50 protein-coding genes and 3 pseudogenes (1 of these 53 cut by a window edge) are annotated in these 56,758 nt (G+C 70.1%); 14 read left to right on the forward strand and 39 right to left on the reverse strand.

The genetic code is table 11. The annotated features are described in order from the left end of the window. Positions 1-205, forward strand: a 205-nt coding sequence (locus AB0L75_RS35550) for a DUF1330 domain-containing protein (protein WP_365189637.1), incomplete at its 5' end; no start/stop codon positions are given. A 1,512-nt stretch (positions 206-1,717) separates the two neighbouring features. Here AB0L75_RS35550 and AB0L75_RS35555 read toward each other — a convergent pair. Then, positions 1,718-4,435 carry a molybdopterin cofactor-binding domain-containing protein gene (locus AB0L75_RS35555; protein WP_365189639.1) on the reverse strand — a complete coding sequence of 906 codons (2,718 nt, stop codon included), beginning with the start codon at positions 4,433-4,435 and terminating at the stop codon, positions 1,718-1,720. After that, positions 4,432-5,259 (reverse strand): FAD binding domain-containing protein, encoded by an 828-nt coding sequence (locus AB0L75_RS35560; RefSeq protein WP_365189641.1) that lies wholly within the window; start codon positions 5,257-5,259, stop codon positions 4,432-4,434. The genes AB0L75_RS35555 and AB0L75_RS35560 overlap by 4 nt, the downstream gene beginning before the upstream one ends. Before the next feature lie 434 nt (positions 5,260-5,693). On the opposite strand from AB0L75_RS35560, the gene AB0L75_RS35565 reads away from it, so the two are divergent. After that, on the forward strand, positions 5,694-6,368 hold the full coding sequence (locus AB0L75_RS35565; RefSeq protein WP_365189644.1) for a hypothetical protein: 675 nt from the start codon (positions 5,694-5,696) through the stop codon (positions 6,366-6,368). Positions 6,369-6,593: 225 nt separating this feature from the next. On the opposite strand, the pseudogene AB0L75_RS35570 reads toward AB0L75_RS35565, so the two are convergent. Beyond that, a pseudogene (locus tag AB0L75_RS35570) lies at positions 6,594-7,259 on the reverse strand (LmeA family phospholipid-binding protein); the annotation flags it as partial. Positions 7,260-7,306: 47 nt separating this feature from the next. Next, positions 7,307-9,511: an MMPL family transporter gene (locus AB0L75_RS35575; protein WP_365189647.1), complete on the reverse strand. Its 2,205-nt coding sequence runs from the start codon at positions 9,509-9,511 to the stop codon at positions 7,307-7,309. 161 nt (positions 9,512-9,672) lie between these two features. On the opposite strand from AB0L75_RS35575, the gene AB0L75_RS35580 reads away from it, so the two are divergent. After that, positions 9,673-10,296 (forward strand): TetR family transcriptional regulator, encoded by a 624-nt coding sequence (locus AB0L75_RS35580; protein ID WP_365189650.1) that lies wholly within the window; start codon positions 9,673-9,675, stop codon positions 10,294-10,296. Positions 10,297-10,576: 280 nt separating this feature from the next. On the opposite strand, the gene AB0L75_RS35585 is transcribed toward AB0L75_RS35580, so the two are convergent. Then, positions 10,577-11,584 (reverse strand): NADP-dependent oxidoreductase, encoded by a 1,008-nt coding sequence (locus AB0L75_RS35585; protein WP_365189653.1) that lies wholly within the window; start codon positions 11,582-11,584, stop codon positions 10,577-10,579. Positions 11,585-11,705: 121 nt separating this feature from the next. Beyond that, a complete protein-coding gene (locus AB0L75_RS35590) occupies positions 11,706-12,410 on the reverse strand; it encodes a TetR family transcriptional regulator (RefSeq protein WP_365189656.1) in 705 nt (234 codons plus the stop codon). A gap of 90 nt (positions 12,411-12,500) precedes the next feature. Here AB0L75_RS35590 and AB0L75_RS35595 point away from each other — a divergent pair, with 90 nt between their 5' ends. Continuing rightward, positions 12,501-13,553, forward strand: a complete 1,053-nt coding sequence (locus AB0L75_RS35595; RefSeq protein ID WP_365189658.1) for an alcohol dehydrogenase catalytic domain-containing protein — start codon at positions 12,501-12,503, stop codon at positions 13,551-13,553. Positions 13,554-13,765: 212 nt separating this feature from the next. Here the strand turns inward: AB0L75_RS35595 and AB0L75_RS35600 are convergent, their stop codons facing one another. Further along, positions 13,766-16,186 (reverse strand): SpoIIE family protein phosphatase, encoded by a 2,421-nt coding sequence (locus AB0L75_RS35600; protein ID WP_365189660.1) that lies wholly within the window; start codon positions 16,184-16,186, stop codon positions 13,766-13,768. Positions 16,187-16,921: 735 nt separating this feature from the next. On the opposite strand from AB0L75_RS35600, the gene AB0L75_RS35605 reads away from it, so the two are divergent. The 3 genes from AB0L75_RS35605 to AB0L75_RS35615 all read left to right on the forward strand — a co-directional run bounded on the left by AB0L75_RS35605 (position 16,922) and on the right by AB0L75_RS35615 (position 19,044). Continuing rightward, the gene (locus AB0L75_RS35605) at positions 16,922-17,086 is read left to right on the forward strand and encodes an SDR family oxidoreductase (RefSeq protein WP_365189663.1); all 165 of its coding nucleotides are present in this window, start codon (positions 16,922-16,924) and stop codon (positions 17,084-17,086) included. Positions 17,087-17,337: 251 nt separating this feature from the next. Continuing rightward, positions 17,338-18,219 (forward strand): alpha/beta hydrolase, encoded by an 882-nt coding sequence (locus tag AB0L75_RS35610; protein WP_365189666.1) that lies wholly within the window; start codon positions 17,338-17,340, stop codon positions 18,217-18,219. Between the two features lie 3 nt (positions 18,220-18,222). Further along, the gene (locus AB0L75_RS35615; RefSeq protein WP_365189669.1) at positions 18,223-19,044 is read left to right on the forward strand and encodes a hypothetical protein; all 822 of its coding nucleotides are present in this window, start codon (positions 18,223-18,225) and stop codon (positions 19,042-19,044) included. 384 nt (positions 19,045-19,428) lie between these two features. On the opposite strand, the gene AB0L75_RS35620 is transcribed toward AB0L75_RS35615, so the two are convergent. The 10 genes from AB0L75_RS35620 to AB0L75_RS35665 form a co-directional block, all read right to left on the reverse strand. Then, positions 19,429-19,737: an EthD family reductase gene (locus AB0L75_RS35620; RefSeq protein WP_365189671.1), complete on the reverse strand. Its 309-nt coding sequence runs from the start codon at positions 19,735-19,737 to the stop codon at positions 19,429-19,431. A 24-nt stretch (positions 19,738-19,761) separates the two neighbouring features. Beyond that, positions 19,762-21,417: a thiamine pyrophosphate-dependent enzyme gene (locus AB0L75_RS35625; protein WP_365189673.1), complete on the reverse strand. Its 1,656-nt coding sequence runs from the start codon at positions 21,415-21,417 to the stop codon at positions 19,762-19,764. Between the two features lie 19 nt (positions 21,418-21,436). Continuing rightward, positions 21,437-22,228 (reverse strand): MBL fold metallo-hydrolase, encoded by a 792-nt coding sequence (locus tag AB0L75_RS35630; protein ID WP_365189676.1) that lies wholly within the window; start codon positions 22,226-22,228, stop codon positions 21,437-21,439. 29 nt (positions 22,229-22,257) lie between these two features. Next, positions 22,258-23,292 (reverse strand): sugar phosphate isomerase/epimerase family protein, encoded by a 1,035-nt coding sequence (locus AB0L75_RS35635; protein ID WP_365189679.1) that lies wholly within the window; start codon positions 23,290-23,292, stop codon positions 22,258-22,260. A 19-nt stretch (positions 23,293-23,311) separates the two neighbouring features. Continuing rightward, entirely contained in the window at positions 23,312-24,226 is a 915-nt protein-coding gene (iolE, locus tag AB0L75_RS35640) for a myo-inosose-2 dehydratase (protein ID WP_365189681.1), read from the reverse strand. Beyond that, positions 24,223-24,762 (reverse strand): hypothetical protein, encoded by a 540-nt coding sequence (locus tag AB0L75_RS35645; RefSeq protein WP_365189683.1) that lies wholly within the window; start codon positions 24,760-24,762, stop codon positions 24,223-24,225. The genes iolE and AB0L75_RS35645 overlap by 4 nt, the downstream gene beginning before the upstream one ends. Continuing rightward, positions 24,759-25,871, reverse strand: coding sequence for a ferritin-like protein (locus AB0L75_RS35650; protein ID WP_365189685.1), 1,113 nt, complete (start codon positions 25,869-25,871; stop codon positions 24,759-24,761). Before AB0L75_RS35650 ends, AB0L75_RS35645 begins: the two co-directional genes overlap by 4 nt. Continuing rightward, the gene (locus tag AB0L75_RS35655; RefSeq protein WP_365189688.1) at positions 25,868-27,793 is read right to left on the reverse strand and encodes a GMC family oxidoreductase; all 1,926 of its coding nucleotides are present in this window, start codon (positions 27,791-27,793) and stop codon (positions 25,868-25,870) included. The genes AB0L75_RS35650 and AB0L75_RS35655 overlap by 4 nt, the downstream gene beginning before the upstream one ends. Before the next feature lie 77 nt (positions 27,794-27,870). After that, positions 27,871-29,157 (reverse strand): glycoside hydrolase family 15 protein, encoded by a 1,287-nt coding sequence (locus tag AB0L75_RS35660; RefSeq protein WP_365189690.1) that lies wholly within the window; start codon positions 29,155-29,157, stop codon positions 27,871-27,873. A 931-nt stretch (positions 29,158-30,088) separates the two neighbouring features. Next, positions 30,089-30,289 (reverse strand): hypothetical protein, encoded by a 201-nt coding sequence (locus AB0L75_RS35665; protein WP_365189693.1) that lies wholly within the window; start codon positions 30,287-30,289, stop codon positions 30,089-30,091. 49 nt (positions 30,290-30,338) lie between these two features. Between AB0L75_RS35665 and AB0L75_RS35670 the strand changes: the two genes are divergently transcribed. Both AB0L75_RS35670 and AB0L75_RS35675 read left to right on the forward strand, forming a co-directional pair. Continuing rightward, positions 30,339-30,494: a hypothetical protein gene (locus tag AB0L75_RS35670; protein WP_365189696.1), complete on the forward strand. Its 156-nt coding sequence runs from the start codon at positions 30,339-30,341 to the stop codon at positions 30,492-30,494. Between the two features lie 32 nt (positions 30,495-30,526). After that, positions 30,527-30,859 carry an arginase family protein gene (locus tag AB0L75_RS35675; protein ID WP_365189698.1) on the forward strand — a complete coding sequence of 111 codons (333 nt, stop codon included), beginning with the start codon at positions 30,527-30,529 and terminating at the stop codon, positions 30,857-30,859. A 135-nt stretch (positions 30,860-30,994) separates the two neighbouring features. Here AB0L75_RS35675 and AB0L75_RS35680 read toward each other — a convergent pair. Continuing rightward, positions 30,995-31,761: pseudogene (locus tag AB0L75_RS35680) on the reverse strand (glucose 1-dehydrogenase). A gap of 178 nt (positions 31,762-31,939) precedes the next feature. Between AB0L75_RS35680 and AB0L75_RS35685 the strand changes: the two are divergent. Genes AB0L75_RS35685 through AB0L75_RS35700 form a run of 4 tightly spaced genes read left to right on the forward strand, consistent with a single transcriptional unit; the run spans position 31,940 to position 35,806 of the window. Then, entirely contained in the window at positions 31,940-33,070 is a 1,131-nt protein-coding gene (locus AB0L75_RS35685; protein WP_365189700.1) for an LLM class flavin-dependent oxidoreductase, read from the forward strand. After that, a complete protein-coding gene (locus tag AB0L75_RS35690; RefSeq protein ID WP_365189702.1) occupies positions 33,067-33,813 on the forward strand; it encodes a glucose 1-dehydrogenase in 747 nt (248 codons plus the stop codon). The genes AB0L75_RS35685 and AB0L75_RS35690 overlap by 4 nt, the downstream gene beginning before the upstream one ends. Further along, the gene (locus AB0L75_RS35695) at positions 33,810-34,787 is read left to right on the forward strand and encodes an alpha/beta hydrolase (RefSeq protein ID WP_365189705.1); all 978 of its coding nucleotides are present in this window, start codon (positions 33,810-33,812) and stop codon (positions 34,785-34,787) included. Before AB0L75_RS35690 ends, AB0L75_RS35695 begins: the two co-directional genes overlap by 4 nt. Then, the gene (locus AB0L75_RS35700) at positions 34,784-35,806 is read left to right on the forward strand and encodes an MBL fold metallo-hydrolase (protein WP_365189708.1); all 1,023 of its coding nucleotides are present in this window, start codon (positions 34,784-34,786) and stop codon (positions 35,804-35,806) included. Before AB0L75_RS35695 ends, AB0L75_RS35700 begins: the two co-directional genes overlap by 4 nt. 65 nt (positions 35,807-35,871) lie before the next feature. On the opposite strand, the gene AB0L75_RS35705 is transcribed toward AB0L75_RS35700, so the two are convergent. The 13 genes and pseudogenes from AB0L75_RS35705 to hsaA (AB0L75_RS35765) all read right to left on the reverse strand — a co-directional run bounded on the left by AB0L75_RS35705 (position 35,872) and on the right by hsaA (AB0L75_RS35765) (position 49,772). Beyond that, on the reverse strand, positions 35,872-36,681 hold the full coding sequence (locus AB0L75_RS35705) for an SDR family NAD(P)-dependent oxidoreductase (protein ID WP_365189710.1): 810 nt from the start codon (positions 36,679-36,681) through the stop codon (positions 35,872-35,874). A 55-nt stretch (positions 36,682-36,736) separates the two neighbouring features. Next, complete coding sequence (locus AB0L75_RS35710) at positions 36,737-38,398, reverse strand: FAD-dependent oxidoreductase (protein WP_365189713.1); 1,662 nt, start codon at positions 38,396-38,398, stop codon at positions 36,737-36,739. A gap of 114 nt (positions 38,399-38,512) precedes the next feature. Continuing rightward, positions 38,513-39,400, reverse strand: a complete 888-nt coding sequence (locus tag AB0L75_RS35715) for a MaoC/PaaZ C-terminal domain-containing protein (protein ID WP_365189716.1) — start codon at positions 39,398-39,400, stop codon at positions 38,513-38,515. 43 nt (positions 39,401-39,443) lie between these two features. Continuing rightward, positions 39,444-39,935 carry a flavin reductase family protein gene (locus AB0L75_RS35720; RefSeq protein WP_365189719.1) on the reverse strand — a complete coding sequence of 164 codons (492 nt, stop codon included), beginning with the start codon at positions 39,933-39,935 and terminating at the stop codon, positions 39,444-39,446. Beyond that, a complete protein-coding gene (locus tag AB0L75_RS35725) occupies positions 39,932-40,825 on the reverse strand; it encodes a VOC family protein (protein WP_365189722.1) in 894 nt (297 codons plus the stop codon). Before AB0L75_RS35725 ends, AB0L75_RS35720 begins: the two co-directional genes overlap by 4 nt. A 31-nt stretch (positions 40,826-40,856) precedes the next feature. Further along, positions 40,857-41,717, reverse strand: coding sequence for a 4,5:9,10-diseco-3-hydroxy-5,9,17-trioxoandrosta-1(10),2-diene-4-oate hydrolase (gene hsaD, locus AB0L75_RS35730; protein WP_365189725.1), 861 nt, complete (start codon positions 41,715-41,717; stop codon positions 40,857-40,859). Positions 41,718-41,729: 12 nt separating this feature from the next. Next, entirely contained in the window at positions 41,730-42,896 is a 1,167-nt protein-coding gene (gene hsaA, locus AB0L75_RS35735) for a 3-hydroxy-9,10-secoandrosta-1,3,5(10)-triene-9,17-dione monooxygenase oxygenase subunit (protein ID WP_365189728.1), read from the reverse strand. A gap of 335 nt (positions 42,897-43,231) precedes the next feature. Beyond that, positions 43,232-43,420 (reverse strand): hypothetical protein, encoded by a 189-nt coding sequence (locus AB0L75_RS35740; protein ID WP_365189731.1) that lies wholly within the window; start codon positions 43,418-43,420, stop codon positions 43,232-43,234. Then, positions 43,339-44,118 (reverse strand): SDR family oxidoreductase, encoded by a 780-nt coding sequence (locus AB0L75_RS35745; protein ID WP_365189734.1) that lies wholly within the window; start codon positions 44,116-44,118, stop codon positions 43,339-43,341. Before AB0L75_RS35745 ends, AB0L75_RS35740 begins: the two co-directional genes overlap by 82 nt. Further along, positions 44,115-45,109: pseudogene (locus AB0L75_RS35750) on the reverse strand (LLM class F420-dependent oxidoreductase). The gene AB0L75_RS35745 and the pseudogene AB0L75_RS35750 overlap by 4 nt, the downstream one beginning before the upstream one ends. After that, positions 45,033-46,607, reverse strand: coding sequence for an FAD-binding protein (locus tag AB0L75_RS35755; RefSeq protein WP_365189736.1), 1,575 nt, complete (start codon positions 46,605-46,607; stop codon positions 45,033-45,035). Before AB0L75_RS35755 ends, AB0L75_RS35750 begins: the two are co-directional and overlap by 77 nt. 244 nt (positions 46,608-46,851) lie before the next feature. Beyond that, on the reverse strand, positions 46,852-48,471 hold the full coding sequence (locus AB0L75_RS35760) for a FadD3 family acyl-CoA ligase (RefSeq protein WP_365189739.1): 1,620 nt from the start codon (positions 48,469-48,471) through the stop codon (positions 46,852-46,854). 131 nt (positions 48,472-48,602) lie between these two features. After that, complete coding sequence (gene hsaA / locus AB0L75_RS35765) at positions 48,603-49,772, reverse strand: 3-hydroxy-9,10-secoandrosta-1,3,5(10)-triene-9,17-dione monooxygenase oxygenase subunit (RefSeq protein WP_365189741.1); 1,170 nt, start codon at positions 49,770-49,772, stop codon at positions 48,603-48,605. A 181-nt stretch (positions 49,773-49,953) separates the two neighbouring features. Here hsaA (AB0L75_RS35765) and AB0L75_RS35770 point away from each other — a divergent pair, with 181 nt between their 5' ends. After that, positions 49,954-50,829, forward strand: a complete 876-nt coding sequence (locus tag AB0L75_RS35770; RefSeq protein WP_365189744.1) for an IclR family transcriptional regulator — start codon at positions 49,954-49,956, stop codon at positions 50,827-50,829. Positions 50,830-51,120: 291 nt separating this feature from the next. Here the strand turns inward: AB0L75_RS35770 and AB0L75_RS35775 are convergent, their stop codons facing one another. The 8 genes in view from AB0L75_RS35775 to AB0L75_RS35810 are tightly spaced (at most 56 nt apart) and all read right to left on the reverse strand, a layout consistent with a single transcriptional unit that may run on beyond the window. Next, positions 51,121-51,564 (reverse strand): SRPBCC family protein, encoded by a 444-nt coding sequence (locus tag AB0L75_RS35775; protein WP_365189747.1) that lies wholly within the window; start codon positions 51,562-51,564, stop codon positions 51,121-51,123. A 20-nt stretch (positions 51,565-51,584) separates the two neighbouring features. Further along, positions 51,585-51,806, reverse strand: a complete 222-nt coding sequence (locus AB0L75_RS35780; RefSeq protein WP_365189749.1) for an SDR family oxidoreductase — start codon at positions 51,804-51,806, stop codon at positions 51,585-51,587. Then, on the reverse strand, positions 51,803-52,315 hold the full coding sequence (locus tag AB0L75_RS35785) for an SDR family NAD(P)-dependent oxidoreductase (protein ID WP_365189751.1): 513 nt from the start codon (positions 52,313-52,315) through the stop codon (positions 51,803-51,805). Before AB0L75_RS35785 ends, AB0L75_RS35780 begins: the two co-directional genes overlap by 4 nt. Positions 52,316-52,343: 28 nt before the next feature. Further along, positions 52,344-53,378 (reverse strand): ferredoxin--NADP reductase, encoded by a 1,035-nt coding sequence (locus AB0L75_RS35790; RefSeq protein ID WP_365189753.1) that lies wholly within the window; start codon positions 53,376-53,378, stop codon positions 52,344-52,346. Then, positions 53,371-53,598: a hypothetical protein gene (locus tag AB0L75_RS35795; RefSeq protein ID WP_365189755.1), complete on the reverse strand. Its 228-nt coding sequence runs from the start codon at positions 53,596-53,598 to the stop codon at positions 53,371-53,373. The genes AB0L75_RS35790 and AB0L75_RS35795 overlap by 8 nt, the downstream gene beginning before the upstream one ends. Position 53,599: 1 nt before the next feature. Then, the gene (locus AB0L75_RS35800; protein WP_365189758.1) at positions 53,600-54,754 is read right to left on the reverse strand and encodes a Rieske 2Fe-2S domain-containing protein; all 1,155 of its coding nucleotides are present in this window, start codon (positions 54,752-54,754) and stop codon (positions 53,600-53,602) included. Between the two features lie 56 nt (positions 54,755-54,810). After that, on the reverse strand, positions 54,811-55,842 hold the full coding sequence (gene dmpG / locus AB0L75_RS35805) for a 4-hydroxy-2-oxovalerate aldolase (RefSeq protein WP_365189831.1): 1,032 nt from the start codon (positions 55,840-55,842) through the stop codon (positions 54,811-54,813). Positions 55,843-55,859: 17 nt separating this feature from the next. After that, positions 55,860-56,758, reverse strand: the 3' portion of a protein-coding gene (locus AB0L75_RS35810; protein WP_365189761.1) for an acetaldehyde dehydrogenase (acetylating). It continues 22 nt past the right edge of the window; only the last 899 of its 921 coding nucleotides appear in the window; the start codon falls outside the window, past its right edge; the stop codon is at positions 55,860-55,862.

The raw sequence follows: 56,758 nt of genomic DNA on the forward strand, positions 1-56,758 counted from the left end.
TCAGGCCGGGGGCGGGCGGAGGCTCGCCCTCGGCGGTCGGGTCGTCGCCCACGACGCCGGAATCGCCGAGCGCACCGTCCTGATCGAGTTCGACAGCTTCGAGCAGGCCGTCGCGGCGCGCGAGAGTGAGGCCTACCAGGAGGCGCTGGTCGCGCTCTCCGACGGCGTCGAGCGCGACTTCCGCATCGTCGAAGGCATCGACTGACCGAGGTCCAGTCGGATCTTCACTGAACCCTCTCAGGTCCGGTGCATGGGGAGGACGCCCGTGGAGGCGTCCTCCTGCTGTTTCGGGACGGGAGCCAGGGATGTGCAGCTCAACGTGCTCAGCTCGCGGCGGAGCCGCTGGAGCTCGTCGTCTTTGGCGGCCAAGACGGACAGGAGGAGCCGTTGTCGCTCCTTGAGCTGGGTGAGCTCGGTGTGTGTGCGGGCGAGTTTGCCTCGCCAGAAGCAGCGAGCCTCCCTCCGGGCCGACCAGCCGCAGCCGTTCCTCCGGCCGAAGCGCCGACCAGCGGGTGCGCCGGCCGTTGACCCGGCCGCCGTAGAAGTCCGCCTCCTCCACCACCAGCGGTCTCCGCGGCCGCCACGACCCTTGCGACATCTCCCTGTCCAGGGCGATGCAGGAGTGCACCGCCGCCGGCGAGGAGTAGTCGATCCACGTCGTGCGGAACCTCCGCCCCTTGGCCGCCAGCTCAGGGACCACCCACGGGATCGGCACATCGGTCGGCTCAGCGGGCAGCGGCGGAACCTCATGGACCAGCAGGTGAGTGAACTCCCGGCTCCGTATCCCGGTGCCCAGCACCAGGCCGCCCATCGCCGCGTTCCGGCCCGGGAACCGGCCGCGGAACGTCGCGTCCTCCAGCCCATCCGGGCCCAGCCCGGCCAGGCCGTAGCGGAACAGATCGGCGAAATCCGACCCCAGGTACTGCACCTTCACGTGCGGCTTCGGCCGCCGCAGCCGGGCCCGGTTGTGTCGGGTCTCCACCAGACGGCCCTGCACCATCCGCTTGCCGGTGGCCACCGTGAACGGCACCGCCCTGGCCAGGCCCTCGCTCTCGGCCCAGTCGTAGAAGCGGCTCAGCGCCGTGACCTGCAACTCCCATGACGAAAACTCCAGCCGCTTGTCCAACGGCCCCGACAGTCGACGGTCCGCGTACGTACCGAGCGCGGCCACCAGCTCCTGCCGCGTACCGAACACCGCGACACGGTGCCGACGCAGATGCGTAAGCCAATCCCGGGCCGCCAACGCGTACGCCCGCCACGAATTCGGCGACGGCGCCCCGCTCGACGGCAGCGTACGAAGCCAGGAATTCACCGCCCGCGTCGCCCGCGGACCGCCCTCGTCCTCGAACAGGAAGTCGTCGTCGAACAGCACCGGCATCTGCTCAGGGATCAACGGCTCGCCATCGAGCCCCCAGGACTGCCAACCCTCGACAGAGAAGAAGTGCACCGACACGCGGCGGGACGGTACGTCCGCGACACGACCCTCATCAACTGCTAACCCCACGTCCAGTCAACGGGAGTTGAGGAATGTGAGACACGCCAAGAAAGCAGCGACAAAGTGGATCCAGTGACTGCGTGCCGCTGCTCACAAATAGGCGGCCGCGGCGTTGAGGTCCTCCTGTCACGACTCGAACTCGCGCTCCGCCCCTGGCAGCACCTTCTGGCCGGTGATCGCCGTCGCCGCGGCGGCTCCGTTCTGTCCGGTGTTCATGGTGGCTCAACCTGCCGACACCGACTGCTCCGCGGGGAGTCGGCCGTACATGCGTTCCGGAGTCAGCGGCAGCGCACGGTAGCGGACGCCCGTGGCGTCATGCACCGCGTTCGCGAGCGCGGGGGCCACCGGGTTGATACAGCACTCGGCCATCCCCTTGGCCCGCATGGGCCCCACCGAATCCGCGGAGCCCACGAGGAGGACCTCGGTACGGGGGATGTCGGCGTAGGTGGGGATGCGGTAGTTGCGGAAGTTCGGGTTGACCATGACGCCGCTGTCGTCGATGTGATGATTCTCGGTCAGCGCGAAGCCGATTCCCTGGGCGACACCGCCCTCGATCTGTCCCCGGACCTGCGCCGGGTTGATGATCACCCCGGCGTCCGCCGCCTGCACGCTGTACAGGATCCGTATCTCACCCGTCACGCGGTGCACGGCGACCTGGAACCCCTGCGTGTTGGAGGTGACGCTCCGGGGCGAGCCGTATGCCTTGCGGGCGGCGGTGAAACGGATTCCACGCGCCCGGGCGAGCGCGACGAGTTCGGCCAGCGACATCCTCCGGTCCCCGCAGACGACACCGTCGTCGTCCATCGCGCACATCACGACATGGACGCCGGTGTGCGCCGCTGCGAATTCCAGGATGCGGTCGCGCACGGCATTGGCCGCCCGCAGGACCGCGTTGCCCGCCACGAAGAGGCCCGCGCTGGCGAAGGCACCGGTGTCGAATCCCGTGCGATCGGTGTCGGACTGCACCAGACGGATCCGCGACGGCGTCGTGCCCAGCTGGTCGGCGGCGATCTGGACATGTGCCGTGGAGGTTCCCTCCCCGAACTCGGGGGTCCCGACGGCCAGTTCGTAGATGAGATCGTCGCCCAGCGTGACCCAGGCCTCGGAGATGTGTTCCGTCGGGGGCGCGGTCTCGTGCAGGGAACTCGCCACGCCGGTTCCGACGAGCCACTCAGGGCCGGGAGGCGGCCGGCCGGCCGTACGGGCCAGGGCGTCGCCCACCAGATCGATGCATGTGGCGAGTCCGTCCTCCGTGAAGATCACGTCGTCGGGGCCGTCGTGCAGGGCGACCAGGGGCTCACCGGGCCGCACGATGTTGCGTCGGCGCAGTTCCAGCGGGTCGATGTGCAGGGCGCGGGCCAGTTCGTCCATCGCCGACTCGACGGCGAAGGCCGGCTGCGTCATCCCGTAACCTCGCAGCGCCCCGCTCGGCACGGTGTTCGTGTAGACGGAGTACGCGTCGTACTTCTTGTTGGGGCAGCGGTAGATCATGACGGCGGCCCCGCCCGCGTACACCGTTTCGCCGCCGTGGTTGCCGTAGGCGCCCGTGTTCGACACGTTGCGCACCTGGAACGCGGTGAGCGTTCCGTCGGCCTTCGCGCCCAGCTTGACCGTCAGGGTCATCGGATGTCGCGGCGAGGCCGTGGTGAACTCCTCCTCACGGGTGTATTCGAGACAGGTGGGCCGCCCGGTGTCCAGGGTGGCGAGCGCGACCAGGTCCTCCGCGATCACCTCCTGCTTGCCACCGAATCCGCCGCCGACGCGCTTGCAGAACACCCTGACCCGGTCCGGGCGCAGCGCGAACAGGTACTCCAGTTTGACCTTCGCGATCGACGGTGACTGCGAACTGGTGCGGACGTTGAGCCGGCCGTCCTCCATCCAGGCGATGGAACCGTGGGTCTCCAGATGCGCGTGCTGCACCCGCGGTGAGAAGTAGGTGCCTTCGTGGATCACGTCGGCCGCGGCGAATCCCGTGTCGACGTCGCCGATGTGCGAGTGGATTTCGAGCAGGATGTTGTGGACGGGGTCGCGGACGAACGGATCGTCGGAACCGTGCAGCTGGGGTGCGCCGTCGGCCATCGCCGCCTCCGGGTCGAACACCGCCGGCAGCACCTCGTACTCGACCGCGAGACGCCGGCAGCCCTCCTCGGCCGCCCCGACCGTGTCGGCCAGGACCGCGGCGACGCGCTGGCCGGCGAAGCGGACCGTGTCGTCGAGGATGTAGGTGTCGTCCGGGTCGACGAGGTGATCGGTGTGGATCGCCGTGGTGAAGCGTCTGCGGGGTACGTCTTCCCAGGTGTAGACCCGGTGCACGCCGGGCACCGCGAGGGCGGCGCTCTTGTCGATCGAGCGGATCCGGGCGTGCGCGTGGGGTGAGTGCAGCACCTTGAGGTGCAGCATGCCGTCAATGTGCGTGTCCATGGTGAACTCGGCGTGACCCGTCACCACGTCGTGGCCCGCGGGAGCGCCGACGCTCGTCCCCACGGCCTTGCCCGGTGCTGCCGTCTCCACCGCGCTGACGCCCTTCACGGCGTCCTCGATGGCCCGGTATCCGGTGCAGCGGCAGAGGTTGCCCTTCAACGCCCGTGGCAGATCCGCCTTCTGGTCCTCGGTGAAGGTCGCCGACGTCATGATCATCCCTGCGGTGCAGAAACCGCACTGGAACCCCGGAGCGTCCTCGAACTGCCGCTGCATGGGATGCGGGGCGCCGGGGCGTCCAAGGCCCTCGATCGTGGTCACCTCCCGGCCGTCCGCGCGGAACGCGGGGGTGATGCAGCTGTGTATCGGTGTGCCGTCCAGCCACACGGTGCAGGCGCCGCAGTCGCCCGCGTCGCACCCCTTCTTGACGCCGAAGTGGCCGAGTTCGCGCAGGAAGGTGCGCAGGCACTGGCCGGGGGCTGGTTCCCGGTCGAATGTGTTGCCGTTCACGAGGTAACTCATGCCAAGTCCCCAGCCGTGAGTTCGCGGCGGATCTCTTCGGCGAAGTGCCGTGTCAGATGCCGACGGTGGTCAGGGGTTCCGTTGGGATCGGCGAACCAGACGTCGGCGGGCACGGCGTCGATGCTCTGCCTCAGGGTTCGGACATCGGGCAGGGAGTCGAAGGCGATACGGACCGGCCGAGTGGTGCCGGCGGTGACGGTGAGCACCAGGTCATTCACTCCCAGCCGTTGCGTGCCGACGAGGAACACCGTCGAACGGCCGAGCCGGGTCAGCGTGAAGCGACGGTGCGCGGTGCGTTTGCGCAGCGCGTGCTCCGGAATGGTGATGCGTCGGAGGATCTCCCCGGGGGCGAGAACGTTGCGGTGGTCGCCCGTGACGAAATCGAGGGCGTCGACGAAACGCACGGAGCCATCGGGCGCCCATAGTTCGTACTGCGCCTCCAACGCGACCGTCAACGTGATCATCGGGCCGGCGGGCAAGGACATGCAGATGTTTCCGCCGACGGTCGCCGCGTTCCAGACCTTGAACGAGGACAGGAATGCCTCACAGCTTTTCCGGAAGAGAATTCCGGCGGTCCAGCTCTGCGGCCATGGGAAGGCGTACAGGTCGCGAATGGTGCAAGTGGCGCTGATCTCCAGGCCCTCGTCAGTGGGAACAAGGGGCTCCCAAGGCAACGCCGTCAGGTCGATCAGCCTTCGCAGGTCCGGCTGCTCCGTGGAATAGAGCCATGTTCCGCCTGCGAGCCAGGCATCGCCCTCGTGCCAGTCCATGCCTGGCCGCTCCGACGGTCGCCGGATTACTTCGGTGATGGTGTTCAGGTCCATGAAAACCGACCTACGGGAGAACGGACCCACGGGAAGGCAACTGCCCTCCTGGCACTGTTGGATTTCCCGCTGACCGAGCAGTGTTGACCGCCATGCCGCGCCGTTCGGGGCGGCTGAGCCGCGAGGGACCGGCGGGCACAGACACTTTTGTCACAGCTTATCGCAGCATGCGAACAAGGGCCCGACCGGGGAGAACCGAAAGTAGCCGACGAACCTCGGAACGTAATGGGGTTCATCGGGCGGCCATGCCCTCCCCCGTGGGTCCCGCCGATCACCTACAGGCAGAAGGCCCTCACGGCTGGGATTCCATCAACTGGTGGTGTAGATAAGTCAGTTGTTGCGTCTCCTGGATCGCAACAGGCGGTGATCGCGGTGACTTCAGACGCTCTTCCTGCGATCGCCGACCCCCCTCATGCACAGCGAAAGGCACATGTATGGCGAACAACCGCAGGATGCGCTGCAGCGGACGGACGCTGGCGCTCTCAGCGGCTGCCCTGGGCATGGTCGCGGCGATAGCCGTTCCGGCCTCGGCCGATGACCAGCCCACCCGGGCACAACTCATAGCCGACTGCGACTCGGGTGAAGGGAAGTGCACCTTCAACGACCCGCAGTTGGGTCAGGCGTATCTCGGAAACTTCCACCGGGTCTCCGACTCGCTCTACAACTGCAGCACCTCGCCTGCCACCCAGTCGATGACCTGGTCCGACACAGTCGGTTCCACGGACTCGGCGGGCGTATCCGTGACCGTCGGCGGAAAGATAGCGGACATCATCGACCTCAGCGTGACGGCGACCTACAGCCACACCTGGTCGAGCACGCACTCGGAGACCAGCTCCGTCAACATGACGGTGAAGCCCGGTGAAGTCGGCTGGATCTCCCGTGCGCAGGTGATGCAGACCGTCTCCGGCACATGGCAGACCCATTACGACGACCGGAAGTGGGGTCACTACTTCTGGTTCGTCCCCGACGCCATCACCGGGCCTGCCCCGAACGGGACGGACGGCCAGAGCAATGCGGTAGTCGTCAAGTCCAGGAAGATGACCGCTACGGAGCAACGGTCCTGCGCCAGCCGCTCCGGTAGGGCCAGGACGTTCCTCGCCCAAGGCTGATCCACCGACAGTGCGCCTGGCTGCCTCGCGGTCCGTATACCCGCATACCCGCGAGGCAGCCGGGGGCGGCTCAGCAGGGCGGTCAGCGCGAGTGGCCGCCGGTATCCCCCGCCTCGCTCGTACCCGGCGCGCTGTCGTTCGTGCTGGACACGACCAGCACTGTCGCCAAGCGGCTCCGCCGGCCGCAGTCGGTGTCGGGCCGGGCGCGATCGAGAAGGCGAGGACGAGGCCGTGATCGGTGGCGTGTGCCGAGGTCAGCGCGACGCCGCGGGGCAGGCCGGTGACGGCCAGGGTCCGGGGCGCGAGTTCGTCCCGCAGCCCGGAGGCCCCGGGGCGAGCCGCGAGGTCGTCGACCGCCACGTTGCGGCCGAGGACGCTGACGGTCGTGGGCGTGAGGGTGAGCGTGTCCGCGGTCGCGGACAGCTCGGCCCGCACGGTGACCGGCAGCCCGAGGCGGCCGACGCTCCCGCTCAGGAGCAGGGCTCCGTCCTGACCGCCGGCGGCTGTCAGGCCGCCGGCGCCCAGCGCGCCCAGGCGCCGGGTCACCTGGTCGTATCCGACGGTGGCGGTCCCGGTGCCACCGGCGCTGTCGCCGCCCGTGGTGACGTCCTTCAGACGGACGGACACGTTCATGACGGTGTGCTGACGGCGTACGCCCTTGGCGCTGACCTCGATGTCGCCGACGTCCCCGGCGAGGGTCCGAAGTCCCGCGAGCGGCGTAGTGAGGTCGGCGTGCACCGGCCCGTCCGGCTTCAGCCAGGTCGCTGCCCGGGCGGCGATGCGCTCCTCGGCCCTGTGCTCGACGAGAAGATCGGTCGCGCACACGAGGGCGGCCGGTATCGCGGTGATCGCGACAAGGATACGGATCCTGCTCCGGCGGTTACCGGTCATGTGGTCACTCACTCCGAAACGATGGGCCGGGCGGGCGGGTGAGGCGGTCAGGCAGACAACTTCGGGAGGAACCGGTCGAGTCGGCGGGGGATCCACCAGTTCGCCTTGCCCATGAGGAACATGGCGGACGGCACCAGGACGAGGCGGACCACGGTGGCGTCGACGATCACGCTGATCGCCAGTCCCAGAGCGAGCATCTTCACGACCACGGTCGGCGAGGCGGTGAAGGAGAGGAACACCGCGGTCATGATGAGCGCCGCGGCGGAGATGACGCGCGCCGTCGCGGACAGCCCCTCGCCCACGGCAAGCCGGTTGTCACCGGTGCGCTGCCAGGCCTCGGCGATCCGGGACAGCAGGAAGATCTCGTAGTCCATGGACAGCCCGAAGACGATCGCGAACATCATCATCGGGACGTACGACTCGATGGGCACCGGCTCTGACAGCCCGAGCAGCGAGTCGCCCCAGCCCCACTGGAAGACCGCGACGAGCACGCCGTAGGACGCGGCTGTGGTGAACAGATTGAGGACGACGGCCTTCAGGGGGATCACGATGCTGCGGAAGACCGTCATGAGCAGCAGGAAGGCGAGGACCAGGACGATGCCGATGACGATCGGCAGCCGCTCGCCGACCGTGTCGCGGAAGTCGGCCTGACCGGCCACGCTGCCGGTGAGATAGGCCTGGGCGCCGGTGCCGTCGAGAGCCTTCGGCAGCGTCTGCCCGGAGAGGGTGTCGAGGAGAGCGCCGGTCGCGGCGTCCTGCGGGCCGGTGTTCGGGGTGACCGTGGTGACGAGGACCTTCCCGTCGGCGCTCGGTTTGACGGGGGTGAAGGAAGCCATGCCATGGGTGTGCCGGAGAGCGTCGGTCACGTCGTCGCAGATCCGGGTGACCGGGGTCTTCGTCCTGCTCACGTCGATGACGGTGAGGATCGGGCCGTTCGCGCCGGTTCCGAAGCCCTGCCCGTCGGCGTTCGCGATCCAGTCGTAGGCGGTACGGGTACTGCTGCCGGGCCGGTCGGCACCGGCGTCGACGTGGCCGAGGCGCATGGACAGCAGCGGGGCGGAGCATATGCCGAGGACGGCGAGGCCGATGGCCAGGAAGGTCCAGGGGCGCCGCGAGACGAGTCCGGCGTAGCGGTGCCAGCCGTCGTGCGCCCCTGCGCTCTCGGCGACGAGGCGGCGCAGCCGGAGCCGGTCGATGCGCCTGCCGACCAGACCCAGGGCCGCCGGAACCAGAGTGAGGGCGGCACCGGCGGTGACGACGACGGCCAGGGTGGCCGCCAGGCCGATCTTGCCGATGAAGCTCAGCCCGCAGGCATACAGGCTGAGCATGGCGACGGCGACCGTCAGGGCGGCGATGAGGACGGCGCGTCCGCTGGTGTGCGCCGTGCGGGCCGCGGCCTCGACCGGATCGCGACCGTCGATGAGGTCCTGGCGGAAGCGCGTGGTCAGGAACAGGGCGTAGTCGATGCCCACGCCCAGGCCGATCATGCCGGCGAGGGTCGTGGCGGACGTCGCGAAGGACACGGTGGCGGCGACGATGCCCACGATGCCGAGGCCGGCTCCGACGCTGATCAGCGCGGTGACCAGAGGCAGCAGCGCGGCGAGGACACTGCCGAAGGCCAGCAGCAGGATGACGAGGGCGGTGGCGACGCCCACGCCTTCGCTCAGCTTGTCGTCGGCGGGTTCCCTGACCACCTGTTCGAGGTCGCCGCCGTAGGCCACGCCGAGCCCGGCCGCCCTGGCGGGCTCCGTCGCCGTGTCGAGTCGCGCGGTGTAGTCGTGGCCGAGATTCTTCAGCTGCTCGTCGAAGGAGACGGTGGTGTATGCGGTGCGCCCGTCGGCGCTGGTCACGAGCGTGGAGGCGGCGGTGACGTGCGGGAGGTCGCGCAGGTCGGCCAGCGTGTGGTCGAGTGCCGACTGCCGCTCGGCCACGGTGCCGGAGTCGATGTGGAAGACCACCTTGCCGCTGGGCCGGCCCGCTTGGGGCATGGAGGTGGCGAGGAGGTCGGCGCCGGTGTGGGAGGCGGTGCCGGGCAGGCTGACCTCGTCGCTGAAGGCGGGTGCGGCGATGTGCCGCCCGGCCAGGGCTGCCACGAGGACGAGCAGCCAGGCGGCGATGACCGTCGCCGGATGCCGGGCGCAGAAGCCGCCGAGGCGGCCGAGTCCGCCGCGCGTCGCGGCGGGATCCGCCGAAGGTCGCGCGTCGGCGTGCGCTTCGGCCTGCTCCACGAGGTGCTGCGTGGGTCGGGGCACCGTGGCCTCCCAGAAAAAGTGTCACGAGTGACACTTACTCTAGAGAGGTAGTGACACGAATGACAATTGGCATCCGTGCCAGTTTGCACTTGTGGGCACCGCGCTCCGCGTGACATGCCTGCCAATTGACAGTCGCGACACCATGGCACAGGCTTCGGCACATGCCGAGTGAGATCGCCCCCGCTGGACTGCGCGAACGCAAGAAGGAGGAGACGCGGCGCCTGCTGCTGGAAGGGGCCGCGCGCCTGTTCAAGGAGCGCGGCTTCGAGGCCACCACCGTCGCGGACATCGCCGCATACGCGAACGTCTCCGTGCGGACCTTCTTCCGCTATTTCGACAGCAAGGAAGCCCTGCTGCTGCCCGACGGCGTCGAGATCTTCGCCTATGTCGAGAACGCACTGTCGCGGCGTCCGGCCGACGAGCAGCCCCTGGACGCGGTGTGCAACGCCCTGCTGGCGGCGGCCGAACCGTTCTCGGCCTCCACCCTGACCGCCCTCGGCCATCCGCTCGAGGACATGGAGAACGTCATCACGGCACGCCTCGTGCAGGCGTTCTCCGACTTCGAGGAGCGGTTGACCGCGCTGGTGCACCGCAGGCTGCCCCCGGACACGCCCGACGCCGACCTCAAGGCTGCCGTGATCGCCTGCGCGGCCCTCTCCGCAGTGCGTGCCGTGCTGAGGACACGCCGGGCGCGCCGGGCGTCCGGCATCACGGACACGGGCACGGCGCCCCTGCTGCGGGCCTTCGGGATCCTCCGCGAGATCGGCTCCCCCCGACGTCCGTGACGGCGGGCGGAGGAGAAGAGCCCTGGCCGGTGCCCTGACGCACGACCGGCCTCATCGCGGCCGGGCCTCGATCGGGGCTATATTCCGCGGTCTTTCCTCATCCATGGCGTGAAGGTCGGCACCTACAGCGTGAAGGTCGGCACCGGACCAGCACCGGCACCGAACCGCACGTACCGACGGTGTGGTCGCCGATGCTTGAGAGGCCGGGAGGCCGCATCCTGAGACCAGGACACGCCACTCTCCGTAGGACGCGGGGCGGCGGCCCCACTCGCGACGGCGGTCACGTCAGCTCCAGGACGAGCTTGCCGACGTTCTGCCCGCGGAAGAGCATCTGCAACGTCTCGGGGAAGTCGTCCACACTCCCACGCACCACGTGTTCCTTGACCTTGATGCGGCCGGCGCCGATCCAGGCGGAGATGTCCCGGCCTGCCGCTGCGTAGCGCTCTGCATAGTCGAAGACGACGAAGCCCTCCATGCGGGCTCGGCGCACCAGCAGCGAAAGGTAGTTGGAGGGGCCCTTGACCGGCGTGGCGTTGTTGTACTGGCTGATCGCACCGCAGATCACGACGCGCGCGTGCATCGCCAGCCGGGTCAGGGCGGCGTCGAGTATGTCCCCTCCCACGTTGTCGAAGTAGACGTCGATGCCGTCGGGGGCCAGGTTGCGCAGCGCCTTCCTGACGTCTTCGGCGCGGTAGTCGATCGCCGCGTCGAATCCCAGTTCGTCGGTGAGCAGCGCGCACTTCTCCGGCCCTCCGGCGATGCCCACGACCCGGCATCCCCTGGCCTTCGCGATCTGTCCCGCGATGGTGCCGACCGCACCGGCCGCCCCGGACACCACGACGGTCTCACCGTCCTTCAGGGCCCCGACGTCCAGCAGGCCGAAGTAGGCGGTCATGCCGGGCATGCCCAGCGCGCCCAGGTAGGTCGAGGGCGGGGCGAGGGAGGTGTCGATCTTCATGGCACCCCTGCCGTCGGAGACCACGTATTCCTGGACGCCGAACACACCGACCACGTGATCACCCGGCTGGAAGTCGGGGTGATGGGACGCGGTGACCTCGACGACCGATCCGGCGCGCATCACCTCGCCGATGCCCACCGGTGGCAGATAGGAAGGGCGGTCGTCCAGCCAGCCCCGCATGGCCGGGTCCAGGGAGATGACGCGCGTCCGGCCGGCGAAAAGGCCGGGGCCCGGCTCTTCGACAGGCCCGGAGCAGTGCTCCCAGTCCTCGGGCTTCACTTCGCCCACGGGGCGGGCCGCCAGACGGATCTGTCGGTTGGTCACGGACATCGCGCCTCCTGTCGTTCAGGGCCTCGCTGCAGGGTACCGACCAGTAGGTATGTCGAGGCGTGTGATGTTCACCACGCGCCGTACCCCGGCACTGTCCGGCTCAGCCGCAAGGCCGGACCGGTCAGCGCGTCGAACCCTTCCGCTCGAACCCGCCCTTGCGGTCTCGCTCCTGGAGCAGTCGGGCGGTCTGCGCGGACACCGGCGCGGCCAGCAACGCGGTGACCAGGTCGACCAGACGGCTGGTGAACAACCGGTCGTCCCTGCGAGGGCGTCCGGCGGCCCGGGCGGCGAGTTCGGCGTGGCAGAACCGCATGGCGGTGAAGCGGGTATGGAACACCGCGGTCGACTCGGGGGCCAGCAGCGGCTCCACCAGGCGCCGCCAGGGATAGATGCTCGACCCCTCCGTCACGACGGCCTCGACCAGGGGTTCGGGGCGGTTGAGCAGTTCGGCCACGATCTGCAGGAACTCGCGGCCGCCGTCGGGGTCGGCGAGTTTCGCGGCGGCCGGCAGCACCAGTGCGGCGGCGAGGGACCGGAGATCCACGGCGCCGCCGTCCTCGTACTGCTGCAGCAGTACCTCCCGGCGGGCGTCCACCGCGGGAAGGTGCTTGTCGAGTACGGCACGCAGCAGACCCGCACGGTCACCGAAGTGGTACTGCAGGGCCATCGCATTGCGCTGGCCCGCGGCCCGCTTGATCTCGTTGAGCGACGCACCGTCGACGCCCTTCGCCGCGAACAGCTGCTCGGCGGCCTGGATGAGGGCGGCGCGCGTCTCACCCGCCTTCCGGCTCCGGGGCGGCGTGGCCTGCGTCTCATGTGCTGTCACGGATGGCCATGCTAGCGTCGCCGCGCCAAAGTAATACACGTGCATTAATGACTGATGAAGGCGCCTTGGCGCGCCGCGGGAGTCAATCCAGTGAAGGCACTGACCTACCACGGCCCCCACGACATCCGCTTCGAGGATGTCCCCGACCCGGCCGTCACCAGCTCCACCGACGCGGTCATCCAGGTCACCACGGCCGGCATCTGCGGCAGCGACCTGCACATCTACGGCGGCCACGGGTTCACCCCGGAGACCGGCTACACGCCGGGACACGAATGCGTCGGCGTGGTCGTCGACACCGGCGACCGGGTCACCCGCTTCAATCCGGGCGACCGCGTCCTGGTTCCCGCCTCGGTCGGCTGCACACTGTGCGGAACCTGCGCGAAGGGACTCACCGCCAGGTGCGAGCGAGCCCATGCGCCGACGGACCTCTGTTACGGAGTGAGCCCGCGCCTTCCGGGAAGTCAGGCCCAGTTCCTGGCCGTGCCCCATGCCGATGTCAACCTGGTGCACCTGCCCGAAGGCATCTCGGACGAGGCGGCCATCGTCCTGACGGACAATGCCCCAACAGCCTGGTACGGCTGCCGCCGGGCCCGCATTCAGCCCGGCGAAACGGTTCTTGTCATCGGCCTGGGCCCGGTCGGCCTCATGGCCGCGCAGTCCGCCTTCATGATGGGTGCGGCCCGTGTGCTGGGCGTGGACCTGGTCGCGGAGCGCCGGGCCTTCGCCCAGACCCTGGGCGTCGAGCCCGTCGAGGGCGAGGACGCGCGAACGGCCGTACGGGAGATGACGGCGGGGCGCGGTCCGGACGCCGTGGTGGAGGCCGTGGGCTCGGACGCCACCATCGGGCTGGCCCTCAAAGCCGTCCGGCAGGCTGGACGGGTCAGTGTCATCGGCGTCAGCCAGAGCAAGGCCTTCCCCTTGCACATGGGACTGGCCCAGATCAAGGAGCTGGAGTTCGCCATCGGGCTCTGCTCGATCCATTACGAGCTGCCCGCCCTGATCCCCCTCGCCCAGGCCGGCCGGATCACGCCGGAGGCCGTGGTCTCCCACCACTTCGCCCTCTCCGACGGCCCCGCCGCGTACGAACTGTTCAACAGCCGCGCCGCCGGTGTCCGCAAGATCCTCCTCGACCCCGCCCGTTGATCCGCCGCCGTCGGCCGATCCCCGCCCGGCGGAACCGCGTCATCCCTGAAACGTGACCCTCAGCAGGCCGACAGTCATCCCAACCAGTCGGTATGGCGCGCGGCCCGAAGCGTTCCTCACCCTGCTCGCCACCCGCTACGGCGGGGCGGGCTGCGCGCTGCTGCTGACGGTCTTCTCCAGGGTCGTTCAGGGCACACGGCGGCCTGAGACGGTCAAGCGAGCGTGCCGGTCAGTGATTGTTCGGTCCACACGGTCTTGCCCTCGCGGGTGTAGCGGGTGCCCCAGCGCTCGGCCATCTGGGCCACCAGGAACAGGCCGCGCCCGCCTTCGTCGGTGGTACGGGCGCGGCGCAGGTGGGGTGCGGTGTGGCTGGAGTCGCCGACCTCGCACACCAGACACCGTTCACGGATCAGCCGCAGGGTCGCAGGGCCACTGGCGTAGCGGTAGACGTTGGTGACCAGCTCGCTGGCGATCAACTCCGTCGTGAACGCCAGGTGTTCCAGACCCCATTCACTCAGCTTGGCCGAGGTCAGTGCCCTGGCCCGGGCGGCGCTGGCAGGCTCCGGGGGAAGACTCCAGGAGGCGACATCGTCCGGTGGCAGCATGCGGGTGCGGGCGATCAGCAAGGCGACGTCGTCCGTGGGGCGCGCGGGCACGAGTGAGTCGACCACCGCTTGGCACGTCCGTTCCAGCGCGTCCGCAGGGCGGGTGAGCGCCGCACGCAGCTTGGCCAGGCCGAGGTCGGTATCGATGTGCTGTTCGCCGATGAGTCCGTTGGTGTACAGGCACAGCAGGCTGCCCTCGGCCAGTTCGACGTCCCGGGCCTCGAAGGGCAGGCCGCCCAGGCCGAGTGGTGGGCCGGCAGGAAGGTCGAGCGGAGCCGCCTGTCCGTCCGGAGCGGTCACCACCGGCGGCGGGTGGCCGGCCCGGGCCCCGGAGCACCGCCCGGTGACCGGGTCGTACACGGCGTACAGGCAGGTGGCACCGACGACCTGCTCGCCCGTGGGCCGTTCGCCGGCCGCCTCCTGTTCGGCCGCCAGGAGGTTGACGAGGTCGTCGAGACGGGAGAGTACCTCGTCCGGTTCCAGGTCGAGGCTGGCGAGCGTGTGTACGGCGGTACGCAGCCGGCCCATGGTGGCGGCTGCGTGGATGCCGCGTCCCACCACATCACCGACGACGAGGGCGACCCGCGCCCCGGACAGCGGAATGACGTCGAACCAGTCGCCGCCCAGGCCCGGAGCCGCGCTGGCCGGCAGATACCGCAGGGCCACCTCGACGGCCGACTGGTCCGGAACCGCCCGGGGCAGAAGGCTGCTCTGCAAGGTGAACGCGGTCTGTTGCTGCTGGGTGAAGCGCCTGGCGTTGTCGATGGACACGGCGGCGCGCGAGGCGAGTTCCTGGGCGAGAGTGAGATCGTCCGCCTCGAACGGATCCGGGCGACGCGAACGCCACAAGGTCATCACGCCCAGCACGAGGCCACGCGCGGCAACGGGTACCACGATCAGCGAGTGGGCGCCCAGGTCCGGAGTGCGGGTCCCCTGGCGGCCGTCCGGCGAGAACCAGTCGGGCGGGAGAACCGGTTCCAGGACGGGCCGCCCTTCGGCCAGGCATCTGGCCCATGGCGTGCCGGGCGCGAACTCCACCGGCTCGCCATGGGGGTGGGGCGGGCCGGTTTGCTGGGCACCGACGCCGTAGGCCCCCACACGTACCACGGGTCCTGCCAGGGCCTGCGCCGGTTCCTCGCCGCGCGTCACCGGCTGCAGCAGGTCCACCGACGCATGGTCGGCGAGGTGAGGGACCATCACCTCGGCGAGTTCCCGAGCGGTCTCTGCCACGTCGAGGGTCGTTCCGATACGGCTGCCGGCCTGGTCGAGGAGGGCGAGCCGGCGCTGGGCCTGATGGCGTTCGGTGATGTCCTCGATCATCTCGGCCACCCCCAGGATGCGGCCGGAGGGATCTTCCATGGGGAAGGACGAGACCATGGCGACCCGCTCTCGTGCCGGATCCCACTCCAGGCGAACGAACTGCTCGGAATAGACCATCGGCTTTCCGGTCACCATCACCTGACGCACACGGTCCACGGCCATGCGTGCGTCGTCGGGGAGGAGGAAGCAGCCGGTGTTCAGCCCCCGAAACTCCGCTGCCGGGACGCCGGTGAAGCGTTCGATGGCCCGGTTGACCCTGAGAAGCCTCAGGTCGGGGCCGTGGACGACCAGGCCGATGGGACACCGGCGGTACAACCCGTCGAGCACCGCGCGGTCCCTTTGCCACTCCAGGACATCAGCCGTGGGCGCCCCGGCGAGGAGCCACTCGCGAATCCGGTCGTCGCGGGCGAGCGGCTGGGCCCTGAGCCCCATCTCCACAAGCTGACCGTCGCGGTGCCGCACGTTCAGCGCCCCGAACCAGCCGCCGGCTCTCCGGCAGCTCGCCGTGGCCTCCCTGACAGCCGGCAGGTCGCACGGATCGACCAGGACCTCGGATGCCGGACGACCGATCACGGCTGCCGCCGGATGGCCGAGCAGTTCCTCGGCCCGCCGGTTCCATCCGACCACGGCTCCCCGGTCGTCGAGCACCGCCAAGGCGGCGAGGTGCGGGGCGAACGGATCGTCGTGGCTTTCGCTGAACTCCTTCATCCGCTTCTCCACCGCTGGACACCACCTTGTACCCGGTCGCTCGGCGCTACCCATGCACGCTGGCCTGCTGATGCCATGTAAGCAGCCTCACGGAGGTGTCCCCAGCTCGCGCGCCGCCAGGGCCCAGCTGAGTTCCACCGCGGTGTCCGGAGCGTCCGGGCTGGGCGCTCAGCCAGGCGCCAGGACAGGTCGCTCAGGTCGTACGCACCGCGCATACCCGTACGCACGGGCGGCTTCCAGCAGCCTGCCGGCGGCACGGAAGGACCGGTGCACAGCGGCCAGGTCCGCCGGCGGGCCGAGCCTCGCCGTCACCTCCGGGTCACCGGTCTCCGGCTTCTTCTCTACGACTCCGACGACAGCCCCGTCCGACACGCGTCCGACACGGTGAGCAGCGCGGCTCGGCCGTTCCCGCCCGGTCGGCCTCCTGACCGGCCGGAACGTACTGGTCATCCGCACGGGCACCCGCCCCGGCGACGATCCGACGGTAGCCGTGCTCGCCGCCCGCGAGGGCGCCTCCGTGGCCTGCGCCGATGTGTCTCCCTCCGGCGCGGCGACGACCGCCGCGCCAGAGGGAGGAGGGCGTCCGTGGCCATTCCGTGGCCGGTGACACCACGCATCCTGGCCAGACCTCGGCCATGGCCGCCGAGGCCTTCGTGAATTCGGCGCCCTCGACGCGGTCGTGGTCAACGTCGGCATCGACCTCGGCGCGGGCCTGGCGGACGCCTCACCGCAGCAGTGGGAGCGCGCGCTGCGCGCCGCCACCGACTCCCCCGCCTACCGCTCGGGCGCCAGGGCACCGCCTGGGAGGTGGCCGAAGCCGTCACCTTCCTGCTCTCCGACCACGCTTCCTGCATCACCGGGCAGAGCCTGGTGGTCGACGGAGGTTTGAACGCCGTCTGAGCGCTCCGGCTTCCGACGACGGGGCGGGGCGGTCCCCCGGCGCCAGGGCATCGTCCCTGGTCCGGACAGCACCAGGCGGCGGGCACCTGGGACTACCGGCGGCTCGCCAGGTTCCTCGCGGAGGACGACGGCCCGGCGGGCTTCGACGCGCGGCGTCGCCAGTGGAGCGTGCATCGTCACGCGCCCGCCGCACTTGACAGCCCGCACCTTCACCTGGAGGCTACCGACCAGTCGGTACGAGGAGGCGGAGGGTGACGGAGCTGAGCATCTCCACCATCGCGGGGGTGTTCGACGCGATCGTGGCGGGTCCGCCCGAGGGCCGCCCGGTGCTGCTGCTGCACGGTTTTCCGCAGACGGGGCTGGTGTGGCAACGGCAGATCGCGGCGCTGGCCGCGTACGGCTACCGGGTGGTGGCGCCCGACCAGCGTGGGTACTCCCCGGGCGCCCGCCCCCAACGGCCCGAGGACTACCGCATGGACCTCCTCGTCGACGACGTGGTCGCGATCACCGAAGAACTGGGCTGGGCGGCGTTCGACCTGGTCGGCCATGACTGGGGAGGCGCGGTGGCCTGGTGGACCGCTCACGCCCACCCCGGACGGGTACGCACCCTGACCGTGGTGTCGACCCCTCACCCCGGCGCTCTGGCCACCGCTCTGCGCACCGACCAGGATCAGCGCGAGCGCTCCCACTACATGATCGACTGGCGTGACACACCCGCGACCGAGGAACGCATGCTCGCCCGCGACGCCCAAGAGCTTCGCGAGTTGTACGCCGGGAAGGTTCCCCAGGACAGTGCCGAAGCCTACGTACGGCACCTGTCCCAGCCGGGCGCTCTCACCGCGGCGCTGAACTGGTACCGAGCCGGGCGCCCCGGCGGCGAGATCGGCGTCATCGAGGTGCCCACGCTGTACGTCTGGAGCACGGAGGACAGCGCGTTCGGCCCGGCGGCCGCGCAGGGGTCCAGGCAGTGGACCAACGGGCCGTACCGGTTCGAAACCCTTCAGGGCGTCAGCCACTGGGTGCCCGAAGAGGCGCCCGAGACACTGAGCCGCCTGCTGCTCGAACACCTGCGAACACACAGCGGGTACGGGACCGCGACGCGTACCCCGCTCATCGACTCTCCGAAGAGGTGACCCATGAAGACAGCGCGTGCGGCCTGGCGCCGACTGGAGCCGGTACACGGCATGATCTACTTCGCCCCCGAGGCAAGACGTCGGTACGCGGACCTGGGACTGAGCGGACGCGCCGGATACTTCACCTCCCGGAGCGCCGCGTTCGGCCGGGCATCCGCCGAGCTGATCATCTCGACCTTCTACAACTTCAACCCCGATCTGGTACGCGAGGCGGTCGACGGCGCCTGGGACGCGACGACGCCTCAGCAGGTGCTGGACGCGCGGTACGCCGCGGCGGGCGAAGCCCTGCGACGGGCGGGAATCCACGAGCTGCCCCACTTGGCGGAGGTCCTGACGCTGACCCGCCGGGCGGCCGAGGCGGCCTGCGAACACGCGGAGGGCCGCCCCCTGTTCGCCGCACACGCCGCACTGCCTTGGCCGCAGGAGCCGGTACTGCAACTGTGGCACGCCCAGACGCTGCTCCGGGAGTTCCGAGGAGACGGCCATGTCGCGTGCCTGGTGAGCGAGGGCGTCGGGGGCTTGGAGGCCCTGGTTCTGCACGCCGCCACCGGTGAACTTCCCGTCGACTTCCTCAAGGCGAGCCGCGCCTGGCCCGAGGAGAAGTGGGCCGGCACCCAGGAGCGTTTGCGCGAGCGAGGCCTTCTCGACGGCGACTCCCTCAGCTCGGAAGGGACACTCCTGCGCCGGCACATCGAGGACCGCACCGACCGCCTGGCCCTTCCGGCCTACGCCGCCCTGGGTGACGCCGGCTGTGAGCGTCTCGCGGAACTCGCAAGCCCTTTCGGCCGCGCCGTGGTCGACAACGGCCTCCTCAAGCCCGGCTGACGGGGAGCGACAGTGTAAGAGGCCGCGGACCATCGAGTGGCAGAACGCGTCCGCCGACACGTGTGCCACCGGCACGCCGTCGAACCGCACACGGGCGGCGCAGCACACCCTCGCCGCCGAGCGCATGCAGCTGTTCGTCGACGGCGAGGACGGCTTGGGGCCGGCGATGCTGCGGCTGTCCGAGAGCGGGCTCCCGCCGGCCTGCGCGGCATCGGCCCAGGCTCGTGAGGGTGTCCAGGGCGCGGGTGTAGCGGGTGACGAACTCGGGCCCGTGGAACCCGACGCCCCCGCAGCGTCACGCGACGGCCCGCCCCGCCACGACACGGGATACATCGGGCAGCCAGCCGCTCACTGCGAGGGCATCACGGCTCGGGAGAATCGAGGTCAGAACTCCTCGACATCTGTGAAGAGGAGCCGCACACCACCAGTCGCCAGCTCGAAAGCCTTGGCGACGAACGCCGATGCCTCTTCGGTCGTCACGGCCCTGCTGGCCGCGTCGTAGTCGGCGAAGTACATGTCGAGTACGCGATAAGCCGGCGTCGCGCTGCCGTCCTCCTTCGGCCAGACCTTCGCGCTCTCGATCCGCTGGACTCCGGGGATCTTCTGCGCCAGATCGATCTGCTCGTTGTGACCGGCCTCGAAGGCCTCGGGGGACTTCGGGTTCTCGTAGATTGCAGTGATCTTCGTCGGCATCACTCTCTCCTCACGTCGCTCGCGCTACTGGGCTTTCCACTTTGCGTTGTCTGGAATCGATTTGTCCGGAACTCGGACCTGGATGACGGATGGGCCGTTCGAGTTCTTCAGAGCACTCGTCACGGCATCCCTCAGCTCTCTGTACGTGCCGACTTCCCACCCCCGACAACCGAAGACCTCCGACAGGCGGCTGTAATTCCACCGGTGCAGAATGCACGGCCTGTAGAACGGCTTGTCGGCATGGAAAACCGACGAATCGGCGAGCCACTGCTCCACGGCGTAGACGCCGTTGTCGATGATGAAGATGATCGGATTGAGCTTGAAGCGAGTCTGCGTCGAGAGGCATTGGGCGGTCATCTGGAAGCCGCCGTCACCGGTGAAGACCATCACCCTTTGGTCGGGCCGCTTCGCCAGGCAGATACCTGTCGCAGCCGGCCCGCTATAGCCAATCGATGAGTACGACGACTGAACGACGAACCCGCCCGGTCCTGGCACATCGAGCAGCAGGCTCCCGAAGTAGTTCATGCTCGCATCGGCACCGACGATAGTGTCCCTGTCGATGTACTGCTGGATGAAGTTGTAGAAGCCCTGGTACGTGATCACATCGGACGGGCCCACGACCGGCGCGGTACGGGCCGGCTTCTCCGGCATTTTCCGCACTTTGGGCGTGAGTTTTTCCGCCAGTATGCCGTCTATCAGATGCTCCAGCGCGACCTGTCCGCCGAAGTAGGTTCCGAACTTGACCGCGTCGAACGACGCAAATGCGGTCTTGTCGTAGTCCGGGTCCCAGCCCAACGAGTTGATGTCCGTCAGCCACACGCCGAGGGCCAGCACGAAATCAGCCGTCCTGGCCAGATCCGTAACGGCTGTCGCTGATGCCTGCCCGTCGAGTACGCCGACGAACAGCGCATCGTCCTCGGGCAGGACGGACTTACTGAGGAGTTCCGTGACGAACGGGACGTCCAGTTGCTGGATCAGGCTCATGGCCTTGTCCTGCAGACCGAGCCGGTCGATCTCCACGCCGACCCAGATGAGCGGGTTCTCGGCGCTTTCAAGCTTTGCGCAGATCTGCGCGACCGACTGTTCCAGGCTGGTCTTGTCGGACAAGGTCCTGGCCGGCTTCAGAACACCCCTCGGCGGCTCGCATTCCAAGTCGACCATGTCCTGGAGAAGCTCGATATAGATCGGGCGCCGTTCGGTTATGCACTGGGTGAGTGCATAATCTATCAGCGTCGGCGCAAGATCCGGGTTGTCGACGCGTACGGTGGCGGCCGTAATATGCTCGAACGACTGCATATCCGTTTCGCGTCCGCTGATGAAGTGATGCGCGCTGAAGCCGGTCTGCTCGAAGGTGATGGTCTTCTTGATGCTCGGTGTGCCGTTGATCAGCACGAGCGGCACCTTCTCGACGTAAGCGCCGGCGACAGCGTTCACGGCACACAGTGCACCCGCGGAGTAGGTGACACAGAGGGCACCGATTCCCTTCAGCCTCGCGTATCCGTCCGCCGCATAGCCGGCATTGACCTCGTTGACTTCTTCTACGATTTCAATGCTGCTCGGCGTGACATAGCGGTTCAACCAGTCTATCGAGTAGTCGCCCGCAATGGAGAACAGATGCTCCAGGCCCAGTTGGCGAAGCCGGTCCACCAGATACTGTCCTACGGTGCAGGTCTCGTTCACGGTCTGAATACCTCCGCGGTCAGTAGTCGCTCGCGCCGCCGAACAGCCGGGGCATGTAGATGTCGAATATCCCCGGGCACTTGCGTTCGGGATACCGCTGGAGCATGAAATCCTTGAAGGCGTCGCCTGCCAACCCGTTGCCGATCGCCTGCCTGGCCGCCGAGAGGTACTCGATGTTGCGAGCGACCTCATTCTTGTCGGCCGGCAGTCCGTGGCCCGGCATGAACAGATCGTAGTCCGACAGCAGCATTTCCTGGAGCACCCGGATCCAGTGGCCCAGATGATTCGTCAGGTACAGATGGTTGCCGCTGTAGATCAAGTCCTGAGCGAAATAGACTCCGAGATCAGGAAGCCTGATGGTCAGGTGGAAGTCGATTTCGGTTTCTGTCACCCGGTCGAAGATGTACCTGACCCCGTCGATCGTCTCGGTGCCGGGGCTGACGGCTTGCTTGGGCACGACTATCTGGTCCGGAGCGAGGTCGCCGAGTTTCCAGTGGTCACTCCTCGAAGCTTCTCCGTGCTCCTGGATGAAGCTCATGGTCTCAGGCAGCGCGTAGATCGCGATGTCGTTGAACGCTGCCCCCAAACCGAACCAGTGGTCGGGGTGCCGGTGGGAAAGGTACAGCCTCTCGATCGGCTTGCCCAGACTGTCTGCGTAGTCCCTGAACGCCCTTGCATAGGGAACGAGAAACTGCCCGTCGACGAGAACCAGCTGGTTCCTGGTCTCGATGATATGCGTGGCGTTCGCGATATTGCCGTACTCGAAGGACGAGACGAAGGTGTGAATACGGACATCGCCCGCCTGCTTCACGACCATGATGATGGGATCTGACACCTGGGCTAGCATTCGGGACCTTTCCGAGGTACTCCGGCGGAAGGAGTGATGATCTGCTCTCGCAGTTCCTCCAATGCGGCCCTCGCGACGTCGTAGGCGCTTTCGACATCGGGCACCGGGTCGTCCTCGCCGGGCCGCCAGAAGCGCCGGCGTGCCATTCGCATAGAGCTGACGAACGGCGGGATCGCGTTGAACACCTCGATCAGGTACGGCCCGCGATACACCGGCTCGACCTCGTTCAGGACGATGTCCCACGGGATCCAGCTGTCTTTCACCGCACCCCGGTCGGGCGCGGATATATGGACGTAGTGGAGCCGATCCTGCCGGACGGCTTTCGCGACGTTTTCCTTGAAGATCGACGGGCCCTGGCTTTCCATCACGACTTGCGCGGTGTCGATCGTCACGCCAGCCTGCGGGTGCTCAAGGCCCTCGAGGAACTCCAGTGCCTCCGAGACCATGTTGGGTGGCGGCGTCTCCCAGCTCTTGACGGGCTCGATGGCGAGCTTCACGTTTCGCGCCGCGGCGTACTCCACCAGGTCCTCGAAGACGGAGCGCGCCGCGTGAAAGCGCGACTCCATCCAGTCCTGGAGGGCGTCGCTCCAGATCGGCTCATCAGCGTCCGTGACCGGAAAGACGCCGTAGGGGTAGAGGAACGGCCCTGACATGATCGAGTCGCCGCCCAGGATCCGCGTGATGTCGACGCGTGACTTGAGGTAGGACAGGGCCTTTCGGCGCTGCTCCTCGTAAGGTGAGGTCGGGTCGAAGGTCCGCGTGGTCCCGACATTGGTCGTGAACTTCACGTCCTTCAGCCCTGCCTGGTCGAACGCCTTCTTGAGGGCGACATAGCTGTCGATCTCGAGCTTGTGGTCGACGGTCGCGGGCTGGGCGGCGATGTGCAGGTCGAAGCCGTCGTAGCCCATGCCGGTGAGGGCCTTCAGATGGTTGATCAGGACTGCGGTGTAACGCGAGTCCTGCGGCCTCAGGTCGGCCGTGAACATGAAGAAGCTGAAGAACACATCCCGTTTGAATGTCGCGTTCATTCCCGGTGTCCTCCGTTCACTACCAGCCCAAGACGTCGGCGAGGTAGGCGCGGGCCTTCTTGGCGTACTCGAGCGGGATGGCCTTGTTCGGGTCCTGCTCGGCTTCCACGACCAACCACCCCCGGTAATCGGCGTCGGCGAGCACCTCGAGGATGGGCCGGAAGTCGATCGCGCCGTCTCCGGGCACGGTGAAGACGCCTAGCTCGACGCCCTCCTGGAACGACAGGCCTTCTTCCCGCACCCGGCTCACGACCTCGGGCCGGATGCTCTTCATGTGGACGTGGCCGATGCGGTCGGCGTAGGCCCGGGCCATGTCCAGTGGATCGTCGCCGGCGAAGGCGATGTGGGCGGTGTCGAGCAGGAGGTGGACCAGGGCCGGATCGGTCGAGGCCATCAGCCGGTCGACGTCGGCCCGGGTCATGACGCCGGTACCCATGTGGTGGTGATAGCTGAGCTTCATCCCGGCCGAGCCCGCGATCTTGCCGAGTTCGTCCAGGCCCGACGTCAGGGCGTCCCACTGGGCGTCGGTGAAAACCGGGCGGTTGGCGAACACGTCGACAGGGAGCAGGTGCGACGACGCTCCGAACTCGGCCACGACCAGCTCGGTCCCGCCCAGCGCCTTGACATGGGCCAGCGTCTCCTCGAAGGCGGCGATCGTCTTCTGCCGCATCTTGCCGATCGTGAAGTACGTGCTCGTCCAGGGCTCGGACACCTGGAGGCCGCGCAGATCGAGGGCGGCCTTGAGCGCGGCGGCGTCCGAGGGGTACTTGTGCCCGATGCTGCAGCCCTGGAAGCCGGCGAGCGCCATCTCGCTCACGGCCTGGCCGAAGGAGATGTCGGCGTCGATGGTGGGGAAGTCGTCGTTCCACCACAGGGTGCAGCAGACGCCGAGCTTCACCTTGTCCGGGCCGAGGCGGTCAGCCAGTCCTGTCATTTCGTCGCCCCTTTCAGGTAGCGGTCCGCGATGCGGGGCGGCTGAGCCCAGGAGCCGTAGCCGGGCCCCTTGGCGCCTGGAGGATTGGCCCCGATGGCCCGCCACAGCAGCCCCTCCTGGTAGGAGGCGGCGGTGACCGTGGAAGTCTCGCCCTCGGTATGGGCCCCATAGCAGTCGGTCCACTCGGGTGGCAGCGCGTACCACGTCCCCGCGTACCAGAGTTTGATCAGATTGCGGGCCACCGGGCCGAGGCGGTCGTCGCTGAAGATCCGGTGGCGCAGGGCGCGGTCGAGCAGAGCCCGGTCGAGGAAGGCCCGGTCGGGCAGGGCCCGGTCATGGCCCCTGGCATCGACGGCCGCGTCCGCCCGGGCTGCCCGGTGGGCGTCCAAGAGAGCGGTGACGACCTCGTCGCCGCAGGCCGCCTGCACCTTGGCCAGGTAGGGGCGGGCCAGACCGGTGCCGAGGAGCACGGTCTCTTCGAAGGCGGTCAGGTCGACCGACAAGGAGAGGAAGTCCTCGAACGACGGGGCGGTCACCGCGTCACCTCCTGCGCGCTCTCGCCAGCGGCCGGTGCGGCCGCCGGATCGGCCCCGAACGCGGCCGGGATCTCGAAGGTGGGAGCGGCGTGCAGGCCGTCGCTGCCCGGCAGGGGGTTGCGCACCAGCCGGTTGAACCCGTCGCGCAGGCGGAACATGTCGCAGACGGCGTCCTGCAAGAGGCCCGGCTTCCCGTTGAACGCTCTGGTGAGCAGGGCGAGAAAGGCCCCGTATTGGGCGTTGAAGTCCCGGGCGACACGGGCGAGTTCCGAACCCGCCGGGAAGTCGGCCAGCCGGGCGCTCACCTTCACCTTGTACACATCGTCCCAGCTGATGCTGAGCGGCGGCCCCGAAGGCGCGTCGGGGTCGTCGCCCACCTGGTAGTAGCGGCCGAGCTGCAGTTGCCGGAACCGGTAGTAGTGGGCCAGCTCCCCGTCCGCGTCGTAGATGCCGGAGTCGAGGCCCTCGCCCTGGGCGGCGATGAAGCGCAGCGCTCGGCAGGCCGAGTCCAGGTCGGAGACGACGATCACCGCCCCACCGCCGGAGTAGAAGTACTCGGGCCCCACCTGCAGGGCCGGATCTCCGGAGAAGAGCTTGGGGTCCCCGGCTGCCACCTTCTCGAGCCCTTCGATGATCTCTGCGTAGAACTCGCCGATGCTGTAGAAGCGCATCCCCTCGGCCGTCGGGCTGAAGGCCAGTACCGGACTCCCGCTGTCCGGTGTGCGCAGCAGCCGTGCGTCGGCACTGGGGGCCTGGCCCGGCCGTTCGATCTTGCAGAACGTCTCCACCGCCTCGGGGGACAAGGGCCGCAGGTCGACGGTGAAGTCGTTCTCCCCGTCGGGCAGATAGGCCGGGTAGGACGGCACGAAGCCGGGGCGGGTCAGGTCGGGCTGCCCTCCGATGGCGTTCAGGACGTTGGCGACGAGGGTGAGGTGCAGCATCTCCTCCACCGCGACCACCCGGATGATGTGGGCGGCGTCGGAGTTGGTGGTGGACTGTATGGAGTAGTACGCGGTCAGGTAAGGGGGGATGGTCGCGTGTTCCAGCGCCATCGCCACGTGCAGATAGCTGATCAGGTCGTCACGGTTGTTGATGGTCGACGCGGTCACCGGGCCACCTCCTGAGGCCGGCGCCGGCCGGCTCCGGTCGAGGTGACGTCGATCGGTGCGGTCTCGGTGTCGAGCTGGGCCAGCATGGCCCCGACGCTGCGCAGGCACAGGGCGGCGACGGTGAGCGTCACGTTCGACGTGCCCACGGTGGGCATGCTTCCCCCGCCGACCAGGTAGAGGTTCTCGTGATCCCAGCACCGCTGATCCGGGTTGACCACCGAGGTCGACGGGTCGCGGCCCATCGTGTGGGTACCGGCGAGATGGTTGCCCCCTCGGATCTCGTACCCCTCGCCGGCATGGACGGCGTAGCCCCAGAAGTTCGGGTCGTACTCGGTGTGGTCCTCGGCTCCGAGGCGGGCGAAGATCCGTCGCGACAGCTGCCGGGCGTACGCCACCCCCCGCATCGTGTAGTCGGGGATGTCGTAGGTGAGGATGGGCCGCATGTTCCCCAGGTGGTCGGTGTAGGCCGGGTCCACGGTGATCCGGTTGCTCGGGTTGGCGGGGACCTCGACCATGAACGCCAACTGCAGCTGGCGGGAGACCCGGTCCACCAGGCCCTGGCGGAGGGACTCGCCGTAGCGTCCACCGGCGTCCACCAGGTCGATCAGGTCGGTCATCGGCGCCCCCCGGGCCCAGCCCCAGCCGTCGTTGTGTATGTCGACGCTGAATGCCGCCTGGCGGCTGCGGAAGCGGCCCCCGCGCAGGTCGGTGATGCCGCCCGTGCAGTTCGTGCCCCGGAAGGTGCCGGCCACCTCTGGCAGCAGGGCCCACGCCAGCAGATAGGCGTGGTCCATGAAGTTCCGCCCCATCAGGCCGCTTGAGCTGCGCAGGCCGGAGGCGAGCATCAGCCGGGGGTTCTCCACCGCGTTGGCGGCCAGGATGAACAGCCGGCCCCGGGCTCGCATGGTGGTGAAGCCGGGGTTGTCGGGCCGGTCGTAGCGGCGGTACTCGATCTCGGTCACCCGGCGGGTCTGCTCGTCGACGTGCACCTTGTAGGCCACCGCCTGGGCCACCAGGTCGACCCGGCCGCTCTGGAGGGCCACCGCGAGGGTCTTGCCGGCGTGGTACTTGGCCTGCACGGGGCAGATGGGCACGCAGTTGTTGTTGCCCTGGCACCGCCCGCCGACCTCGACCTGGTACGTGCTCACCGCCCCTCGCGGCACGTAGCCCTTCCCGCCGTCGAAGGCCGGGTTCGGTATCCCGTTCCGCCCCTGCGGGAACGGCCGGACCCGCAGTTCGCGCCGCTCCCCGTCGAGTTCGACCGGCATCCCGTCGAGGTCCTTGGCGACCATCCGGTCCAGGTACGACAGGGGCAGCCCCTTCATCGGGAACACGTAGCCCTCGTCGAAGGTCATCCCGAGGTAGGCCTGGTCCTCCACGTCGGCGGAGACGCCGATCTCGCGTTCGGCCTCGTTGTAGTACGGGGCGAGGTCCTCGTAGGTGAGCGGCCAGTCGGCCCCCTCGCCGTAGAGCGTACGCATGCGGAAGTCCTCGGGGAGCATCCGCAGCGTCTTGGCCTCCCAGTGCATGGTGGTGCCGCCGAGGACCCGCGTATAGGTGGTGTCGGTGGCGAAGGGCCCGCTCTGGACGATGTAGGCCGAGGCGTCGGGCGCGCCCGGGGCGATGCGCCGTGCGTCGGTGCCGCGGGGCATCGGGGCGTTGGCGAGCACCGGGTACGGGGACTGATTGTCCTTGCTGGTGGCCGAGTAGAAGCGGTCGAGGTAGCTCTCGTAGCCCCTCAGGGTGAGGTCCTCGGCGGGGCCCGCTTCGAGTATCAGTACCCTCTTGCCGGCGTCGCTCAGCCGCGAGGCGATGAGGGCGCCGGCGATCCCGCCGCCGACGATGACGGCGTCGTAGAGAATCTCGGCCGCCGCCGCGGGGTCGGTGCGCTTCGCCGACCCCTCGGGGAACTTCGCGTACATGGGGCAGTCACTCCTCCGCTGCCAGGCGCGGCCGGGACCGGTGTGGGGTCAAGGATTCGAGTCGGTCGGCCATTGGGTCACACAGCCTCGGCCCGGGCCCGCATGGCGGACAGGTAGGCGGCATAGCTCCACGTCAGGTTGTGCACACTGCGCTCGAAGCCGGTGGTGCCGTCGAACTGCTCGGACAGCTCCAAGTTGTCACTGTGGTGGATGACGGCCTGCACCATGGCGTCACCGGTGGCCGCCAAAGCGGCGGCGGCTGCCGCCGGGGCCGTCGACGCGTCGATGCCGGACTGGGCGAAGAAGGGTGCGGACAGATCGTCCAAGGGCACCTTGCCGCTCGACTTGATCTCGGCGGCCAGCTTGTAGTGCAGCTCAGCGACGTTGCACGTGGAGAGGGCCCAGGGGTGGCCGCCGAGCACCGGGTGCGCGGTGTCACCGTCGTAGACGTCGCCCGGGTAGCGGCCGAACAGCGGCCCGATACCGAACGCTTCCTTGTCGGCCTTGTTGATGGGGTAGAAGGCGATGCCGCCCTCCTCCCACTGCGAGCGCAGTTGGGCCGCTGTGGCCAGCAGCTTGGTGTCGGTGACGGGAAGGGCGCCGTAGACGGCCGACTGGACGATGTCGATGTTCGGGTCGTAACCGCTGACGACCGGATTCTCGGGCGACGGCTGGGACCCGTCACCGGGGTCGGCCAGCATGCTCACGTACTTGCTCCCGTCCCAGTGGCTTGCGAGGGCCTGGCGCAGCCACTTGATGGCGGGACGCAGCCCGGTCGGCTTGTCGATACCGACGATGGTCGAGGCCTGGATCTCCTCGAAGCAGCGCAGCTGGGCTGAGCGGGCGAAGAAGCTGTACCCGCCGTGCTCCTCCCACAGGTTCGTGGTGGGGCCCTGGTAGACGCCGAGGAGGTAGGCCACGTTCGAGTTCACCAGGTCGACCGCCCGCTTCTGGGTGCCGAGGTCGAGCTGGTCGTAGGCGGCCAGGATGGTGATCGTCTGCAGGGCCGGACCGTCGTTCTGCTCGGTCCACGGGCGGGCGTCGCCGGCGATGTTGAAGCAGGCGTGCCCCTTGGTCAACGGCGGCTGGGCGTTGGAGTGGCAGAGGTCGGCGAACTGCACGTAGTCGTTGAGCGTCTGCACCGTCCCGCCCGGGCGGGTGGGCATGTCGGCCTTGGCCACCTCCATGGCCGTGATGGCTCCGTCGCGCACCCAGTTGAAGACGTAGTCCTCGTCGATGCCGGGGGTGTCGGCCGGGAAGGACGGGGCGGCGATGATGCAACCCGGCTTCGAGTCCCGGGAAATGTCGCCCGGCGACTGCGGATCGCTGAAGACGAAGCCGTCACTGGCGATGTTCCGGAACATGAAGGTATACATGGTCGGCACGAGCGACGGCAGATCTACCGCTCCCGGAGAAAAGGAGATCTGGAGGTTCGCCCGCGCTCGGGAAGTGTCGGCTGGCCGGTTCGTGCGGGCGGGCGTGGTGTTGGATTCAGACATTGCTGAACTCCCCCGATATCTTTTCGAGCGAACTATCGGATCCGGTGGGCACCCTGGTCGCGTGAATCGAAAGGCTTGGACCCGAGTGCGGCCATGAGTTGCCTCCGCGGGGCGCTTGGGATTCCGGCGCGAGCAAGCCGGATGACGCCGCGAGAGGGTGCAGATTGTTCATGGGGACTTTGATGGCGTCAGGCTGCGAGTTGGTATCGCTGCTGGTGGGCCTGACGCGAAGACCACTGCCGCGTCACCAGCGGTGCGCGGGAACCCATCGAGAGCGCCGAGTGGGCCGCGAGCGCGTTCCGGCCGACTCGGTAGGCCTTGGGCACGGCCTGGCCATCGCCCGCACCCTGGCGGCCGCACGGGTGCGGCAGGCCTCTCGTGAGCCACGCGCGTGGAACGGCCGGGAGGATGCGCGGGCAGTCACGAGACTTCCCTTACTTTCCTTGAGGAGAGTGACGCACGACAACGCCGTCAGGCCTGCGGTGACACTCTGAATCAGGTGCCCGAGTCGACGCCATTCCCACATTTGCGCTAATAGGGAATGCATTCCTTCGTCCCCCCCGTTTTCTCAGAAAGCGCGCGATGCAGAGACTCTCCGGCAGCGGGTCCCAAGGCAGCATTTCGCTGAACGGAACAGAGAAATTTTGAAGCAGCCTGAGACGTGACCCAACCACGCGATGCGTAATGCGACTTGGCATGCCCTTATCTTTGCGTACCGCAGGCTACAGTTAGCCGGGTAGGTGCCGCAAGAGAAAATTCCGATGTTGCGTATGAGGTTGAAATAAACGGATGCAGCTCACTGTTGCATAACTGTGCGTCGAATCTTGATGTTGCGCGTCATCGCGCCGCGTCCGTCTCGGCGACCCGTACGGCGTCGTCGGTCGACAGCGACTTCGGGCTCCATGGCTTCACCACCGGCCGTCTCGACCTCGACCATGTGCGCATCCCCGATCCCAATGTGCTCGGCGATGTCGGCCAGGGCATGAGCATCGGTCAACTCCAAGTACCTCGGCCACGAGTGGGCCACCCAGTCAGGACGGGACGCCATGGAGGTCCACGGTGCCGGCGCCTTGGACGCCGCTTACCCCCTTCAGCGCCTGTGGCGGGACATCCAGCACACCTACCCGCCTGCGTGCGCCCTGATCCGACGGTCGCCTGGTACTGCAGCCGGATTTCTGCATTTGTGCTGGTCAACGGCCTGATGGTGGGGAGTGTAGTGGCGGTGTGCGTTCAGGTGCCGGAGCCCCCGATCGGCGTGCTCGACGTCGAGTGCCGTCTGCTCGACCTGCCGCGCGTCAACGCGTTCCTCGACACGTTCCCCGACGAGTCCCTCGCGAGCTGCGACATCGTGCACCGCAGCCTCGACCTCGACGTGCTCCCGGCCGGTACGGCCCCCGATGTCAGTGCCCCCGCCGCATACGGGGTGCCGATGGAGATCGTCGAGCACGTCTGCGCCACGGTGGTGGCGAGCGGGAAGCCGGTCGTGTGCGACGTCGCCGAGCTGAACCCAGACCTCGACGTCGACCACCGCACGGTGCGCGCCGGAGTCCGCCCCCGTTGCCAGTGAGCCGGTCGCCAGGCTGTGGGAGCAAGACCTCCAGCCATGCCCAGGGGTACCGCTTCGGGACCGGGCCGGGCATGGGAAGGGGCGGTACGGACCTGTGTTCCGTACCGCCCCTTGCGCGTGCGTCGATGCTGGGCGTCACCGACCGGTCAGTCGCTGGACCGTCGGCCCCGCGGTCCATCCGCCGTCGACGGCCAGTTCGGCGCCGGTGACGTACGAGGCGGCGTCCGAGAGGAGGTAGGCGACCGCCTCCGCGACCTCCGGAGGCTCGCCGACCCGGCCCATGGGGGTGTTCGGGTACCTGCCCTCGCCCCGCTCGATGCCGACGTGGGCGGTCATCGGAGTGTGAGTCATGCCCGGATGCACGGAGTTGACACGGATCCTCGCCGCACCCAGCTCCACCGCGCCGACCTTGGTGAGCCCGCGCACTCCCCACTTGGCCGCGCCGTAACCGGCGGTCATGGCCAGGCCCATCAGGCCCGCCGACGAGGAGATGTTGACGATGGAGCCGCCTCCGCGCTCCTTCATCAGCGGGATCACGGTCCGCATGCCGAGGAAGACACCGGTGAGGTTGATGTCGAGGACCCGGCGGAAGTCGTCGGCCGACTGCTCTTCGAGCAGGTGGGAACCACCGGAGATGCCCGCGTTGTTGACGAGGCCGTCGACGCCGCGAACTCGGCGACCGCGTAGGCCCCCACGCGCCGCCAGTCCTCCTCGGAGGTGACGTCGTGCCGGACGAACCGGGCGGCGTCCCCGAGCTTTTCGGCGGTGGTCCGCCCGTCCTCCTCGAGCAGGTCGGTGAGCACCACCTGCGCGCCGGCCGCGACGGCCAGCCGGCCGGCTTCCGCACCGAGTCCCCGCGCTCCACCCGTGATGACCACCGTCTTGCCCTGAAGATCCGTCATCGAAGTCCTCTCCTCGCGGTGCGTCGTGCGGCGGCGCCAAGACCGTACGGTCCCCCTTCTCAGGAGCGGAACAGCGTCCTCCCACTGAGCGGGAGCGGCGGGACCCGTCGGCGCGCCTTCCCTCTGCGAGGTATTCCTGCTAGAAGTATTTCGATCCGAAATACCAGAGGAGTCCGTCGTGAAGTTTTCGATGATCTTCGAGGCACAGATGGCCGACCCTGCACCCCAACGGGAGCGCCAGGTCCTCCACGACTGCGTCGAACAGGCCGTCTACGCCGAGGAGATGGGATTCGACCGGATCTGGGCGGTCGAGCACCACGCGCTGACGCAGTACGCGCACATGAGCGCGTCCGAGATCTTCCTCACCTGGGTGGCGGCGCGGACCTCGCGCATCCGCATCGGCCACGGCGTGGTCACCCTGCCCTTCGGCTACCAGCACCCGGTCCGGGTCGCCGAACGCGCCGCCATGCTCGACGTACTGTCCGGCGGCCGCGTCGACATCGGCGCCGGCCGCGGCGCCACCCGGCAGGAGATGTCCATGTACGGGGTGCGCCCCGAGGACACCTACCCGCAGATGGAGGAGGCGCTGCGGATCTTGAGCAACGCCTGGCGCGAGGAGACGTTCGAGTGGCACGGGTCGATCGACATCGGCCCGGGCGCGATCCTGCCCCGCCCCGTCCAGGACCCGCACCCGCCGCTGTTCATGGCCTGCAGCAAGCACGACACCCTCAAGCTGGCCGCTGAACTGGGCATCGGCGCCCTGGTGCTGGGCTTCGCCGGCGCCGACGACGTGCGCGAGATGCGCAAGATCTACGACGAGGCCATCGCCACCCGCGGCGGCGACCGTCTCGTCTCCACCGAGATCAACAACCATTTCTCCGCGCTGTGCCCGACCATCGTGCTGGACGACGCCGAGGCGGCGTACCGGATCGGCACCCGGGGCCAGCGGTTCTTCGCCGAGTCCATCGCCCACTGGTACGGCAACGGTCCTGCCCCCACGGGCTACGACGAGAACGAGGACCACGTGGCCGCCATGGAACGCGACTGTGAGGAGCTGGTCGCCAAGCTGCACGAGGCGTCCGTCCCCGTCCGCCCGGCCGACACCGGACAGTTCAACGCCAAGCACGCCTACGGCGACGCCGACACCGCCATCGCCTACGTCGAGCAGCTGCGCGAGATCGGTGTCGACGAGGTGATGTGCCTGATCCAGATGGGCACCGTGCCGCAGGAGGCCTGCATGGAGACCATCCGGCAGTGGGGCGAGAAGGTCATCCCCCACTTCCGCGCGCTCGAGCAGGCCGACCAGTGACGGCCCCGCGGCTCGACGGCCGGACCGTCGTCGTCACCGGAGCCGGACGTGGCCAAGGCGCAGTCGAGGCACGGCTGTTCGCGCAAGCCGGGGCAGGGGTCGTGCTCACCGACGTACGCGAGGAGGAGGGCCGCGCGGTCGCCGAGGAGTTCGGCGACCAAGGGCTGTTCGTCGCCCACGACGTGACCGACGCGGCCGGCTGGCGAAAGGTCGTCGACGCCGGCCTGGAGGCCTTCGGCCGGATCGACGCCCTGGTCAACAACGCGGCCCTGTGGCGGACGGCCCCCGTGGACGAGGACACCGAGGACAACCTGCGGCGGCTGCTCGACGTCAACCTCGTCGGCCCGTTCCTCGGCATCCAGGCCGTCGTCCCGGCCATGCGCGCCGCCGGCGGCGGGTCGATCGTCAACATCTCCTCCACCGCCGGCCTGGTCGGCATCGTGGGCCACGCCTCCTACGGGGCGACGAAGTTCGGCCTGCGCGGGCTCACCAAGTCCGCATCCCTGGACCTCGCCCCGTACGGCATCCGGGTCAACTCCGTGCACCCCGGCATGGTCGACACCCCGATGGTCGCGGGCGCGCTCGGCGCGGACGCCGGGAGCCGCGAGTGGCCGAACGTGCCGCTGCGCCGGATGGGCCGCCCTGAGGAGGTCGCGGAGCTGGTGCTGTACCTGGCCTCGGACGCCTCGTCGTATGTGACCGGCGCCGAGTTCGCCATCGACGGCGGGCTGACGGCCCAGTGAGCGACCCCCTCACCCCGCGTGCCCGGAAGCTCGCCGACGCCATGTCGGCGAACTTCCCCGATCCCGCCCTCGGTCCGATCGATCCGGCCGAGATCCGGCAGGCGGCACAGGCCGGTGCCGAGTCACGGTCGGTACGCCGACTCCCGCGGGTCACCGACCGGTCCGTGCCCGGGCCCGAGGGCGCGCCCGACCTGCCGGTGCGGATCTACGTGCCGGTGGCGGACCCCGGCTCCCCGCTGCCCGTCGTGGTCTTCTTCCACGGCGGCGGCTGGGTGCTGTGCGACCTGGACACCCATGACGGCCTCTGCCGCGAACTGGCCCTGCACTCCGGCGCGGTGGTGGTCTCGGTGGACTACCGCCTCGCTCCCGAGCACCGCTTCCCGGCCGCCGCGGAGGACGCCTACGCGGTCACCGCCTGGGTGGCCGCGAACGCCGCCGACCTCGGCTGTGACCCGGGCCGGCTCACCGTCGCGGGCGACAGCAGCGGCGGCAACCTCGCGGCGGCCGTGACCCTCATGGCACGGGACCGCGGCGGCCCGCGCATCGCGGCGCAACTGCTGGCGTATCCCGCCCTCGACCACCGGATGGACACCGCCTCCTACACGACGTACGCCACAGGCTACTTCCACACGACGACGCACATGCGCTGGTACTGGGAGCAGTACCTGGGCCCCGGAGGGGACGGCTCGCATCCGTACGCCTCCCCCGGGCTCACTCCCGATCCGTCCGGCCTGCCGCCGGCGGTCGTGGTGCTGCCCGAGTGCGATCCGCTGCGTGACGACGGGGTGCACTACGCACGGCGCCTGCAACAGGCAGGCATCTCGGTGGAGTTGACGCTGTGGCCCGGCACGTTCCACGGCTTCCTCGGCCTCGCCGGCCTGCTGCCGGAGGCAGACCAGGCGCTTTCCGAGGCGGCGCGCGACCTGCGGGCCGCGCTCCACCGCCCTCCGACCGGGAATCGAGCGATCGAATGAACCGACCCCTGCCGCAGTGGACGGAGCCGGGCGTGTACGAGGTGCTGCCCGGCATCCATCGCATTCCGCTGCCGCTGCCCGACGACGGGCTGCGCGCGGTGAACGTCTACGCCGTCGCCGACGGCGACCGCGTGGTGCCGATCGACTCGGGCTGGGCCCTGGCCGAGAGCCAGAACCGGCTCGCCCGCGCGCTGGACGCGATCGGCTACGGGCTCGAGCACGTCTCGGAGTTCCTCGTCACGCACCTGCACCGCGACCACTACACGCAGGCGCTGGCGGTGCGGCGTACCTACGGCAGCCCGGTCAGCCTGGGCGCGGGCGAGCGGCCGGCGCTGGAGTGGCTGATCCGCGAGGTGCCGACACGTCCGGTGAGCCAGCTCGACCAGCTCGCGCGCAGCGGCGCCGACGACGTCCTCGCGAGGCTCGCGACGCTGCCCGAGGACACGACGGTGGACGACAAGACCTGGGAGCTGCCCGACCGCTGGTTCAAGGGCTCCGTCGAGATCCGGCTGGCCACGCGCACCCTGCGCGCGATCCCGACGCCGGGCCACACCCAGGGGCACCTCGTGTTCCTCGACGCCGAGGCGGGCGCGCTGTTCGCCGGGGACCACGTCCTGCCGCACATCACCCCGTCGATCGGCTTCGAGACGGTCCCGGGCCGGTCCCCGCTGGGCGACTACCTGGCCTCACTGCTGCTGGTCCGCACGATGCCCGACGTACGGCTGCTGCCCGCGCACGGGCCGGTCACCGACAGCGTGCACCGGCGGGTGGACGAGCTGCTCGACCACCATGCCGCACGGCTGGACGCCACCCTCACGGCCGTGGCGGACGGCGCGCACACCGCCCGCGAGGTGGCCGGACGGCTCGGCTGGACGCGTCGGCAGCGTCCGTTCGAAGGTCTGGACCCGTTCAACCAGATGCTGTCGGTCCTGGAGACACGGGCCCACCTGGACGTGCTCGCCGAGCGCGGGATGCTACGCGCGACGGACGTCGACGGCGTCACCCGTTACCAGGCGTGACACAGACAGGGTCCCGGTCCGGATCAGCGACGGACCGGGACCCTGTCTGTGCGGGGCGGGCGGGGTCACATATGGGTGCCGCCGTCGACGCGGATCTCGGTGCCCGTGATGAACGCGCCGTCGTCGGAGGCCAGCATCGCAACGACGCCCGCCACCGCACCCGCGTCGGCGAAGCCGGTTCGCGCATCGGCGTAGCCCTCTCCGAACAGGGCCGGCCGCAGCTTGGCGAACAGCTCCCAGTCGGTGTCCTCGGGCAGGCCGGGCCCGCTGTTCTGGCCGGCGCCGCCGGAGCCGTCGGTCATCCCGCTGGAGATGCTGCCGGGCGCCACGCACACCGCGCGCAGCCCCTGCTTGGCGTACTCCAGGGCGATGGCGTGCGTGAAGGACTGGATGCCGCCCTTCGACGCGGCGTACGCCGCCATATAGGGGTGGGCGAAGGACGCGGAGGTGGAGCTGAAGTTGACCACCACGCCCTTGCCGCCGGCCAGCAGCGCGGGCAGCGCCTCTCGGGTCGTCAGGAAGGTGCCGGTGAGGTTCACCGCGATGGTCCGGTTCCAGGAGTCCAGTGTGGTCTCGTGGGTGTGCGCGGAGCGCAGGATGCCCGCCGAGTTGACCAGTGCGTCCAGGCCGCCGAGTCCGGTCACCCCGGCGGCGACGCCGGCCCGCACCGAGGACTCGTCCGACACGTCCAGCACCTGTGTGTGCAGCCGGTCCGCGAGGCCCTCGGCCAGGGCGGCCGTCTCCTTCAGCCCCGCCTCGGAGATGTCGGCTGCGACGACCGAGCCGCCCTCCCGCAGGATGCGCAGGACGGTCGCCCGGCCGATGCCGGACCCGCCGCCGGTGACCAGTACCCGCCTGCCTTCGAATCGCCCCATGGAATTCTGCCCCTCTTGCCGAACTGCGTTGTCTTTACCGGTATGTGATGCGGAGTCACAGGCCCGCGATGTGGTTGACCGCGAGCCAGCTGAAGGTCATGGCGGGGCCGATGGTCGCGCCCGGCCCCGGGTACGTCTCGCCCATGACCGCGGCCGAGACGTTGCCGGAGGCGTACAGGCCCTCGATGACCGTCCCGTCCTCCCGCTGCACGCGGCCCGTGGCGTCGGTGACCAGGCCGCCCTTGGTGCCGATGTCGCCCGGGTGCACCGGGACGGCGTAGTAGGGGCCCTTCTCCAGCGGCGCCAGGTTGGGATTGGGCAGCGTCGGGTCGCCGTAGTAGCGGTCGTAGACGCTGTCGCCGCGGTGGAAGTCCTCGTCCCGGCCGCCGCGGGCGAAGCCGTTGAAGCGGTCCACGGCGGCGCGCAGTTGCTTCGGCGGGGCGCCGATCTCGGTGGCCAGCTCCTCGATGGAAGCCGCCTTCTTGACGAAGCCGCTCTCCAGCCAAGCCTTGGGGAACGCCTGGCCCGGGAAGAGGCCCAGGAAGATGTAGCGGGCCTTGGACGTGGCGTCGAGGATCATCCAGGACGGCACGGTGGTCGCGTCGAGCCTGTTGTTGGCGTACATCACGTCGACGAACCGGTGATACGGCGCAGCCTCGTTGGCGTACCGCTGGCCCGCCGAGTCGACGATCACCATGCCGGGGATGCCGCGGTCGGCGACGAGGAAGAACGGCTTGCCGCCGGGCGGCACCGCGGAGGGCGCGCCCCACACCTTGTCCATGAGGTCGACGGCGCCGCCGGCAGCCATGCCCAGCTCCAGGGCGTCGCCGGTCTGGCCCTCGGGGGCGGCGCTCCACTCGCCGGAGGTCGGCGACGGCAAGTACCTCTCCCGCAGCTCCTGGTTGTGCGAGAAGCCGCCGGAGGCGAGGACGACGCCACCAATGGCACGGACGGCGAGGTCCCGGCCGTCGCGACTGACCCTGACGCCGGTGATCCGACCGCCGTCCCGCACCAGTTCGGTCAGCGGCGCCGACAGCCACAGTTCGCCGCCGAGGGTGTCGAGCGAGTGCCGCATCCGGGCGACCAGCGCCTCACCGAGGGAGAGCGGCTTGCGGCCGGTCAGCAGGGCCTTGACAGCGCGGGCGCCGACCTTGGCCGAGGTCCGCTTGCCGGCCCAGGTGCGCGCGACCATGTTCAGATGGCGGAAGTCGTGGGAGGTGATGGTGAGTCCGTAGGTGGGCAGCCCGGCCCGCCGCATGGTGGCGCGCTGTTCGGGGGCGAGCTTCTTGAAGTCGAAGATCCGCGGTTCGATCGAGCGGCCCTGCGGGTAGCCGCCCAGCTCCTCCGGGAAGTAGTCGGAGTAGCCGGGCGTGTAGACGAACTTCACGTCCGTGCGGTCGTGGAACTCCCGCACCATCTTCGGTCCGTGGCGCAGGTAGGCGTCCTTGCGGGCGGCGGGGACGCGGTCGCCGACGGTGGCCTCCAGGTAGGCGCGGGCCTTCTCGGGGGTGTCGCCGAGCCCGGCGGCGTCGAGGTGGAAGTTGTTCGGCACCCAGATCGCGCCGCCGGACAGGGCGGTGGTGCCGCCGTAGCGGTCGGTCTTCTCGACCACGAGGACGCTCAGTCCCCGCAGCCGGGCGGTGATGGCGGCGGCCATCCCGGCGGCCCCGGAGCCGGCCACCACCACGTCATACGTGTGGTCCCACGTGTTGTTCATCGTGTTCTACCTCGTCGTGTCGTTCCGGTCCGGCTCGCGGACGGGGGCGCGCCGCGGCGGTGGGATGTGGTGCGGCGGCCGGGGCGGGTGACCTTCCGGGCCCCGGCCGCCGGGTCAGCGGGCGGTGACCGCCGCGTCGGTGAGGACCGGTGCGTCGTCCCGCTCGACGGCCGTGACCGTCAGCAGGTGACGGGTGCTGCCGTGGACTTCTTCGACGTCGGTCCAGATGCGCAGCCGCAGGGTCTCGCCGGGGAAGAACACCCCCGCGAAGCGGGTGCGGCACCCGGTGACGCGTGCCGCGTCACCGTCCAGCATGCGTTCTGTGACGGCCTTGACCGCCATCCCGAAGGTGCACAGCCCGTGCAGGATGGGGCGGTCGTAGCCCGCGCGGCGGGCGGTGGCGGGGTCGGCGTGCAGGGGGTTCCAGTCGCCGGCGAGCCGGTAGAGCAGCGCCTGCTGACGGAGCGTCGCAACCTCCAGCACCAGGTCGGGTTCCCAGTCCGGGGCGGGGAGGCGCTCGGAAGGTCCGCGGTCGCCGCCGAATCCGCCCTCGCCGTGGACGAAGATCTGGTTGCGCTGGGTGAGGAGCGGTTCGCCGTCCTCGCCGAGCAGGGTCGACTCCTGGACGAGGACGGCGGCCTTGCCCTTGTCGTACACCGCGGGCACCCGGGTGACGGTGGCCGCCCGGGCGGCGGCGGGCAGCGGGCGGTGGACGGTGATCTCCTGGCCACCGTGCAGTACGGCGGTCAGGTCGATGTCCACGCCCGGCAGGTCGAAGACCTGGAACCCCACTCCCCCGGTGCCGCCGGCCACCACACCGAAGGTGGGCAGGACCTGCATGCCCCGCTCGTGTCCCTCGAAGACGTAGCGCAGTTCACCGGGGTCGGTCTCGGGGACGCCCGCGCCCAGCGCCAGGTGGTACAGCCGCACGTCGCGGTCGTCCCAGACGGCCGCGGCGCGCACAGGTGGGGCGGAGGTCACCTTCTCGACGTCGATCGGCATGGGCTGCGGGTTCCTTCGCTGTCGATACGAGGTTCAGCAGGGCTCAGCTCGCGAACGTGGCGGTGGCGTAGCGGCTGCGGTAGTACAGCAGCGGCCCCGCGTTCTCCCGGGCGGCGAGGCCGGTCACCTCGCCGGTGACGATGTGGTGGTCCCCGGCCTCGTGGACGTTCGCCAGGCGGCAGTCGACGGTGGCCAGGGCGCCGTCGATCACCACGGTGCCGTGCGGCGAGGTGTGCCAGGGCACGGAGGCGAACTTGCGCCCGCCCCGGGCGCCGAGGGCCGCGCAGATCTCCTGCTGGTCCGCGGCGAGGATGTTGACGCAGAAGCGGCCCACCCTCTCGATCCTCGGCCAGCTGGTGGAGGACCGGCCCACGCTCAGCATGACCAGCGGGGGGTCGAGGGAGAGGGAGGCGAAGGACTGGCAGGCGAACCCGACGGGCTCCTCCCCGTCGAGCGCCGCCACCACGGTGATGCCACTGGCGAAGTGGCCGAGGACGTCCCGGAAGACGGCCTCGTCCGTCCGGGGCTCGGTCACCCGTTCCACTGGTGACCCCAGAAGCTGTCGGCGGTGATCTCCTTGGCCACCCAGCTGGCGGGGTCGACGAGCAGTCCGTCCCAGCCGTACTCGACCTGGAAGCCGCCGGGGGCCTGGGCGTAGAACGACACCATGTGATCGTTGGTGTGCCGGCCGAGGGTGGAGGCGATCGGGATGCCGGCGGCGTTCATGCGGTCGAGGCCGCGGCCGACGTCGTCGAGGGTCTCCAGTTCCACCATGAAGTGCACGATGCCGGGGGGCAGCGCGCCGGGGTACAGGCCCAGGCTGTGGTGGCGGCGGTTGGGGCTCAGGAAGTGCATCCAGTGGAAGTCCCGCTGCTCCTTGGCGGTCGGGACGGCCTGCGGCGGCAGTTTCATCGAGTCGCGCAGCTGGAAGCCGAGCAGGTTCTCGTAGAAGTCCAGCGCGGCCTCGATGTCCGGTGCCGGCACCACGACGTGGCCGAGGCCCAGGTCGCCGGTGACGAAGCGGTTGCCGTACGGGGTGCCGAGCGGGGTGTGGTCGAGCGCCGGGCCCCAGTAGATCTCCAGCGGGTTGTCACAGGGGTCCGTCACATGGATCAGGCCCTGGACGCGGCGCTCGGCGAGTTCGGCGGCGTCGGCGGGCTTGACGGCGAAGCCAGCCGCCTCCAGCTCCTCGGTGGCCCGGTCGAGCGCGGCGGCGTTCGCCACCTCCCAGCCCGCCGCCAGGAGGCGGTCGCTGGCACCCTGCTGGACGGCGATGCGGTAGGAGCGGTCGTCCATGCGCAGGCAGAGGGTGTTCTCGTCGGTGCCGGAGGCCTCCACCATGCCGAGGACGTCGAGGGTGTAGCGGCGCCACTCGTCCAGCTTGGTGGTCTCCAGGCGCAGGTAGCCAAGGGCACGGATGTCCATGGTGGTCACCTCTCCAAGGGGTGTGGGGTGGTCAGTGCGAGAAGAAGTCGAGGGCCAGGCGGTTGAACTCGTCGGCCTGCTCGGTCTGGGCCCAGTGGCCGCAGTGCGGGAAGACGTGCAGGCGGGCGTCGGGGATGGTCTTGAGGGCGACCAGCGCGCCGTCGAGGGGGTTGACCCGGTCCTCGCGACCCCAGGTGAGCAGCACCGGGTGGGTGATCTTGTGGGCCTCGCGCCAGAGCATCCAGTCCTCGGTCCAGGCCGGGTCGGCGAAGGAGGCCGCCATGCGGGCGCCGCCCAGCCGGGTCTCCGGGTCGATGGCCGAGGCCCAGCGGTCCTCGACCAGTTCGTCGGTGACGATCGACTGGTCGTACGCCATCACGCCGAGGAAGGCGCGCAGTTGCTCCTTGGTCGGTTCGGGGGAGGTGTTGAACTCGAAGAGCCGCTTGATGCCCTCGGTGGGGTCCGGCGCGAAGAGGTTGACGGACACTCCGCCAGGGCCCATCAGCACCAGCTTGGCGACCTTGTCCGGGTGGTTCAGGGCCATGCGGACCGCGGTTCCGCCGCCGAGGGAGTTGCCGATGAAGTGGGCCTTGCCGATGCCCAGTTCGTCCATCAGTCCGGCGACGGCGGCCGCGCTGAAGCTGAAGTAGTCGCGGTCCAGCTCGGGCTTGCCGGAGCGGCCGAAGCAGGGCTGGTCGACCAGCAGGGTGCGGAACCGGCCTGCGAAGACAGGGAGGTTGGTGCCGAAGTTGCTCCAGCCGGAGGCGCCGGGACCGCCGCCGTGCAGCATGATGACGACGGGTGCCTCGGCCGGCCCGGCCTCGTGGTAGTGCAGGGTGAGCCCCGCCGCCTTGGTGGTGCGGGAGGTCGAGTCGTAGGTGATGTCTGCCATCTGCGCCGCCTCTCAGGCCATGGGGTCTTGGATGTCCACGCCGAGTTCGGACTGACCGAACATCACCAGCGCCCGCTCCGGGTCATTGGCGGCGTGGCCGCGGCCGGTGTGGGCGTCGCGCCAGGCGCGCTGGACCGGGTTGGGGCCGGTGCGCATGGCGTTGCCGCCGGCGTTCTCCACCAGCAGGTCGATCGCCGCGACCGCGCGCTCGGTGGCGAGCACCTGGTCCCGGCGGGTGCGGGTGCGCTGCGCCATCGTCAGCTCCTCGCCGCGCTGGACGGCGGCGTACATCTCGCCGATGTTGCGGGTCAGCTGCAGCCAGGCCGCGTCGATGTCGCTGCCTGCGCGGGCGATACGCACCTGCGCGAAGGGGTCCTCGGCGACCTTCTGGCCGTAGGAGATGCGGAACCGCTGCCGGGTGGCCTCGATGTACGACTCGTAGGCGCCCTCGGCGATACCGACGACCGGGGTGGCGATGGTGGTGGTGAACACGCCGGCGTACGGCAGCCGGTACAGCGGCTCCGGGTTCAGCTCGTGGCCGGGCACCTTCAGGGCGGTCACCGGGCCGAAGCTCAGGGCGCGGTGCTCGGGAACGAAGACGTCCTCGACGACGATGTCGTTGCTGCCGGTGCCGCGCAGGCCGACGGTGTCCCAGACGTCGTCGATGCGGTACTGGGAGGCCGGGATGAGGAAGGTCCGCATGTCGACGGGGTTGCCGTCGGCGTCCGGGACGAGGCAGCCCAGCAGCGCCCACTGGGCGTGATCGCAGCCGGAGGAGAAATGCCAGCGGCCGGAGAGCCGGAAGCCGCCGTCGACCGGGGTCACCCTGCCGGTGGGGGCGTAGGAGGAGGCGATGCGGGTCTTGGGGTCCTCGCCCCACACCTCCTGCTGGGCCCGCGGGTCGAACAGGGCGACGTGCCAGGGGTGGACGCCTACGACGGAGGCGACCCAGCCGGTGGAGCCGCACGCCTTGGCGATCTCCTTGACGGCGGAGTAGAAGACCTGGGGGTCGGCGGCCCGGCCACCGAAGGCCTTGGGCTGCAGGAGCTGGAAGAAACCGGTGTCCTCCAGCTCCTTGATGGAGGTGTCGGGCACGCGGCGCAGCGTCTCGGCCTCGGCCGCGCGGTCGCGCAGGGCGGGGGCAAGGGCTCGGATCGCTGCCAGGACATCTTCGACCATGGGGCATCCCCTCTCGGGTCGTGGCGGCGGAAGTGGCAGGACCGTACGTCGCGCTGTTCCGAAACGAAATACGCCGCTCCCACTGAGCGGGAAGGAGCGGCGGCGGCTGCGCGGCCGGGAGGAAAACCGGTGGAAGGACTGGAGGGAGGACCGGGGAGAGGACGGGGGAAAGGCCGGGAAGGGCCGCAGGAATTGCCGGGGAAGGACCAGGAAAACGCCTGCGGGTGTCTCTCCGAAGCGCTTCGGAGAGACACCCCGCGGGGTGTCGCCGCACGTCATAGAGGTCCGCAGACCCCGGCCGGAAACCAACCCCGAGGCAGGCGGCGCGCGTCGCGTCAGGCCACTGCCTGGGCGGCCAGGTCGTCGCTCGGCTGTGCGGCGGGCTGGGCCCGGGGCAGGGCGAGGGCGAGCAGCAGGCCGGCGAGGGAGGCTCCGGCGGCGATCAGGAAGCCGGTCCGGATGCCGCCGTCGGTGTAGAAGACGAAGCCGTTCGCGACCGTCGCGATGTGCGAGTTGAGGACCAACGCCCCACCTGGTCGGCGTACTTCGCGGGTGTACTGGCCCACATCGGGGTCTGCGTGGTGTCGGTGAGGTCGGGCGCGACGGCGTTGACCCGGATGCCGTACTGGCCGACCTCCGCCGCCAGCGAGGCGGTGAAGTTGACGACGGCGGCCTTGAAGGCGCCGTAGACGGCGTTACCCGGTATGCCGCGCATCCCCTCGACCGAGGTGAGGTTGACGATGCCGCCGCCGCCCCGTTCCACCATCCCAGGCAGGAACGCCCGGGTCACCCGCAGGATGTGCAGCAGGTTCAGCTCGTACATCCGTTGCCAGTCGGATTCGTCGCTGGTGAGAAAGGGCCCGGCCGGGCGGTGGTCCCCCACGTTGTTCACCAGGAAGTCCGCCCGCCCGGCCGCCTCGACCAGCTGGGCGACCGTGGCCGGATCGCGGATGTCGCCGACCACGACGACCGGCTCGACCCCGCTCTCGCCGGCGGCCGCTTCGGCGGTGCGGCGGGCGGACTCGGCGTCGATGTCGGCCAGGACCACCCGCGCCCCGTGCCAGGCGAGGGCGCGGACGATGCCCGCCCCGATGCCGGCGCCACCGCCGGTGACGACCGCCGTGCGACCGGCGAACAGCGGCCGGCCCTCCGCACGCGGCAGCCCGGAGGGGGCGGGCGGCTCCGGCGGTGCGGGCAGCTCCTCGTACGGGAAGGAGGTCATGGCTTGAGCTCCAGCTTCCGCGCGGCCTCGGACATCTCCTCCAGCAGCGCGCCCACGGTGCCGGCGTGCCGCGAGCCGGACAGCAGCAGGCGGTCGGCGCCGAGCTGCCCGGCCCACTCGACCCTGTCGGCGGCGCGCGGCAGGGTCGATCCGAGGGTCAGCTCGACCTGCGCCGGGTCCCGCCCGGACTTGACCGCCTCCCCGTGCATCAGGGAGATGGCCGCCGCCAAATCCTCGCCGGCGAGGCCCAGTGGCTGGAACCCGTCCCCGCGCCGGCCCGCTCGCCGGGCCGCAGCGGCCGAGTGCCCGCCGATGTGCAGCGGGACCCCGCGGGCCCGGTGCGGCTTGGGGTAGCTGTGGGCGCCGCACAGGGTGAAGAACTCCCCTCGAACGTGACCCCTTGGGGGTCCCTGCTCCACCACAGCTCGCGCATCAGGTCGATCGCCTCGTCGGCGATCCGCCCGCGGCGGCGGAAGTCGCCGCCGCAGGCCTCGATCTCCTCGCGCATCCAGCCCAGGCCCAGACAGATCCGCAGCCGCCCGCGGCTGAGCCGGTCCAGGGTCGCGAGCCGCTTGGCGAGCACCACCGGGTTGTGGTTGGGCAGCACCAGGACACCGGTGGACAGACCGATGCGCCGGGTCGCACCGGCCAGGTAGGCGAGCAGCTCCAGCGGGTCGGGACAGGGACAGTCGTCCGGCAACGGCAACCGGCAGTCGGGGGCGTAGGGATAACGGCTCTCCGTGTCGCTGATGACCACGGCGTGCTCGACCGCGCTCACCGACTCAAAGCCCAACTCCTCGGCATGCCGGGCGATCCGGACCACTTCGTCGGGTTCGGTCGTGACGCCGAGCTCGACCGGGAGCACCAGGGCGAACTTCACCGACCCCTCCTCAGCAGCGGGAAGCGCTCCAGGATCATCGGCCCGTCCCCTGCGCCGCCATGTCGGCGGCTGCCAGGTGCCCGAAGACCATGGCGGAACCGATCGGTACACCCGGGCCCGGGTAGTGGGGGCCGGACACCGAGGCGGCGGTGTTGCCGGCCGCGTACAGGCCGGGTATCGGGGTGCCGTCCTCGCGCAGCACCCGGGCCCGGGTATCGGTCCGTACGCCGCCCTTGGTGCCCAGGTCGCCGAGGACGATCTGCACGGCGTGGTACGGGCCCTCCTCGACCGGCACGAGGCAGGTGTTGGGGCCCTTGCCCTGGGCGAAGAAGAGGTCGTACGGGTCCTCGCCGCGATGGAAGTCGGCGTCCACGCCGTCGGCCGCGTAGCCGTTGAACGTCCGTACGGTGTCGCGCAGCGCCCCGGCGTCGACGCCGATCCGCGCCGCGAGGCCGTCGAGGGTGTCGGCGGTGTGCCACAGCCCGGCCTCGGTGAAGGCCTTGCGGTCGGCGGGGACGACGGTGATGCCGGGCAACTCGTCGCCGAACCTGCCGTCGAAGACCCACCAGACCGGGTTGTCGGCAGTGGTGCCGGCCTCGGCGGCCAGCATCTGGCGGCCCATCCGGTCGTACGGCAGCGACTCGTTGGCGAACCGGCGGCCGCAGCCGTCGACGAAGATGCCGCCGTGCAGCCCGAGCGTGAAGGCCGCCGAGCCGTCGGGGAAGCGCAGCGAGGGGCACCACCAGGACTCGTCGAGCAGGCCCGTACCGGCGCCCGCCTCGACGGCGGCGAGCAGCGCCTGGCCGGTGTTGCCGCCGGGCGCGCCCATCGTCCAGTCCGCTCCGGACAGGCCCTGCCACTCGCGGCGCAGCTCGGCGTTGGCCTCGAAGCCGCCGGCGGCCAGCAGGACGCCGCGGCGCACCCCGATCCGCAGGGTGCGACCGTCGTGCTCGGCCTCGGCGCCGACCACCCGGCCGTCCTCGGTCACCAGCCGGGTGAGGGCGGTGTGCAGCAGGGTGCGACCGTTGCCGGTGGACTCGTACGCCAGCAGCAGGCGGCCGATCAGGGCGCGGCCGTCGGTGAGCGGCCCGTCCGGGGCGGGCAGGCCGAGCCGTTCGGCCCAGGCCGGGGGACGTACGGCCGTCAGCAGCGGGTGCTGCTCCTCCGGCGCGGGCAGGTCCACAGGGAAGACACCGCGGCCGGCGTCGAACCGGCCCGGGGTGGCGTAGTAGTCGGGGAAGGGCCGGTGCTCGAACTTCACGTGCCGGCTGTCCTCGAGGAAGGCCACGGTCTCCCCGGCGCCGTCGAGGTAGGCGTCCTGCAGGTCGTGGTCGGTGGCCTCGCCGACCACCGCGCGGAAGTAGGCGCGGCCGAGGTCGGCGGAGTCCGCCAGACCGGCCCGTTCCTGGGCCTGGTTGCCGGGCAGCCACAGACAGGCGCCGGCGTAGGCGGTGGTGCCGCCGAAGTACCCGGTCTTCTCGATGACCAGGGTGTCCAGTCCCCTGGCCGCCGCGCCGTACGCGCCGGTGAGTGCGCCGCCTCCGGAGCCGACCACCAGCACGTCGCATTCCTGGTCCCAGCTGTTCTGCGTGTTCACCGTATTCGCCATCGCGTCCCTCGGGTGTGTGGGTTGCCGGTGCGGGCCATGCGCCGACGGCCGGGAACCGCGGCGCTCGTCGCACCGCCGTCCGGGCACGTCGGCCGCAGGGGGGACGAGTATGTGCGGGAGCCGGGCTGCGGAGAATCGTGGATTCCCGGTGAGCGGAAGATCCCCCGGCCCAAGTCAGGGCGGGTCTTGTCGCGTGCCGCCGGGCCGGGTCACGGCGTGTCCTGTCCCGTGTCCCCGACCCGAGTCAGTCAGTGCTCTTCTCCCGTGCGGCACGCCGCAGTTCACCCTTGAGGATCTTTCCGCCGGCGTTGCGCGGCAGGTCCGGCACGGCGACGAAACGGCGCGGCACCTTGAAGTTGGCCAGCCTCTCCCGGGCCCACGCGGTCAACTCGGCGGCATCGGGCTCCGCTTCGGACTCGGAGACGTAGAAGGCGACGCCGACCTCGCCCAGGCGCTCGTCGGGGGCGCCGACGACCGCGGCGTCGGCGATCTGGGCGTGACCGCGCAGGACGTTCTCCACCTCAGCCGGGTAGGCGTTGAAGCCGCCGACGATGTACATGTCCTTGAGCCGGTCGGTGATGGACAGATAGCCGCGCTCGTCCAGCACGCCGATGTCGCCGGTGCGCAGCCAGCCGTCCTCGTCGACGGCGGCGGAGGTCGCCTCCGGGTCGTCGACGTAGCCGCGCATCACGTTGTAGCCGCGCACCTGCACCTCACCCGCTTCTCCCGGCCCCCGCACGCTGCCGTCCGCGTCCGCCACCCGCACCTCGGTGCCGGGCAGGGCCGGGCCGACGCTGGTCGCGACGGTCCTGGCGTCCACGTCCGGCGGGCACACGGAGACCACGCCGGTGGACTCGGTGAGGCCGTAGGCGCTGAACACCCGCGGGATGCCCAGCCGTTCGCGGATCGCCTCGATCAGTGCCGGGTGCACGCCGGTGCCGCCGAGCCCGGCGAGACGCAGTGCCGTCAGATCGTGCTCGGCGCGCCGCGGGTGGTCCAGCAGGCTCTCGAAGACGGTCGGCGTTGCCAGCAGCACGCTGATCCGCTCCGAGCCCAGCAGGGGAAGGATGCGGTCGAGGTCGAAGACCTCCTCGGGGAACATGGTGACGCCCTTCAGCAGGCAGGCGACGACGCCGGCCTTGTAGCCGAAGACGTGGAAGAACGGGTTGACGAGCACATAGCGGTCCCCGGAGCGCAGTGTCACCGCGCGGGCCCACTCGTCGAAGACCCGCATGGTCTGGCCGTGGGTGGTCATCACCCCCTTCGAACGCCCGGTGGTGCCCGAGGTGAAGAGGATGTCCGCCAGGTCGTCGGGGCGGACCGCGGCGGCGCGGGCGGCCCGTTCGGACTCCGCCACGCGCTCGCCGGCCGCCAGGTACTCGGCCCAGCCCAGCGCTCCTTCCCCGGGCTCGCCACGCAGTACGACGGTGCCGCCGAGCGGCCCGAGGTCCTCGCCCGAGTCGCGCAGCATCGTCACGTAGTCGTTGCCGAGGAAGCCGCGCTCGGTGAACAGCAGCCGGGCGCCGCTGCGCCGGATGAGGTCGGCGGCCTCGGCGGCCTTGTAGCGGGTGTTCAGGGGGACGAGGACGGCTCCCACGGACACTGCGCCGAGCACGGCGACGATCCACTGCCGGCTGTTCGGCGCCCAGACCGCGATCCGGTCGCCGGGGCCGAGGCCCTGGGCGATGGCGGCCCGCGCGGAGGCGGCGATCTCGTCACGCAGGCGGGTGAAGCTCCAGCGGACCTCACCGTCGACGAGCGACTCGTGCGCTCCGTACGCGTCCGCGGCGAAGTCGGCGAGCTGCGCGATGGTGGCGGGGGCCGGCGCGTGCGCCCCTGACGGGTTGTTGAACACGCTAGTCATGCCTCTTTCCCATAGTTCTCGATCGGGTTGCCGCTGGTTCTCGGCCGGGTTGCCGCAGGACGCGCCGAAGCAGCCACGCGTGCGGTGGAAGGTGGCGGGCGAAACCCGGTCCGGCGGCCGGGCCCCGGGGTTCACACCACGGGGTCGTCGACGTCGAGGCCGAGCGCGTCCTTGCCGAACAGGGCGAGCGCCCGCTCCACGTCGTTGGCCGTGTGGCCGCGGCCCGTGTGCACGTCCCGCCAGGCCCGCTGCAGAACGCTGCCGGGCTCGCGCATGGGTCCGCCGCCGGCGGTCTGCATCAGCAGGTCCACGGCGTCGACCGCGCGCTCGGTGGCGAGCACCTGGTCCCGGCGGGCCCGGGTGCGCAGGGACATCGACGGCTGCCCGCCGCCGCGCGCGACCGCGTAGAGGTCCTCGATGTTGCGGGTGAGCTGCAGCCAGGCAGCGTCGATGTCGCCGGCCGCGCGGGCGATGCGCACCTGCGCGAAGGGGTCCTCGACGGCCTTCTGCCCCAGCGAGTCGCGCGGCCGCCCCCGGGTGGCCTCGACGTAGGACTCGTAGGCGCCCTCGGCGATGCCGACGATCGCGGTCGAGACGGCGGTGGTGAACACGGCGGCGTACGGCAGCCGGTACAGCGGCTCGGCGTTGACCTCGTGGCCCGGGCAGCTCAGCGCGCCCATGGGGCCGTAGCCGAGGGTGCGGTGCCCGGGGACGAAGGCGGCGTCGACGACGATGTCGTTGCTGCCGGTGCCGCGCAGGCCGACGGTGTCCCACACGTCGTCCACCCGGTAGTCGGCGCGCGGCACCAGGAAGGTGGGCATGTCGACCGGCCGCCCCTCGTCGTCGGTGACGAGGCCGCCGAGCAGGGCCCAGCGGGCGTGGTCGCAGCCGGCGGAGTAGTGCCAGCGGCCGGAGAGCCGGTAGCCGCCGGCGACCGGGGTGACGGTGCCGGTGGGGGCGTACGAGGAGGCGATCAGGGCCTCGGGGTCCGGGCCCCAGACCTCCTCCTGCGCCCGCCAGTCGAACAGGGCCAGGTGCCAGTTCTGGACGCCGAGGACGGCGGCGACCCAGCCGGTCGACCCGCATGCCTTGGCGATCTCCTTGACCGCGGCGTAGAAGACGGCCGGATCGGCGGCCAGTCCTGTGTGCGCCGCGGGCCGGAGCAGCCGGAAGAACCCGGTCGCCGCGAGTTCCTCGACGGAGCCGTCGGGCACGCGCCGCAGGGCCTCGGTCCCGGTGGCACGCTCGCGCAGGACGGGGGCGAGGTCGCGGACGGCCGCGAGCACATCGTCGTCACGCATGCGCATCCTCCCTCTCAAGTCCTCCGGTCGTCCTGGGTGACGTGGTGGGAACCTACGCGTTACTGTTCCGAAACGAAATACCTTCTTCCCAGCACGTGGGATTCCCTGGCACTCTCCCCGCAAGACCGGAGGCTACGCCGTGGGCCGGGGGCCGCGGCCGTCCGCGCAGGAGTGAGGTTCGATGACGGCCCACATTGTCGAGACCGGGTTTCCGCCGCCTTCGCTGCTCGAGAAGGCGGCGAAGGTACTGAGCACGTTCCAGAGCGCGGAACCCCGGCTCACCCTGACCGAGGTGGTACGGCGTTCCGGGCTCCCGCGGTCCTCCGCGCACCGCATCCTCGACCAGCTCGTGCAACTGCGCTGGCTGGAGCGCGAGGGACGCGACTACCGGCTGGGCATGGGCATGCTGGAGCTGGGCGCCCTGGCCTCGCACCACAACCGGCTGCGCCGGGCCGCCCTGCCGCATCTGCACGCGCTGCACGAGTCCACCAGCCATCTGGTGCACCTCACCGTGCTCGACGGCACCGAGGTGGTGTACCTGGAGCGGATCGGCGGGTCGGACGACTCCGGCGTGCCGTCGCGGGTGGGCGGGCGGCAGCCGGCGTACTGCACGGCGGCCGGCAAGGCGATCCTGGCCTTCGCGGACCCCGCGCTGGTGGAGCAGGTGGTAGGCCAGGGGCTGCGCCCGAGGACGTCCCGCACCGTCACCCGCCCCGAGACCTTCCGCACGGAGCTGGCTCGGGTGCGGGAGCGCGGGGTCGCGTTCGACCACGAGGAGGCCTTCCGCGGGGTCTCCTGTGTGGCCGCGCCGCTGCGCGGTGCGGGCCGGGCCATCGCCGCGATCTCGGTGTGCGGCAACGGCACCCACCGGGAGCTGGAGCGCATCGCACCCGCCGTGCTCGGCACCTCGCGCTCGGTGTGGCAGGCGATGTTCGGGCCGGGACGGCAGAAGCGGAAGCCGACGGCGCGGCCGTCCGGCGGGGGGTCCGCGCCCGGGGTGCCGCAGCCGGCGATGGACAACATGATGGCTTGGCTGCGGTTCAGCGAGTGGATGTGACCGAGCGGACGCGACGTCGGGAGCTTGGCTGAGACGCCGGGCGCGGGGACGTGAGGGCAGGCCCGGGGACGTGACGCCCGGCGCGTGGCTGTGACGTCGGGTGTGTGGACGTCACGCCGAGCGCGCGGCTGTGACCTCGGGCATGTGGACATCTTGCCGAGCGCGTAGACGTGACGCGGCGAAGTGCTTGACGCGCTCCGCCGGCCCCCGGGGACGTCCTCACCAGGGGCCGGCGAAGGGCCGTGTCAGCCCCGGTGAAGCAGTCACCAGGGGCTCGGCGGCGCGTCCGTATCAGCGCCCGGCGAAGCGGGCCCGCAGGGCGTCGAGGCCCGTGCCGTAGCTGCCGTCGCCGAAGAGGGACTCCACCTGTGGCACCACCTCGTCAGCGGCCCGGTACGCGGCGGACCACCGGACCTCGGTGCCGTCGGCGTGGGGGTGTGCGGCGAGCGTCGCCACGTAGTCGCCGACTGGCAGCGGGACCGGGTCGAGAAGGGTGTCGCGGTAGCGGCGGGCGCCGGCATCGCGATCCAACAGGCGCTCGCGGGCCACGACCTGCCCGTCGATCACGAAGACCCTCACGGCACCGGGCACTTCGGGATCGGCGTCGTCCTCGACGGTGGACGGCGGCACGTACGGATGCCAGTCGGCGAGGCCGCCGAAATCGCCGATCACCGCCCACACCGCGTCGACAGGGGCCGGAAGGACGGCGGAGCGCTCGATGGTGCGGGGGTTCATGGCCATCTCCTCGCCGCTCCTCACCAGACGCCGTCGCCGCGCAGGACGGCGTCGGCGCCGCCGTCGGCGAAGACGACCTGTCCGGTCACATGGGTGTTCTCGGGCGAGGTCAGCCAGGCGAGCAGCGGGGCGAGCTGCTCGGGGCGGGCGTGGCCGTGCAGCGGCATCGGCACGCTCTGCTCGACGAGCCGGCGCATCTCGGGGTCGGCCAGCAGGGGCTGGGTCAGGGGCGTGAGGATCACGCCGGGGGCGACGGCGTTGAGCGGGATGCCCGCGCCGGCCCAGTCGTCGGTGACGGCCGAGCGGCGGACCCAGCGCGGTCGACGGCCGCCTGCGCGGCGGTGACCGCCGCCGTCTCGTCCCCGGCGAGCGCGGCGTCCACGATCGCGGGGTCGGTCGGGTGCACGGAGTCGATGGAGCCGATGACCAGGGCGCGTGGATCGGTGCCGGCGGCCAGCAGCGGGCGCAGACCCGCGAGCGTGGCCACGGCGCCGAAGTGGTTGACCCTGACGGTGAGCGGGTCGAAGTGGGCGATCCCCGCGCAGGCGATGACGGCATCGAGGCGGCCGTCGCTCAACTCGCGGGCGCGGCTGACGAGTTCCGACCGACCCTCGGCGGTGGACAGGTCGGCCGCGATGTCGCTGTCCTTGAGGTCGGCCCCGATGACGGTGTGCCCTTGCGAGCGCAGGAGGGCCGCGGTCGCCTCGCCGATGCCGGAGGCGGCGCCGGTGACGAGACAGGTACGGGGCATGGTGTGCTCCCTCGTGAAGGCTTACGGGTCAGGAGTAGGTGATCTCGACCTGGCCGGTCAGGGGAACGGCCTGGCAGGCCAGCACATAGCCCTCGGCGATGTCCTCGTCGTCCAGGACGTCGTTGCGGAGCATCTTCACCTCGCCGGTGACGACCCGGCAGGTGCAGGCGCTGCAGGAGCCCTCCCGGCAGGAGTAGGGGGCGTCCACGCCGGCGGCGAGGAGGACGTCGAGCAGCGGGGTCCCGGACGGCCAGGTGACCGTGTGGGTCTCGCCGTCCAGCTCCACCTGCGCCGTGCTGCCCTCCCCGGCCGCTACGGGCTCCGGTTCGGGGGTGTCGAAGACGTCCCCGCTGAGCGAGAAGAACCGCTCCCGGTGGATGCGGTCGCCCGGGGCGCCGAGGGCGCGCAGGGACTCCTCGACCGCGTCCATCAGCGGTCCGGGCCCGCAGACGAAAGCCTCGCGCCCCGCATACGGGGCGAGCACCGCGGCCAGCCGGTCGACCCGGGGCAGGCCCTGGAGCGACTCCAGCCAGTGGAGCACCAGCAGCCGACCGGGGTGCTCCTCGGCCAGCGTGCGCAGCTCGTCGCGGAAGATGACCGAGGTCTCGTCGCGGTTGGCGTACAGGAGCAGCACCTGCCCCTGCCCGCGCGCCAGGGCCGACTTGGCGATGGACAGCACCGGGGTGATGCCGCTGCCGCCCGCGACGAGCAGCAGGTCGCAGTCGAGGGTGTCCGGTGTGAAGGTGCCGGCCGGGGGCAGCACCTCCAACTCGTCGCCCGCCGTGACCCTGTCGCACACCCAGTTGGAGCCGTGTCCGCCGGCCACCCGCTTGACGGTGACCTTCAGGGGCTCACCGGTGTGCGGCGAGCTGGCGAGGGAGTAGCAGCGGGCGGCCGGCCTCCCGTCCGCCCCGGGCAGCTTCAGGGTGAGGAACTGCCCGGGCCGGTAGGAGGTGAAACGGTCCGCGCTCTCCGGCGGTGCCTGGAGCACCAGGGAGCGGGCGTCGTCCGTCTCGGCGATCACTTCGGTGACGCGCAGCCGGTGGGTGCGTGGCTCAGCCATCGGCCACCTCCAGCAGACCTTCCTCGACCGCCGCGTCGATGCTCGTTCGCAGCGCTTGACAGGCCCTCACCCGGCCGGCCAGCTCGCCCTGGGCGACCCGGGCACGGATCTGCGGGCAGACCTCGGTGGCCTCGTCGGTCCACTGGATCTGGGTGTGGGCCATGCTGAACTTCTCGCACAGGACCTGGTTTCCGCAGGTGCGGCACTCCACCGGCTGCATCTCAGCCTCCGGGCCGACCGGCCTGTTCGGCCTGGTAGCGTGCCATGTTCTCCTCGACCTCCTGGCGCCAGGCCGCGGTGGCCCGGGTGGTGTCGATCTCGAACTCGAAGCGCTGCGTCATCTCGTCCTTGACGTCGGCGGCGTCGACGTAGAACTGCTCGTACCAGCGGCGCAGTTGATAGACCGGGCCGTCCTCCTCGGAAAGCAGCGGGTTGTCGATCTTCGCCTTGTTCTTCCAGATCTCGACGTCCTGCCCGAAGCCGACGGCCAGGCCCTCGGAGGTGAGCCGGGCTGCGTCGGCGGCCTGCTCGTCGGTCATGCCGGGCAGCTTCTTGACGATCGCGCCGTACTGGAGCATGAAGCTGTTCTCGTCGATCGGGTAGTGGCAGTTGATGAGGATGCTCTCCATCTCCAGGCCGCCGCCGACGTCGCTCCACAGCTTGTCGATCATGTACGACGGGCCGTGGTAGGAGGCGTCGGAGCGCAGGCCGCCCCCGGTGCTGAGGGTGCCCAGGTCCACGTCGCCGCGCGGCTCGCTCTGCATGTACTGGGTGGCGACATGGCCTTCGAAGACGTTCTTGAAGTACGTCGGGAAGGCGTAGTGGACGTAGAAGAAGTGGGCCATGTCCACGACGTTGTCGACGATCTCCCGGCAGTGGGAGCCCTCCACCCGGAGGGTCTTCCACGTCCAGTCGCTCCACTCGTCGCTGTCCACGCCCTCGATGCGCGGGATGGTGACGCCCTCCGGGGGCGGGTTGCCCTCGGGGTCGTGCCAGACGTAGAGCTGCTTGTTCTCCTCCAGGGTCAGCCACGCGCGGGTGCGGGCGCGCGGCGGGACCCGGCGGGCGTAGGGGATGTCGGCGCAGCGGCCGTTGCCGGACCAGCGCCAGTCGTGGAACGGGCAGGCGACGGTGTCGCCCTTGACGGAGCCGCGCGCGAGGTTGCCGCCCATGTGGGGGCAGTAGGCGTTGAGGACGTGCAGTTCGCCGTCCTCGGCACCCTGGAAGACCACCAGTTTGGTGCCGAAGGCCTCGATCTCGTGCGGCTTGCCGTCCTTGAAGGTGTCGGCGAGGCCGAGGCAGTGCCAGCCGCGGGCGAAGCGCGCCGGCGGGGCGGCGGCCTCGATGACCCGGTACTCCTCGTTGATCGCGGTCATGGTGTCCCTCCACTTCCTTGTGGTGACGGTGGATCGGTGGCGGCTCGGTCGTGTGCTCAGCGCCGGCCGGCGAGTTCCACGGCGATGTCGATGAGCTGGTCCTCCTGGCCGCCGACCAGGCGGCGCTCGCCGGCGCGCAGGAGGATCTCGGCGCCGGAGACGCCGTAGCGCTCGGCCTGCCGGTAGGCGTGCTTGAGGAAGCTGGAGTAGACCCCGGCGTGGCCCATCAGCAGGGCCAGCCGGTCGAGTTGGCATTCCTCGTCCATCACGGGGCGGACCACGTCCTCCGCCGCGTCGATGATCTTCAGGACGTCGATGCCGGTGCGGATGCCCATCTTGGCGCAGACCGCGACCAGCGCCTCGACGGCGGTGTTGCCGGCGCCCGCGCCGAGGCGGCGGGTGGAGCCGTCGATCTGCAGGGCGCCCGCCTTGATGGCGGCGATGGAGTTCCCGGTCCCGAGGGCGAGGTTCTCGTGTCCGTGGAAGCCGACCTGGGCGTCGTCGCCGAGTTCGGCGACCAGCGCCTCGACCCGGTCCGTCACGTCGTCCATCACCATGGCGCCGGCCGAGTCGACGACGTACACGCACTGGCAGCCCGCGTCGGCCATGATGCGGCCCTGCGCGGCCAGCGTCTCGGGGGTCGTGGAGTGGGCCATCATCAGGAACCCGACGGTCTCCAGCCCCATCTCCCGTGCCAGCCCGAAGTGTTGTACGGAGATGTCGGCCTCGGTGCAGTGGGTGGCGATCCGGCAGACGCTCGCACCGTTGCCGTGGGCGGCGCGGATGTCGTCCTTGACGCCGAGTCCGGGCAGCATCAGGAAGGCGATCCTCGCCTGCTTCGCGGTGTCCACCGCGATCTCGATCAGTTCCTGCTCGGGCGTCCTGGAGAAGCCGTAGTTGAAGGACGAGCCGCCGAGCCCGTCGCCGTGCGTGACCTCGATGACGGACACGCCGGCGTCGTCGAGCGCGGCGACGATGCCGCGCACGTCCGCACCGGTGAACTGGTGGCGCTTGGCGTGCGATCCGTCGCGCAGCGAGGAGTCCGTGACCCGGATGTCGAGCGTGTCGGAGTACGCCTTCACGGGCATCGCCGTCTTCTGGGTGCTCACGCGATGATCCCCTTCGCGAACTCCTCGCCGACCTTGGTGGCGGCGGCGGTCATGATGTCGAGGTTTCCGGCGTACGGCGGCAGGTAGTCGCCCGCGCCCTCCACCTCCAGGAAGATCGCGACCCGGGCCGTTCCGCCGTTCTCGGGGCGCGCTTCGTCGAACTGCGGCTCGGTGCGCAGCCGGTAGCCGGGCACGTAGGAGGCGACCTGCTCGGCGACTTCCTTGACCGACTGGGCGATCGCGGCGCGGTCGGCGTCCTCCGGGATCGCGCAGAAGACCGTGTCGCGCATGATGACCGGCGGCTCGGCGGGGTTGAGGATGATGATCGCCTTGCCGCGTTCCGCGCCACCGATGGTCTCGATGCCGCGCGAGGTGGTGCGGGTGAACTCGTCGATGTTCGCCCGGGTTCCGGGGCCGGCCGAGACCGAGGCCACGGATGCGACGATCTCGGCGTAGGAGACGGGGACGACCCTCGAGACCGCATACACCATGGGGATGGTGGCCTGACCGCCGCAGGTGATCATGTTGACGTTGGGCCGGCCGAGGTGTTCGCGCAGATTGGCGGGCGGCACGACGGCGGGGCCGACAGCGGCCGGCGTCAAGTCGACTGCCCTGATGCCGAGTTCGGCGTAGCGGGGGGCGTTGACGCGGTGGACGTAGGCGGAGGTGGCCTCGAAGACGATGTCGGGCAGCTCGTCCTGGGCGAGCAGCCAGTCGACGCCTTCGTGGCTGGCCTCCAGGCCGGCCTTGCGGGCGCGGGCCAGGCCCTCGCTGTCCGGGTCGACGCCGATCATCCAGCGGGGCTCCACGAACTCGGAGCGCCGGAGCTTGTACAGCAGGTCCGTGCCTATGTTGCCGGACCCGACGATGGCGGCGGTGGCCTTGGGCCGGGTGG

It is taken from the genome of Streptomyces sp. NPDC052101 (assembly GCF_040680235.1).
In the GTDB taxonomy this organism is placed as follows: Bacteria; Actinomycetota; Actinomycetes; order Streptomycetales; family Streptomycetaceae; genus Streptomyces.

Bases quoted from the DNA above. Each gene is read 5' to 3' on its own strand.
- AB0L75_RS35700 (WP_365189708.1), top strand. From the start codon at position 34,784: ATGAACCGACCCCTGCCGCAGTGGACGGAGCCGGGCGTGTACGAGGTG.
- AB0L75_RS35620 (WP_365189671.1), bottom strand. From the start codon at position 19,737: ATGCCGACGAAGATCACTGCAATCTACGAGAACCCGAAGTCCCCCGAG.
- AB0L75_RS35565 (WP_365189644.1), top strand. From the start codon at position 5,694: ATGGCGAACAACCGCAGGATGCGCTGCAGCGGACGGACGCTGGCGCTC.
- AB0L75_RS35560 (WP_365189641.1), bottom strand. From the start codon at position 5,259: ATGGACCTGAACACCATCACCGAAGTAATCCGGCGACCGTCGGAGCGG.
- AB0L75_RS35635 (WP_365189679.1), bottom strand. From the start codon at position 23,292: ATGAACGCGACATTCAAACGGGATGTGTTCTTCAGCTTCTTCATGTTC.
- AB0L75_RS35790 (WP_365189753.1), bottom strand. From the start codon at position 53,378: ATGGCTGAGCCACGCACCCACCGGCTGCGCGTCACCGAAGTGATCGCC.
- AB0L75_RS35800 (WP_365189758.1), bottom strand. From the start codon at position 54,754: ATGACCGCGATCAACGAGGAGTACCGGGTCATCGAGGCCGCCGCCCCG.
- AB0L75_RS35715 (WP_365189716.1), bottom strand. From the start codon at position 39,400: ATGCCGATCGACGTCGAGAAGGTGACCTCCGCCCCACCTGTGCGCGCC.
- AB0L75_RS35710 (WP_365189713.1), bottom strand. From the start codon at position 38,398: ATGAACAACACGTGGGACCACACGTATGACGTGGTGGTGGCCGGCTCC.
- AB0L75_RS35655 (WP_365189688.1), bottom strand. From the start codon at position 27,793: ATGTACGCGAAGTTCCCCGAGGGGTCGGCGAAGCGCACCGACCCCGCG.
- hsaD (WP_365189725.1), bottom strand. From the start codon at position 41,717: ATGGCAGACATCACCTACGACTCGACCTCCCGCACCACCAAGGCGGCG.
- AB0L75_RS35670 (WP_365189696.1), top strand. From the start codon at position 30,339: ATGGAGGTCCACGGTGCCGGCGCCTTGGACGCCGCTTACCCCCTTCAG.
- AB0L75_RS35705 (WP_365189710.1), bottom strand. From the start codon at position 36,681: ATGGGGCGATTCGAAGGCAGGCGGGTACTGGTCACCGGCGGCGGGTCC.
- dmpG (WP_365189831.1), bottom strand. From the start codon at position 55,842: ATGCCCGTGAAGGCGTACTCCGACACGCTCGACATCCGGGTCACGGAC.
- iolE (WP_365189681.1), bottom strand. From the start codon at position 24,226: ATGACAGGACTGGCTGACCGCCTCGGCCCGGACAAGGTGAAGCTCGGC.
- AB0L75_RS35580 (WP_365189650.1), top strand. From the start codon at position 9,673: ATGCCGAGTGAGATCGCCCCCGCTGGACTGCGCGAACGCAAGAAGGAG.
- AB0L75_RS35615 (WP_365189669.1), top strand. From the start codon at position 18,223: ATGAAGACAGCGCGTGCGGCCTGGCGCCGACTGGAGCCGGTACACGGC.
- AB0L75_RS35755 (WP_365189736.1), bottom strand. From the start codon at position 46,607: ATGGCGAATACGGTGAACACGCAGAACAGCTGGGACCAGGAATGCGAC.
- AB0L75_RS35660 (WP_365189690.1), bottom strand. From the start codon at position 29,157: ATGTTCCGGAACATCGCCAGTGACGGCTTCGTCTTCAGCGATCCGCAG.
- AB0L75_RS35795 (WP_365189755.1), bottom strand. From the start codon at position 53,598: ATGCAGCCGGTGGAGTGCCGCACCTGCGGAAACCAGGTCCTGTGCGAG.
- AB0L75_RS35585 (WP_365189653.1), bottom strand. From the start codon at position 11,584: ATGTCCGTGACCAACCGACAGATCCGTCTGGCGGCCCGCCCCGTGGGC.
- AB0L75_RS35600 (WP_365189660.1), bottom strand. From the start codon at position 16,186: ATGAAGGAGTTCAGCGAAAGCCACGACGATCCGTTCGCCCCGCACCTC.
- AB0L75_RS35725 (WP_365189722.1), bottom strand. From the start codon at position 40,825: ATGGACATCCGTGCCCTTGGCTACCTGCGCCTGGAGACCACCAAGCTG.
- AB0L75_RS35760 (WP_365189739.1), bottom strand. From the start codon at position 48,471: ATGACTAGCGTGTTCAACAACCCGTCAGGGGCGCACGCGCCGGCCCCC.
- hsaA (WP_365189741.1), bottom strand. From the start codon at position 49,772: ATGCGTGACGACGATGTGCTCGCGGCCGTCCGCGACCTCGCCCCCGTC.
- hsaA (WP_365189728.1), bottom strand. From the start codon at position 42,896: ATGGTCGAAGATGTCCTGGCAGCGATCCGAGCCCTTGCCCCCGCCCTG.
- AB0L75_RS35770 (WP_365189744.1), top strand. From the start codon at position 49,954: ATGACGGCCCACATTGTCGAGACCGGGTTTCCGCCGCCTTCGCTGCTC.
- AB0L75_RS35555 (WP_365189639.1), bottom strand. From the start codon at position 4,435: ATGAGTTACCTCGTGAACGGCAACACATTCGACCGGGAACCAGCCCCC.
- AB0L75_RS35745 (WP_365189734.1), bottom strand. From the start codon at position 44,118: ATGACCTCCTTCCCGTACGAGGAGCTGCCCGCACCGCCGGAGCCGCCC.
- AB0L75_RS35775 (WP_365189747.1), bottom strand. From the start codon at position 51,564: ATGAACCCCCGCACCATCGAGCGCTCCGCCGTCCTTCCGGCCCCTGTC.
- AB0L75_RS35785 (WP_365189751.1), bottom strand. From the start codon at position 52,315: ATGCCCCGTACCTGTCTCGTCACCGGCGCCGCCTCCGGCATCGGCGAG.